Source organism: Streptomyces sp. Ru72, from assembly GCF_002920635.1.
In the GTDB taxonomy this organism is placed as follows: domain Bacteria; phylum Actinomycetota; class Actinomycetes; order Streptomycetales; family Streptomycetaceae; genus Streptomyces.
In genome coordinates this window covers 1-57186 of record NZ_PQSR01000013.1, presented here as the reverse complement: position 1 = coordinate 57186, position 57186 = coordinate 1, and the positions used below count along the sequence as shown (strand labels likewise).

At 71.6% G+C, this 57186-nt stretch carries 50 protein-coding genes (1 of these 50 only partly in view); 20 read left to right on the top strand and 30 right to left on the bottom strand.

The annotated features are described in order from the left end of the window. From C3488_RS09035 to C3488_RS09025, 3 genes are all read left to right on the top strand, one after another. A protein-coding gene (locus tag C3488_RS09035; protein WP_103838810.1) for a copper amine oxidase crosses the window boundary here: on the top strand, positions 1-610 show its final stretch. It extends 722 nt beyond the left edge of the window; the window shows 610 of its 1332 coding nt (coding positions 723-1332); the start codon falls outside the window, past its left edge; it ends in the stop codon at positions 608-610. 115 nt (positions 611-725) lie between these two features. Then, the gene (locus tag C3488_RS09030; protein WP_103838809.1) at positions 726-1964 is read left to right on the top strand and encodes an SAV2148 family HEPN domain-containing protein; all 1239 of its coding nucleotides are present in this window, start codon (positions 726-728) and stop codon (positions 1962-1964) included. A 108-nt stretch (positions 1965-2072) separates the two neighbouring features. Further along, on the top strand, positions 2073-2795 hold the full coding sequence (locus C3488_RS09025; RefSeq protein ID WP_103838808.1) for a 3'-5' exonuclease: 723 nt from the start codon (positions 2073-2075) through the stop codon (positions 2793-2795). 14 nt (positions 2796-2809) lie between these two features. Here the strand turns inward: C3488_RS09025 and C3488_RS09020 are convergent, their stop codons facing one another. Beyond that, on the bottom strand, positions 2810-3787 hold the full coding sequence (locus C3488_RS09020; protein ID WP_103838862.1) for a DMT family transporter: 978 nt from the start codon (positions 3785-3787) through the stop codon (positions 2810-2812). A 94-nt stretch (positions 3788-3881) separates the two neighbouring features. Between C3488_RS09020 and C3488_RS09015 the strand changes: the two genes are divergently transcribed. Continuing rightward, a complete protein-coding gene (locus tag C3488_RS09015) occupies positions 3882-4811 on the top strand; it encodes a LysR family transcriptional regulator (RefSeq protein ID WP_103838807.1) in 930 nt (309 codons plus the stop codon). A gap of 40 nt (positions 4812-4851) precedes the next feature. Here C3488_RS09015 and C3488_RS09010 read toward each other — a convergent pair whose 3' ends face one another. Together C3488_RS09010 and C3488_RS09005 are read right to left on the bottom strand one after the other, a co-directional pair. After that, positions 4852-5715, bottom strand: coding sequence for a phosphotransferase enzyme family protein (locus C3488_RS09010; RefSeq protein ID WP_103838806.1), 864 nt, complete (start codon positions 5713-5715; stop codon positions 4852-4854). Between the two features lie 225 nt (positions 5716-5940). After that, complete coding sequence (locus C3488_RS09005; RefSeq protein ID WP_103838805.1) at positions 5941-8202, bottom strand: MMPL family transporter; 2262 nt, start codon at positions 8200-8202, stop codon at positions 5941-5943. A 243-nt stretch (positions 8203-8445) separates the two neighbouring features. On the opposite strand from C3488_RS09005, the gene C3488_RS09000 reads away from it, so the two are divergent. From C3488_RS09000 to C3488_RS08990, 3 genes are all read left to right on the top strand, one after another. Then, on the top strand, positions 8446-8994 hold the full coding sequence (locus C3488_RS09000; protein WP_103838804.1) for a DUF1697 domain-containing protein: 549 nt from the start codon (positions 8446-8448) through the stop codon (positions 8992-8994). Continuing rightward, entirely contained in the window at positions 8987-9361 is a 375-nt protein-coding gene (locus C3488_RS08995; protein WP_103838803.1) for a DUF4440 domain-containing protein, read from the top strand. Before C3488_RS09000 ends, C3488_RS08995 begins: the two co-directional genes overlap by 8 nt. Positions 9362-9482: 121 nt before the next feature. Beyond that, on the top strand, positions 9483-10502 hold the full coding sequence (locus C3488_RS08990) for a ketopantoate reductase family protein (protein WP_103838802.1): 1020 nt from the start codon (positions 9483-9485) through the stop codon (positions 10500-10502). Positions 10503-10564: 62 nt separating this feature from the next. Here the strand turns inward: C3488_RS08990 and C3488_RS08985 are convergent, their stop codons facing one another. The 4 genes from C3488_RS08985 to C3488_RS08970 are packed head-to-tail and all read right to left on the bottom strand — an operon-like array spanning position 10565 to position 15135. After that, complete coding sequence (locus tag C3488_RS08985) at positions 10565-11923, bottom strand: GH1 family beta-glucosidase (RefSeq protein WP_103838801.1); 1359 nt, start codon at positions 11921-11923, stop codon at positions 10565-10567. Positions 11924-11952: 29 nt separating this feature from the next. Further along, positions 11953-12792 carry a carbohydrate ABC transporter permease gene (locus C3488_RS08980; protein ID WP_103838860.1) on the bottom strand — a complete coding sequence of 280 codons (840 nt, stop codon included), beginning with the start codon at positions 12790-12792 and terminating at the stop codon, positions 11953-11955. 25 nt (positions 12793-12817) lie between these two features. Then, positions 12818-13810, bottom strand: coding sequence for a carbohydrate ABC transporter permease (locus C3488_RS08975; protein WP_103838861.1), 993 nt, complete (start codon positions 13808-13810; stop codon positions 12818-12820). A 5-nt stretch (positions 13811-13815) separates the two neighbouring features. After that, positions 13816-15135, bottom strand: a complete 1320-nt coding sequence (locus tag C3488_RS08970) for a sugar ABC transporter substrate-binding protein (protein ID WP_103838800.1) — start codon at positions 15133-15135, stop codon at positions 13816-13818. 162 nt (positions 15136-15297) lie between these two features. Here C3488_RS08970 and C3488_RS08965 point away from each other — a divergent pair, with 162 nt between their 5' ends. The 3 genes from C3488_RS08965 (at position 15298) to C3488_RS08955 (ending at position 17903) form a co-directional block, all read left to right on the top strand. Beyond that, on the top strand, positions 15298-16557 hold the full coding sequence (locus tag C3488_RS08965) for an ROK family transcriptional regulator (protein ID WP_103838799.1): 1260 nt from the start codon (positions 15298-15300) through the stop codon (positions 16555-16557). A gap of 64 nt (positions 16558-16621) precedes the next feature. After that, a complete protein-coding gene (locus tag C3488_RS08960; RefSeq protein ID WP_103838798.1) occupies positions 16622-17230 on the top strand; it encodes a TIGR03086 family metal-binding protein in 609 nt (202 codons plus the stop codon). A 55-nt stretch (positions 17231-17285) separates the two neighbouring features. Next, complete coding sequence (locus C3488_RS08955) at positions 17286-17903, top strand: DsbA family protein (RefSeq protein WP_181138944.1); 618 nt, start codon at positions 17286-17288, stop codon at positions 17901-17903. 151 nt (positions 17904-18054) lie between these two features. Here C3488_RS08955 and C3488_RS08950 read toward each other — a convergent pair whose 3' ends face one another. The 15 genes from C3488_RS08950 to C3488_RS08880 all read right to left on the bottom strand — a co-directional run bounded on the left by C3488_RS08950 (position 18055) and on the right by C3488_RS08880 (position 32959). Next, positions 18055-18804 carry a sirohydrochlorin chelatase gene (locus C3488_RS08950; protein ID WP_103838796.1) on the bottom strand — a complete coding sequence of 250 codons (750 nt, stop codon included), beginning with the start codon at positions 18802-18804 and terminating at the stop codon, positions 18055-18057. An 8-nt stretch (positions 18805-18812) separates the two neighbouring features. Beyond that, positions 18813-19703 (bottom strand): ABC transporter permease, encoded by an 891-nt coding sequence (locus tag C3488_RS08945; protein WP_103838795.1) that lies wholly within the window; start codon positions 19701-19703, stop codon positions 18813-18815. After that, positions 19690-20493: an ABC transporter ATP-binding protein gene (locus C3488_RS08940; RefSeq protein WP_181138943.1), complete on the bottom strand. Its 804-nt coding sequence runs from the start codon at positions 20491-20493 to the stop codon at positions 19690-19692. The genes C3488_RS08945 and C3488_RS08940 overlap by 14 nt, the downstream gene beginning before the upstream one ends. A gap of 11 nt (positions 20494-20504) precedes the next feature. After that, positions 20505-21617: an aliphatic sulfonate ABC transporter substrate-binding protein gene (locus C3488_RS08935; protein WP_103838793.1), complete on the bottom strand. Its 1113-nt coding sequence runs from the start codon at positions 21615-21617 to the stop codon at positions 20505-20507. 226 nt (positions 21618-21843) lie between these two features. Next, positions 21844-23172 (bottom strand): sulfate adenylyltransferase subunit 1, encoded by a 1329-nt coding sequence (locus tag C3488_RS08925; protein WP_103838791.1) that lies wholly within the window; start codon positions 23170-23172, stop codon positions 21844-21846. A 2-nt stretch (positions 23173-23174) separates the two neighbouring features. Beyond that, positions 23175-24113 carry a sulfate adenylyltransferase subunit CysD gene (cysD, locus tag C3488_RS08920; RefSeq protein WP_103838790.1) on the bottom strand — a complete coding sequence of 313 codons (939 nt, stop codon included), beginning with the start codon at positions 24111-24113 and terminating at the stop codon, positions 23175-23177. Beyond that, the gene (gene cysC, locus C3488_RS08915) at positions 24110-24646 is read right to left on the bottom strand and encodes an adenylyl-sulfate kinase (protein ID WP_258053344.1); all 537 of its coding nucleotides are present in this window, start codon (positions 24644-24646) and stop codon (positions 24110-24112) included. Before cysC ends, cysD begins: the two co-directional genes overlap by 4 nt. 26 nt (positions 24647-24672) lie before the next feature. After that, the gene (locus C3488_RS08910; RefSeq protein ID WP_103838788.1) at positions 24673-25383 is read right to left on the bottom strand and encodes a phosphoadenylyl-sulfate reductase; all 711 of its coding nucleotides are present in this window, start codon (positions 25381-25383) and stop codon (positions 24673-24675) included. Further along, positions 25380-25559: a hypothetical protein gene (locus tag C3488_RS08905; protein WP_103838787.1), complete on the bottom strand. Its 180-nt coding sequence runs from the start codon at positions 25557-25559 to the stop codon at positions 25380-25382. Before C3488_RS08905 ends, C3488_RS08910 begins: the two co-directional genes overlap by 4 nt. Then, positions 25556-27247, bottom strand: a complete 1692-nt coding sequence (locus tag C3488_RS08900) for a nitrite/sulfite reductase (protein WP_103838786.1) — start codon at positions 27245-27247, stop codon at positions 25556-25558. Before C3488_RS08900 ends, C3488_RS08905 begins: the two co-directional genes overlap by 4 nt. Before the next feature lie 126 nt (positions 27248-27373). Further along, positions 27374-27457: a putative leader peptide gene (locus tag C3488_RS42540; RefSeq protein ID WP_309486338.1), complete on the bottom strand. Its 84-nt coding sequence runs from the start codon at positions 27455-27457 to the stop codon at positions 27374-27376. A 127-nt stretch (positions 27458-27584) separates the two neighbouring features. After that, positions 27585-28157: a GNAT family N-acetyltransferase gene (locus C3488_RS08895; protein ID WP_103838785.1), complete on the bottom strand. Its 573-nt coding sequence runs from the start codon at positions 28155-28157 to the stop codon at positions 27585-27587. A 70-nt stretch (positions 28158-28227) separates the two neighbouring features. Continuing rightward, a complete protein-coding gene (locus C3488_RS08890; RefSeq protein ID WP_103838784.1) occupies positions 28228-29604 on the bottom strand; it encodes a hypothetical protein in 1377 nt (458 codons plus the stop codon). A gap of 132 nt (positions 29605-29736) precedes the next feature. Then, the gene (locus tag C3488_RS08885) at positions 29737-31023 is read right to left on the bottom strand and encodes a GAF domain-containing protein (RefSeq protein WP_103838783.1); all 1287 of its coding nucleotides are present in this window, start codon (positions 31021-31023) and stop codon (positions 29737-29739) included. Between the two features lie 301 nt (positions 31024-31324). Continuing rightward, complete coding sequence (locus C3488_RS08880) at positions 31325-32959, bottom strand: acyl-CoA dehydrogenase family protein (protein ID WP_103838782.1); 1635 nt, start codon at positions 32957-32959, stop codon at positions 31325-31327. 120 nt (positions 32960-33079) lie between these two features. Between C3488_RS08880 and C3488_RS08875 the strand changes: the two genes are divergently transcribed. Together C3488_RS08875 and C3488_RS08870 are read left to right on the top strand one after the other, a co-directional pair. Next, on the top strand, positions 33080-34228 hold the full coding sequence (locus tag C3488_RS08875; RefSeq protein ID WP_103838781.1) for a YihY/virulence factor BrkB family protein: 1149 nt from the start codon (positions 33080-33082) through the stop codon (positions 34226-34228). Between the two features lie 22 nt (positions 34229-34250). Then, positions 34251-34964, top strand: a complete 714-nt coding sequence (locus C3488_RS08870; protein WP_103838780.1) for a helix-turn-helix transcriptional regulator — start codon at positions 34251-34253, stop codon at positions 34962-34964. Here C3488_RS08870 and C3488_RS08865 read toward each other — a convergent pair. Then, positions 34947-35348, bottom strand: coding sequence for a VOC family protein (locus C3488_RS08865; protein ID WP_103838779.1), 402 nt, complete (start codon positions 35346-35348; stop codon positions 34947-34949). The genes C3488_RS08870 and C3488_RS08865 overlap by 18 nt on opposite strands. 123 nt (positions 35349-35471) lie before the next feature. On the opposite strand from C3488_RS08865, the gene C3488_RS08860 reads away from it, so the two are divergent. Both C3488_RS08860 and C3488_RS08855 read left to right on the top strand, forming a co-directional pair. Beyond that, positions 35472-36131 carry a ThuA domain-containing protein gene (locus C3488_RS08860; RefSeq protein ID WP_103838778.1) on the top strand — a complete coding sequence of 220 codons (660 nt, stop codon included), beginning with the start codon at positions 35472-35474 and terminating at the stop codon, positions 36129-36131. Between the two features lie 92 nt (positions 36132-36223). Further along, complete coding sequence (locus C3488_RS08855) at positions 36224-36700, top strand: hypothetical protein (protein ID WP_103838777.1); 477 nt, start codon at positions 36224-36226, stop codon at positions 36698-36700. 44 nt (positions 36701-36744) lie between these two features. Here the strand turns inward: C3488_RS08855 and C3488_RS08850 are convergent, their stop codons facing one another. Continuing rightward, positions 36745-37779, bottom strand: coding sequence for a LacI family DNA-binding transcriptional regulator (locus C3488_RS08850; RefSeq protein WP_103838776.1), 1035 nt, complete (start codon positions 37777-37779; stop codon positions 36745-36747). 179 nt (positions 37780-37958) lie between these two features. Here C3488_RS08850 and C3488_RS08845 point away from each other — a divergent pair, with 179 nt between their 5' ends. Then, entirely contained in the window at positions 37959-39560 is a 1602-nt protein-coding gene (locus C3488_RS08845; protein WP_103838775.1) for a carboxylesterase/lipase family protein, read from the top strand. A 105-nt stretch (positions 39561-39665) separates the two neighbouring features. On the opposite strand, the gene mmuM is transcribed toward C3488_RS08845, so the two are convergent. The 3 genes from mmuM to C3488_RS08830 form a co-directional block, all read right to left on the bottom strand. After that, on the bottom strand, positions 39666-40595 hold the full coding sequence (mmuM, locus tag C3488_RS08840) for a homocysteine S-methyltransferase (RefSeq protein ID WP_103838774.1): 930 nt from the start codon (positions 40593-40595) through the stop codon (positions 39666-39668). A gap of 81 nt (positions 40596-40676) precedes the next feature. Then, positions 40677-43100 (bottom strand): SpoIIE family protein phosphatase, encoded by a 2424-nt coding sequence (locus C3488_RS08835; RefSeq protein WP_258053350.1) that lies wholly within the window; start codon positions 43098-43100, stop codon positions 40677-40679. Between the two features lie 284 nt (positions 43101-43384). Then, the gene (locus C3488_RS08830) at positions 43385-47383 is read right to left on the bottom strand and encodes a HAMP domain-containing protein (protein ID WP_103838773.1); all 3999 of its coding nucleotides are present in this window, start codon (positions 47381-47383) and stop codon (positions 43385-43387) included. Positions 47384-47766: 383 nt separating this feature from the next. Between C3488_RS08830 and C3488_RS08825 the strand changes: the two genes are divergently transcribed. After that, positions 47767-49143: an amino acid permease gene (locus tag C3488_RS08825; RefSeq protein ID WP_103838772.1), complete on the top strand. Its 1377-nt coding sequence runs from the start codon at positions 47767-47769 to the stop codon at positions 49141-49143. A 237-nt stretch (positions 49144-49380) separates the two neighbouring features. On the opposite strand, the gene C3488_RS08820 is transcribed toward C3488_RS08825, so the two are convergent. Then, positions 49381-50205, bottom strand: coding sequence for an oxidoreductase (locus C3488_RS08820; RefSeq protein WP_103838771.1), 825 nt, complete (start codon positions 50203-50205; stop codon positions 49381-49383). A gap of 89 nt (positions 50206-50294) precedes the next feature. Here C3488_RS08820 and C3488_RS08815 point away from each other — a divergent pair, with 89 nt between their 5' ends. Then, positions 50295-51236, top strand: coding sequence for a LysR family transcriptional regulator (locus C3488_RS08815; RefSeq protein WP_103838770.1), 942 nt, complete (start codon positions 50295-50297; stop codon positions 51234-51236). A 9-nt stretch (positions 51237-51245) separates the two neighbouring features. After that, positions 51246-52094 carry a helix-turn-helix transcriptional regulator gene (locus C3488_RS08810; protein ID WP_103838769.1) on the top strand — a complete coding sequence of 283 codons (849 nt, stop codon included), beginning with the start codon at positions 51246-51248 and terminating at the stop codon, positions 52092-52094. A 53-nt stretch (positions 52095-52147) separates the two neighbouring features. On the opposite strand, the gene C3488_RS08805 is transcribed toward C3488_RS08810, so the two are convergent. Together C3488_RS08805 and C3488_RS08800 are read right to left on the bottom strand one after the other, a co-directional pair. Continuing rightward, positions 52148-52834: an SDR family oxidoreductase gene (locus C3488_RS08805; RefSeq protein WP_103838768.1), complete on the bottom strand. Its 687-nt coding sequence runs from the start codon at positions 52832-52834 to the stop codon at positions 52148-52150. A gap of 118 nt (positions 52835-52952) precedes the next feature. Further along, positions 52953-55100, bottom strand: coding sequence for an autotransporter (locus C3488_RS08800; protein WP_103838767.1), 2148 nt, complete (start codon positions 55098-55100; stop codon positions 52953-52955). 185 nt (positions 55101-55285) lie between these two features. On the opposite strand from C3488_RS08800, the gene C3488_RS08795 reads away from it, so the two are divergent. Then, positions 55286-56410 carry a family 43 glycosylhydrolase gene (locus C3488_RS08795; protein ID WP_103838766.1) on the top strand — a complete coding sequence of 375 codons (1125 nt, stop codon included), beginning with the start codon at positions 55286-55288 and terminating at the stop codon, positions 56408-56410. 1 nt (position 56411) lies between these two features. Next, positions 56412-57186: family 43 glycosylhydrolase (locus C3488_RS08790; protein ID WP_181138942.1), on the top strand; the 775-nt coding region annotated here is incomplete at its 3' end.

Below are 57186 nucleotides of genomic sequence, written 5' to 3'. Positions count from 1 at the left end.
CCAGGGGGCCCGTTCGTACGCCACCAGCCACAGCCACAACGTCTTCTGGCGGCTCGACTTCGGCCTCGACGGCTCCTCCAGGAACAGGATCGAGCAGTACGACTCCGTGGTCAGCCCGCCCGCCCGGGGCGCCCAGGCGCCCAGCAACAGGACGAGGCGTACCACCGTCACCAAGGAACTCGCGGGAGACGCCGAGAACATGCGCTGGTGGCGGGTCGTCAGCGACGCCGGCAAGAACAAGGACGGCCACCCGCGCTCGTACGAGATCGTCCCCGGGGCGTCCACCAAATACCTCGGCCACGACTTCACCAAGCACGACATCTACTTCACCGAGTACAAGCCGTGCGAGCAGTTCGCCAGTGACAACGTGGGCAACTGCGGTACGGGGGCGGCCAAGACGGTCGACGCATGGGTCAACGGCCAGACTCTCACTCACCCGGTGGTGTGGGTGAACGTCGGCTTCCACCACGTCGCGCGTGACGAGGACCAGCAGCCCATGCCGGTCCACTGGCAGGGCTTCTCCATCGCTCCGCGCGACGTCACGGCTATGAATCCGCTCACTCCGCCCGCCCTCGCCGACCAGAACGGACGTCCGCGAAACGGTAGTTGAGGAATGACCCTGTCCATCCGGCTGCACCGTGCCGCACTCCCGGAGTAGTCTTCCTTGATCGTTGGCCGGGGCCTTGCCCCTGGGGAGGCTCGGGGGAGCGGAAGGCGGTGCGCGGGTGGGCTCGGGAGGGCTGGAGCTGCCCCCTGGTGACGAGGGACACGAGGGGAACTCCGCGGATGTCCCGCCCGGGGCGGTGTCCCTGGCACGGCCGATGGAGATGGGATCCATCGGACCGGAACTGGACTGGGACGCCGACGCCTGGCGCGAGGTGCGGACCCGCGCCCAGCGGGCCGGGCGGGCCTACATCTGGCTGAATCTCGTGGAGCAGCGGCTGCGCGCGGTAGTGGCCGCCGTTCTCCGCCCCGTCTACGAACCGGTCCACGGCGACGACTGGGTGGTCGCCGCCGCCGGACCGGCCGGCCAGGAGTGGGTGCAGCGGGCGGTCGCGGTGCGCGAGGTCAGCCGCCGCAAGGGATATCTGCTCGACCCCGCCGACGACAACGTGCTCAGCTTCCTCACGCTGCCGCAGCTGCGCGAGCTGATGGTGCAGCACTGGCCGTGCTTCGAGCCGTACATAGACGAGCGCCGCGACGTGGAACTCGCGCTGGACGAGCTGGAAGTGACCCGGAACGTGGTCTCCCGCAACCGGGCCCTGTCCGAGGCGGTCCTCGCGCAGGCCGAGCGCGCCTCCGCCAGGCTCCTGGAGATCCTGGGCGCCGGCGGCGACGTGCCCTCCGCCCGCCGGCTGCCCGTCGACGCGGTCGAGGACCTGGTGGGCGACCGGTACGCGGACGTGGTCGCCGTGCACCCGGACCGGGTGCGGCTGCTGCGGCAGTTCCCCGCCGAGGACATCTTCGGCGGTGCCCGGCGCCTGGACGCCATCGGCATCGGCCTCAACCTGCTGGTGCAGAACTTCTCCGGCCGGCGGCTGGTACGACTCGCCGAGTCCGGCTGCCGGGTGCGGCTGCTGTTCCTCAACCCGGCCTCCAGCGCGGTCAAACGGCGCGAGCGGGAGCTCGGCATCAGGAAGGGCGAGCTGAGCCGCGCGGTCGAGATGAACATCCTGCACATGCGCCGGGTGCGCTCGAAGCTGCACGACCCGGGCGCCTTCGAGATCCAGGTCTTCGACGAAACGCCCCGTTTCACCGCGTACCTGGTGAACGGGGACGGCTCCGACGGCATCGCGGTCGTGCAGTCCTACCTGCGGCGCACCCGCGGCATGGAGGCGCCGGTGCTGGTGCTGCGCGGCGGCAGCCGGGTCGTCAGGTCGGACGACGCCGAGGAGAACGGGCTCTTCCCCACCTACCGCGAGGAGTTCGAACTGGCTTGGGCGGATTCGCGTCCGGTGTCCTGAACTGTCCCATGGTGCCGACCGGAAGCGGAATCCGGTCCTCGGATTGTCAGTGGCGCATGCGAGGGTGGAGGCCACTGGGGGAAAGCACCACCACGAAGGGGGGCCGCCATGGCCTGGCACCGGGAGCTGCTGATCGGCTTCGACCTGGAGACGACCGGGACGGATCCGTATGAGGCGCGCATCGTCACGGGGGCGGTGATCGAGGTCAAGGACGGGGAGCCGCTCGGCCGCCGCGACTGGCTGGCGGATCCGGGCGTGGAGATCCCGGCCGACGCGGTCGCGGTGCACGGGATCAGCAACGAGCGGGCGATGGCCGAGGGCCGCCCGGCCGACCGGGTCGCGGACGCGATCGCCGAGGTCCTGGTGGCGTACTGGAGGACGGGAGTCCCGGTCGTCGCCTACAACGCGGCCTTCGACCTGACCCTGCTCTCCGCCGAGCTGCGACGGCACGGACTGCCGTCCCTGCGCGACCGTCTGGGCGGCCTGGCACCGGGCCCGGTCATCGACCCGTACACGATCGACCGCTGGGCCGAGCGCTACCGCCGTGGCAAGCGCAACCTCGAAGCTGTCTGCGCGGAGTACGGGGTGGCGCTGGAGTCCGCGCACAACGCGGGCGCGGACGCGCTGGCCGCGGCCCGGCTGGCCGCGGCGATAGCCGGCCGCCACCCGAAGGTCGCGGCCCTCGGCCCGGCGGAGCTGCACCGCCGCCAGATCGAGTGGTACGCGGACTGGGCGGCCGACTTCCAGGAGTTCCTGCGCGCCAAGGGCGACACGGAGGCGGTGGTGGACGGTACGTGGCCGCTGCGGGAGGCGGTGGACGGGAGGGTCTGAGGCGGGCCGGGTGTTCAGGAGACGGTGGGCGCCGTGGTCCCGCGCGTGGTGTTCTTCTCGGTTCCGGTGTGATGCGCGGGGGCGGGGCGGTGCGCCGGGTCCGGTGCGGCCGAACGGTGGGCGCGCTCGACGGACTGGCCCCAGTAGGTTCCGGCGACCATCAGGGCCGAGCCGAGGCCGGTGAGCGGGGTGAGGTGGTCGCCGCCGAGGACGACGCCCACGGCCACCGCCCACACGGGCTCGGTGCCGAGCAGCAGACCGGCGCGGCTGGCGGAGGTGCGCTGGACGGCCCAGGTCTGCGCGAGGAAGGCGAACACGCTGCAGAACAGGGCCAGATACAGCAGCTGAACCCAGGTCGCGGCGCCGGCGTGCGCGAAGTCGGGCAGGGCGGTGGCGCCGGCGGGGAGGAACAACGCCGTGCCGATGACGGTCTGCAGCGTCGTCAGGTGCAGGGGACGCACCGCGCGGCCCGCGGTGAGCCGGCCGACCAGGGCCACGTGCACGGCCCGCACGACGGCGGCGGCGAGCATCAGCAGGTCGCCGAGTCCGGGCGCGTGGAAGCCGTTGCCGGACATGAGGAGTCCCACGGCCAGGACGCACACACCCGCTGCGGCGTGGAAGGAGGGCGGCAGCCCGCCGGGGTGACCGGAGCGGTCGAGCAGTGGGGTGAGCACGATGGTCAGGCTGATGATCAGCCCCGCGTTGGCGGCGCTGGTGTGGGCGACTCCGTACGTCTCCACGGCCAGCACCGCGGCCTGGGTCAGCCCCAGCGGCACTCCGGCCCGTGCCTCGTCCCGTGTCCACCGGCGCCGTCCACGGCGGGCGGTGCCCTGGACCAGGAGCAGGCAGGCCAGTGCGGAGAGCGCGTACCTGGCGAACAGGACCGCGGGGACGGGCAGCGCGGACACCGCTGTCTGGGCGGAGAGATAGCTGGAACCCCAGACGAGCGCGACGAGGAGGAGTACCGCATCGGTACGGCGGGTGTGGAACACACGCTCACGGTGCACCGGGCAGGACCCTGAAGCCCAGAACCAGTTTCTAAAACGATCGTTTAGTGTGCCTACACACTACCCCTACACTGCGGGAATGGACGAACGTCAGTTGCGGATCCTGCGGGAGCTGGGCGAACTCGGCAGTGTCACCGCGGTGGCCGAGGCGCTGCTGGTGACGCCGTCGGCCATCTCCCAGCAACTGCGGTTGCTGCAGCGTTCGGTCCCGGTGCCGCTGACCGAGCGGCACGGGCGGCGGCTGGTGCTCACCGACGCCGGGCAGGCCCTCGCGGGCGCGGCCGTGGAGGTGGAGACGGCGCTGGCGCGGGCCCGGGGCGCCGTGGAGGAGTTCGTCGGGACAGCGGACGGCGAGGTGTCGCTGGCGGCGTTCCACAGCGCCGGTTCGGCGTTCTTCCCGCCGCTGCTGCGGGCCTGCAGCGGGCCCGGTTCGCCCCGGCTGGCGCTCGCCGACGAGGACGTGCCGCAGGAGGACTTCCCCCGGCTGACGAGGCAGTACGACCTCGTGCTCGCCCACCGCCTCGATCACGCCCCGCCGTGGCCGGGCACGGTGACCGTGACCACCCTGCTGCGCGAACCGCTCGACGTGGCGCTGCCCACAGACCATCCGCTGGCGGGCAAGCGGAGACTCACCCCGCACGACGTGGCCGACGAGCCGTGGATCACCGTGCACGAGGGGTTCCCCGTCATGGCCACCATCGAGGCCATCGCCGCCGCGGCCGGGCGCCGGCTGCGGCTGGTCCACCGGATCAACGAGTTCGCGGTGGTCGCGGAGGCCGTGGCCGCCGGCGGCGGTATCGCGCTGATGCCGCGCTGGACGATGCGCCCGCACCCGGCACTGGTCCTCCGGCCGATCGACGGCGTCCGGGCCAGGCGGCACATCGACGCCCTGTGCCGCCCCGAACGCACGGCGCGCACCGCGGTCCGCACGGTGCTGGCCGAACTGCGCCGCGCCGCAGGGACGATCAAGGACCGGGACGCGGGGGAGCCGGCGCCCGCCACGGCTTGACGGCGGCGCGGAGCGGGCCGCTGAACGAAACCGATGGCTCTCAGAACGGATACCAGCGCACCGTCTCGTCCCCGTCCCGCAACGACGCCACCCGGCGCTCGAACTCGGCGAGGGCCTTGGGGTTGCTGGGCGCGTGCTGGGCGACCCAGGCGCAGCTGGCCGTCTCACGGGCACCGCGCAGCACCGAGCAGCCCTCCCACGCGCGTACGTCCCAGCCGTAGGCGGCGGTGAAGGAGTCGTACGCCTCGGCCGGCAGACCGTAGCGGTCACGGGAGAGCGCCATGACCACCAGGTCGTGCTCGCGCAGATCGGCGGAGAAGGTCTCCAGGTCGACCAGGACCGGGCCGCCTGGGCCGATGTGCACATTGCGCGGCAGCGCGTCGCCGTGGATCGGTCCGGGCGCCAGGTGCGGGGTGAGGGCGGCCGCCGCGGCGGCGAACCCGTCGCGGCGCTCGCGGAGATAGGCCGCGTCCGCCGGGTCGATCGCGTCGCCCGCGAGCCGCAGCCAGCGTTCCACCCCGCCCAGCAGATCGCGGGGCGGCAGGGCGAAGGCGGGGGAGGGGAGGGCGTGCACCATCCGCAGCAGTTCGGCCAGGTCGCGCGGTTCGGAGGGGCGTACGGGATCGGGCAGCCGGTGCCAGACGGTCACGGGATGCCCGTCGACGAGCAGCGGCTCGGGCTCCGCGGCCCGTACCGCCGGAACATCCGCCTCGGCCAGCCAGACCGCGATGTCCAGCTCACGCCGCGCCCGGTCCAGCAGCTCGGCGTCGCGGCCCACCTTGACCACCAGATCCCCGACGGCGAACACCGCGTTCTCACCCAGGGCGAGGAGCCGCGCGTCCCGCGCCGCACCCGGCAGTACGCCCGCCGCGTCCAGCACATCCCGCGCCCGCGTCTCGTCCATCGCCCGCCTCCGTGTCCTCCATCGGTCCCTCGAGGTCTGCCAGTGTCGCATTCACGCAGGTCGGGACGGCCACCGGCCGGGGCCGGACGAACCCGCGGACAAGTGGCCCAGGCTGCACCGGGCGTCGGCGATGTGAGATCCCCGCACAGGGAGGGCCGCCGGCTGCCCACAAGGAGAGGGCCCGCCGGCTCCCCGGTCGCCGACGGGCCCTCGCTCAGGCGGGGTTCACACCCCCAGCGGCTCGCTCTCGTCCCGCACCGCCGGTGCCATCTCCTGCGGCGCCTCGTCGTGCGTGAGGTCCGGCAGCCGGTGCAGCCACTTCGGCAGGTACCAGTTGCGCTCGCCCAGCAGTGCCATCACCGCCGGCAGCAGCACGCCCCGGATGAGGGTCGCGTCGATCAGGACCGCGGCGGCCAGGCCCACGCCCATCTGCTTCATGGACTGCATGGACAGCGTTCCGAAGATCGCGAAGACGGCGACCATGATGACCGCGGCGCTGGTGACGACTCCGGCCGTGGTCACCACACCGTGAGTGATCGCGTCCTTCGTGGTCCGGCCCCGCAGACGGGCCTCGCGGATCCGGGAGACCACGAACACGTGGTAGTCCATCGACAGGCCGAACAGGATCACGAAGAGGAACAGCGGCAGCCAGGTGATGATGGCGCCCACCCCGTGCGCGCCCACCAGCGACGCGCCCCAGCCGTGCTGGAAGACTGCGACCAGGATGCCGTAGGCCGCGCCGACCGAGAGCAGGTTCAGGACGATCGAGGTGATCGCGATCGTCAGGGAGCGGAACGAAAGGAGCATCAGCAGGAAGGCGAAGACCACCACGAACGCGAAGACCGGCACCACCGAGCCGACGAGCTGGTCGTTGAAGTCGTGCGAGCCCGCGACCTGACCGGTGATCGGCGCCTGTACGCCCTCCACCTTGCCGAGCGTGTCGGGCCGGACCCTGTCGCGCAGCAGCTCCAGGCTCTCGCCCGCCTTGTCCAGGTCGGAACCGCCGACGAGCGGGACGGAGATCACGGCCACGTTCTGCGCGTCGTGCAGTTTGACGTCGACCGGGCCGCGGGAGGCGCCCGAAGCGATCGCCTCGGTGCGGAAGCTGGCGATCGCGGCCTTCACCCCGGGAGCGTTGATGTCCTTCGCCTTGACGACGACCTGGGCCGGCTCGGAGCCGCCGGGGAAGGCCTCGTTGACCCGGTTGTAGGTGGCCACGATGGGCAGCTTGTCGCCGAACTCCTGGTCCAGGGTGAGGTTCTGGGTCTTCATGCCGAGCGCGGGCGCGGCGATCGCCAGCAGCGCACCGGCCGCGACCACCAGGGAGACGGCGGGCCTGGCGAGGACCACCTTCAGGACGGCACTCCACAGCCTGCTGCCCTCGTCGGCGCCGCGACCGGCGCGGGCGCGCCGCTTGTCGGGGTGCAGGAACGGGATGCGGCCCTTCTCGACCCGCTTGCCCAGCAGCGACAGCAGCGCGGGCAGCACGGTCACCGAGCCGACCATGGCGACCGCCACCACCATCAGCGAGGCCAGGCCCATCGCCTCGAACGTGGCGAGTCCGGTGAACAGCATGCCCGCCATCGCCACGCACACCGTGACACCGGAGACGATCACGGCCCGTCCGCTGGTCGCTGCGGCGATGCGCAGCGCGGTGCCCGCATCACGCCCGGCCGCGCGCTCCTCCCGCTCGCGGCGCACGTAGAACAGGCAGTAGTCGACGCCGACGGCCATGCCGACCAGCAGCATCACGGAGTTGGCGGTGTCGTTCATCGCCTGCAGATGGCTGACGATGCCCATCAGGCCCATCGTCGCCATGATCGCGGTGATGGCGAGCGCGACCGGCAGGAGCGCCGCGACCAGCGCGCCGAACGCGATCAGCAGGATGCCGAGCGCCACCGGCACCGCGGAGTACTCGGCCTGCTTGAAGTCGTTGCCGAACGCGTCGGAGAACGTCTTCCGCATGCTGGCGGCGCCGATCTCCTCGATCCGCAGCTGCGGGTGGTCCTTCTGGACCCCGGCGACGGCCTCGAGCACCGGCTCGACACGGTCACCGGCGGTGTCCGCCTCGCCGCGCATGTCGAACTGCACCAGGGCGCTGCGGCCGTCCTTGGAGATGGTCTTCGTGTCGTACGGGGATGTCACGTCCGTCACCCGGCCGGTGCCGTCCACGGCCCGCACGACCGCGGTGACGGCGGCGCGGAACCGCGGGTCGGTGGCCGTGGTGGCGCCGTCCTTCGCCTGGATCAGCACGCTCTCGCCGGCCGGCTGCTTGATCCCCGCGTCCTCGATGATCTTCGCTGCGGTGTGCGTCTCGCCCTTGAGCTCGTCGCTGTCCTTGATGTCGACGCGCCCGGCGGCCGAGCCGACGGCCATGGCCAGCACGACGAACAGCACCCAGATGCCGACGGCAGCCCATCGGTGCCGGGCGCTCCAGCCGCCGGCCCGGGCGGCGATGCCCCGCACCCGCGTATCTCCGTTCCCCATGACGGGCTTGCCCCCCTCTGTGCGGGTGACGGCCTCCTGCCGTCACCGTTCGCTTCGAAGGTAGGGGCGGCATAAGCGGGACTCGTCGTGCTGCCCGGTGAACCGCGAGCGCCCCGGCTCATCCCCTCGGACCGGGCGGCCTCACCATCCGGGAGGACAGCGGCCCCTTACACCTTTCCGGGTTGCTCGATGCCCGGATCAGGGTCCGGGCGCCCGCCCGGCGGTCCGCTCTAGGGTGTGGGCATGACGACGACGTACGCGGCGCTGCTGCGGGGGATCAACGTGGGCGGCAACCGGAAGCTGCCGATGGCGCGGTTGCGGGAGCTGCTGACCGGGCTGGGTCACACCGGGGTGGCCACGTATCTGCAGAGCGGCAACGCGGTGTTCACCGCCGACCACGGTGACGAGGAGTCCTTGGCGGCGGAGCTCGAGGAGGCGATCGAGAAGGACTTCGGCTTCCGGGTCGACGTGCTCGTGCGCGACCACGCGTACCTGAAGGCCGTACGCGAGGCCTGCCCGTTCCCGGCCGACGAGCTCGAGGGCAGGCAGTTGCACGTCACGTACTTCTCGGGGCCGGTGGAGGCCGATCGTTTCGCGGAGATCGACCCGGCCCCGTACCTGCCGGAGGAGTTCCGGCTCGGCGACCGCGCGCTCTACCTCTACGCCCCCGACGGCCTCGGCCGGTCCAAGCTCGCCGAACAGCTCTCGAGGCCCCGGCTGAACAAGGGGCTGATCGCCACCACCCGCAACTGGAACACGGTCGTCAAACTGGAGGAGCTGACCCGTGCCTGAGCGGGGCCCGGCCGTCGAGGCGGCGATCGAGCGCGAACTGCGTCTCCTGGACCCGGAGGTCAGGTGCTCACCCGAACTGGTCGGGGCGCTGCTGCACCCCGACTTCCACGAGTTCGGCGTCTCCGGGCGGCACTGGGACCGGGCCTCCGTCATCGAGATGCTGGCCTCGACGGCCGATGCGGGGGCGCGTCCGTCCGTCACCTCGCCCGTCAAGGGCGTCCAGCTGGCCCCGGACCTGGTGCACCTCACCTTCGACACGGAGAACGGCGGCCGGCACGCGCACCGCAGTTCGCTGTGGCGGCTGACCGAGGACGGCTGGCAGCTGTACTTCCACCAGGGGACGCCGTTCGGCCCCGGGACCACGTGACGCGGAGATCCAGGCAGATCCATGGAGGCCATGCCCGGGACGTGATCCACCGTCCCCCAGGGCAAGGGCCGACGAGCCCCCGGGGCAGAGGTCGACGCGCGGGTGTGCGAGGCTCGTCGGCATGCGCTACATCATCATCGGAGCCGGGGCCGTCGGCGGATCGGTCGGGGCGCGGCTCGCCGAGGTCGGCCACGAGGTGGTCCTGGTCGCGCGGGGTGCGCAGTACACGGCGCTGCGCGAGCGCGGACTGCGCTTCCTCGCCCCGGACGGCGAACACACCCACCGGCTGCCGGTTGTCGACGGGCCTTCGGCGCTGGGCGAGTTGCGCACGGACGACGTCCTCGTGCTGGCCGTCAAGACCCAGGACAGCGAGGCCGCGCTGGACACCTGGGGCCCGGCTCAGGTGCGGGGCGGCGGTACGGCCGCCGAGCGGCTCCCGCTGGTGTGTGCGCAGAACGGCGTGGAGAGCCAGCGGCTCGCCCTGCGCCGCTTCCGCCGTGTCTACGGTGTCTGCGTGTGGCTGCCGGCCACCTTCGTCGAACCGGGCGTCGTCTCCGCCGCGGGCACCCCGCTCACCGGCGTCCTGCACCTCGGCCGGTATCCGCACGGCACCGACGACACCGCCCGCCGGATCGCCGCCGACCTGGAGAAGGCCCGGTTCGAGGCCCCGGTCGTGCCGGACGTGACGCGCTGGCAGTACGCCAAGCTGCTGGGCAACCTCGCCAACGCCGTCGAGGCGGTCAGCGGGCCGCTCACCGGACAGGAGGCGGATTCGCTGTACGCGCGGGTGCGGGCCGAGGGCGAGTCGGTGCTCGAGGCGGCCGGCATCCCGTACGCGAGCGGCGCGGAGCAGAAGGAGGCGCGCGGCGACAAGGTGCGCCTGGTGCCGCTCGCGGGGGCGCAGCGCCGTGGCGGTTCCTCCTGGCAGTCCCTCACCCGTGGCACCGGCACCATCGAGGCCGACTACCTCAACGGCGAGATCGTCCTCCTGGGCCGCCTGCACGGTGTGCCGACCCCGCTCAACGAACTGCTGCAACGGCTCGCCACCACCTTCGCGCGGGAGCGCCGGGCGCCCGGGTCGCTGCCGGTGGCGGAGCTGGTGCGACTCGCCGACGGGGCCGTGGCGGGCGCCCCCGGGTAGGCTGCCGCCGGGGCCGTGGCGGGCGCCCCCGGGTAGGCTGCCGCGTTGCCCCCGGTCACCGCTCAAGCTGCGCTGCGGCCTCGTTCCGCATGCGCCCGGATGATGTCCGCGTACCGGTGCCCACTGCCCTTCACCGTGCGCTTCTGTGTCTTGTAGTCGACGTGCACCAGCCCGAAGCGCTTGTCGTAGCCGTACGCCCACTCGAAGTTGTCCAGCAGCGACCACGCGAAGTAACCCGCGAGCGGCGCGCCCTGCCGGGCCGCCGATGTGCAGGCCGCGAGGTGCTGCTCCAGATACTCCGTGCGCTCGGGGTCGTGGATGGTCCCATCGGGGCGTACGACGTCGGGATAGGCGGAGCCGTTCTCCGTGACATACAGCTTGCGGGCGCCGTAGTCGTGCGTCAGGCGGAGCAGGAGGCGCTCCATGCCGGTGGCGTCGACCTCCCAGTCCATGCCGGTGCGGGGCACGCCGGGGCGGGGAACGGTGCGGACATGTGGGGCCGGCCCGGTGGGATCGTTGGCGACAGGGAGCGGCATGTAGTAGTTGAGACCCAGCCAGTCCAGTGGTTGCGCGATGGTCTCCAGGTCGCCTGGGCGTTCCGGAAGTTCGACTCCGTACACCTCTCGCATGTCGGCCGGGAAGCTGCGGCCGTGGACCGGGTCCAGCCACCAGCGGTTGGTGTGACCGTCCATGCGCCGGGCGGCGTCGACGTCTTCCGGCCTGTCGGTGGCGGCGTGGATCGTGGAGAGGTTGTTGACGATGCCGACCTCGGCGCCCGGCGCAGCGGCGCGGATCGCCTGGACGGCCAGGCCGTGACCGAGGAGGAGATGGTAGGAGGCGCGGACGGCGGCCGTGAGGTCGGTCAGGCCGGGGGCCATCTTGCCCTCCAGGTGGCCGATCCAGGCCGAGCAGAGGGGTTCGTTGAGCGTGGTCCAGTGGTGGACGCGGTCGCCGAGGCGTTCGGCGACGACCGCCGCGTACGAGGCGAGGTGGTGTGCCGTGTCGCGGACCGGCCAGCCGCCCCGGTCCTGGAGTACCTGCGGCAGGTCCCAGTGGTACAGGGTGACGGACGGAGTGATGCCCGCCTCCAGCAGGGCGTCGATCAACCCGTCGTAGAAGTCGAGCCCCTTGGCGTTGACCGGGCCGTCGCCTCCCGGAAGCACGCGGGGCCAGGCGATGGAGAGCCGGTAGGCGTTGGTGCCAAGGCGGCGCATCAGCGCGATGTCCTCGCGCCAGCGGTGGTAGTGGTCGCAGGCCGTGTCCCCGTTGTCGCCGCCCGCGATCTTGCCGGGAGTGTGCGAGAACGTGTCCCAGATCGAGGGCGAACGGCCGTCCTCGGTGACGGCTCCCTCGATCTGGTAGGCCGACGTGGCCGTGCCCCACAGGAAGTCCTCGGGGAGTGCGGCGAGGTCGATGGTCACGGAATTTCCTTCGGAGGTAAGAGAGGTGTTCACTTGACGGCTCCTGCGGTGAGCCCGGTGACGAGGTAGCGCTGCAGGAGAAGGAACCCGGCGACCACGGGGACGCTGACGACGAGCGAGGCGGCCATGATCTGGTTCCAGTAGACGTTGTTGAGCGTGGAGTAGCCCTGAAGGCCGACGGCGAGCGTGCGAGTGGTGTCGTTGGTCATCACCGACGCGAAGAGCACCTCGCCCCAGGCGGTCATGAAGGCGTAGACGGCGACGGCGACGATGCCGGGGATCGCGGCCGGTACGACGACCCGGAACAGCGCACCGAGCGGTCCGCAGCCGTCCACCATGGCCGCCTCGTCCAGTTCGCGCGGCACGGAGTCGAAGTAGCCGATCAGCATCCAGATCGAGAACGGCAGGGAGAAGGTGAGGTAGGTGAGGATCAGGCCGCCGCGCGAGCCGAACAGGGCGATGCCGGTGGCGTTGCCGATGTTGACGTAGATGAGGAACAGCGGCAGCAGGAAGAGGATGCCCGGGAACATCTGCGTGGACAACACGGTGACCGTGAACACGCGCTTGCCGCGGAAGTCGTAGCGGCTGACGGCGTAGGCCGCGAACACTGCGATCACCACCGAGCAGACGGTCGCCGCGCCGGCCACGATCAGGGAGTTCATGAAGTACCGCGCGAGCGGGATCGTCGACCAGATGTCGATGTACGGGCGGATCGTCAGGGTGCTCGGCAGCCATCGGAATTCCCCGGAGACGTCGGCCAGGGGCTTCAACGAGCTGGAGATCATCACATAGACCGGCACCAGGACGAACCCGGCGAGCAGGGTGAGGAAGATCCGCTTGGACCAGAAGAAGGGCCGGGGCGGAGCCATCGGCGAACGGGTCACTGGGGAGGTGCTAGACATCGGCCGTCTTCCTTCCTCGGGAGGTCAGCAGGAGGTAGACGCCCGTCACCGCGAGTAGGAAGAGCAGCAGCAGGACGGACATGGCGGAGCCGGTGCCGAAGTTCCAGGTGACGAAGGACGCCTGGTAGATGTGGACCGAGATGAGGTCGGCTGCCTCGGGGGCGGACTTGCCGAACAGGACGTAGGGCGTGTTGAAGTCGTTGAACGTCCACAGGAACAGCACCAGGAGCAGGACCTGGTTGACCGGGCGGAGCGAGGGCAGGGTGATGCGGCGGATCCGCTGCCACATGCCGGCGCCGTCGAGAGAGGCCGCCTCGTACAGCTCGCCCGGGATGTTCTGCAGGCCGGCCATGACGATGAGGAAGGCGAACGGCCAGCCCTTCCACACGGACACGGTCAGCAGCGCCCAGAAGCTGTTGTTGCCGATGAGCCAGAAGGACGGCTTGTCGGTGAGGTGCAGCTGGTCGTGCAGGACGTGGTTCACCAGGCCGTTGTCGTGCTGGAACATGAACGCCCAGGTGATGACGGCCGCGTACACGGGCAGCGCGTACGGGACGAGGAACAGGGCCCGCAGCAGGCCGCGGCCGCGGAAGGTGTCCTGCATGTAGATCGCCGCCGCCGTGCCGACCAGCCAGCACAGGCCGACCGACAGCAGGGTGAAGGCGACGGTGATGAAGAAGGAGTGCAGCAGTGCCGCGCCGACCGGGGCGTCGAAGTCGACCGACACCTTGTAGTTGGACAGGCCCGCCCAGGGCGCGGTGCCCCAGTCGCGGATGTAGAACTGCGTGAGCACCTTGAAGCTCATCATGACGCCCATCACCATCGGCACCAGGTGAACCAGGAGCTCGAAGACCAGGGCGGGCAGGAGCAGCAGATACGGCAGGGCGTTGCGGCGGATCCTTCCGGGGCGGCGGCGGGGCAGGCGTTTCGCCGCCCCGGAAGGGCTCTTGTGCACGGCAGCCTCTGCGGGAGCAGTGGTCATCATCGTGCTCACTTCGCCGGCATCTGCTGCTGTGCCTTCTCCAGTGCCGCCTTCACCGAGTCGGTGGTGACCGGGCGTCCGGCGGCCGCGTCGGCGAGCAGGTCCTTGACGGCGGTACCGACGGCCGTTTCGAACTGGGACTCGTCGGCGACCTGCGGCATCGGGGCGGCGCTCTTGGCGAGGGTGTCCTTCAGGACCTTGTCGGCCGGCGTGTTGAAGGCGGGGTCCGCCTGGGCCGTCTTGACCGGCGGGATGGAGCTGTATGCCTCGTTGAGGATCTTCTGCTCCCCGTCGCTGGTCATGAACTTCACGAACTTCAGGGCGCCGTCGAGGTTGTCGGTGTTCTTGAAGACGGCCAGGTTGATGCCCGCGACCATCGAGTTGGTCTGTGTGCCGGTCCCGGGGGTGCCGGACTGCACGGGTACGGGGGCGACGCCGTAGGTGTCCTCGCTCATGCCCTGGGACTTGAGGTTGGCGGTCGCGGACTGCCACAGCAGCATCGCCGTCTTGCCCGTGGCGAAGTCGCTGACCGACTGGTTCTGGGCGTACTCGGCGTTGCCCGGCGCGGCGATCTTGTCCTTGGCCATCAGGTCGACGAACTGCTTGACACCGGCGACCGCCCCGTCGTTCGTGAAGTCCGGCTTGCCGTCGGCGGTGAAGAAGTCGGTGCCGTGCTGCTTGGCGAAGACGAAGGCGTGGTGGACGTTCTCGGAGGGGTTCGAGCCCTCGATGCCCAAACCCCACTTGCCGTCCTTGGTGAGCTTCTTGCCGTCGGCGATCAGCTCGTCCCAGGTGGCCGGCGGCTTGGAGATGCCCGCGTCGGCGAACATCTTCTTGTTGTAGTAGAGCGCGTACGACATGGAGTACAGCGGTACGGCGGTCGGGTCCTGGCCCTGCGCTCCCGTCGAGCCGAGCGCGGAGTCGACGAAGCGGTCCTTGCCGCCGATCTTGTCGAAGTTCTTCGCGTCCCAGGGCAGCAGCGCGCCGGTGGCCTGCAGGGAGGCGCTCCAGGTGTTGCCGATGTTGAGGACGTCGGGGCCCTGGCCGGAGGTGGTCGCCGTGAGGATCCGGTTCAGCAGGTCCGACCAGGGGATGACCTCCAGGTTCACCTTGATCCCGGTCTGCTTCGCGAACTTGGCGAGTTCGGGCTGGAGGACCTTCTTGTCGACCTCGATGCTGGCGCCCTGGTTCGAGGCCCAGTAGGTCAGGGTCTTCGGTGAGGCGTTGGACCCGCCACCGCCCATCGGCGAGCCGCCGCCACAGGCGGTCAGGGCGGTGAGCAGGGAAACGGTGACCGCACCGGCGGCCGCGGCTCGGGTTGTGCGCATGGCTCTGGTGTCCCTTTCCGGAGGGAGACCCACGAGTGCGTGCAGTCCCGACCGCACTCACGGGCTTAATTTACGGCGTGATTTAAGCTCTTAAAGAAACGCGCCGTCAAGGGATCGCGCAGCGGTATCTTGCGGAGTCGGGCAGAGTCGGGAGGAACCAACATGGCGGCGCGGAACGGGCGGACAGTGCGCGACCTGCGGCGGGGCAATCGCACCGCCGTACTACAACGGTTGTATTTCGACGGGCCGATGAGCCGCTTCGAGCTGGGCCCGGCCACCCAACTGAGTTCCGGCTCCATCAGCAACGTGGTCGCGGAACTGGTCGCCGACGGCCTGGTGGAGGAGGCGGGCACCGTCGAGTCCGACGGCGGCCGCCCCCGCACTCTGCTCCGCGTCACCCCCGCCAGCGGCCACATGATCGGCATCGACGTGGGCGAAACCCGCGTACGCGTCGAGCTCTTCGACCTCACCCTCACCGAGCTCGCGCGCGCCGAACGGCCCCTGGAGCATCACGGCTACGACGTCGAGACCATCGTCGGCCACATCCGCGACGGCATCGCCGAGGTGCTCGCCGAGACGGACATCGCCCCCGAGCAGCTCCTGGGCGTCGGCATCGGCGTCCCCGGCATCGTGGCCGGCACCCATGAACAGGGGGCCGTGGTCCACGGGCAGACGATCGGCTGGGACGCCGTCCCCCTGGAATCCCTGCTGCGCTCGACGTGCGGACTCCCCGACTCCGTCCCGTACTTCATCGACAACGGCGCCCGGACGCTCGGCCAGGCCGAGATGTGGTTCGGCGCCGGCCGGGGCGCCCGCACCGCGGTCGTCGTGCTCTTCGGCTCCGGGGTCGGCGCCTGTCTCGTCACTCAGGAGGTGGAGCAGGGCCGGTCCGTCGAGTGGGGGCATCTGACCGTACGGGTCAGGGGGCGCCGCTGCCGCTGCGGCGCCCTGGGCTGCCTGGACGCGTACGCGGGCGCCGAGGCGCTCATCGACCGCTGGCGGGAGGAGGGCGGACGCCCGCCGGAGGGCACCGACGAGGAGACCGCCCTGACCGCGATGGTCGCCGCGGCCTACCCGCCCGAGGGCACCGGCACGGACCCGGTGGCACTCGCCGTCCTGGAGGAGGCCGCCGAGTACGTGGGCGCCGGCCTGTCCGACCTGATCAACCTCTTCCAGCCCGAGCGCATCCTCATCGGCGGCTGGGCAGGGCTTCAGCTGGGCACCCGCCTCCTGCCGGCCGTACGCCGGTACGCCGCCTCGTACGCCCTGCGCCATCCGGCCGAACGTGTCTCCATCGACCTCGGCAAGCTCGGCCCGGACGCGGTCACGGTGGGCGCCGCCATCCTGCCCCTCGCCGACTTCTTCGCACACGGCGGGCAGCGAGGCGCGCACGGTCGCGGACGTCACGGCGAGCGCGCGTGATCCGGCCGGGGTGCGTGTCGCGTTTGTTCAAGAGGAGCGCGGCTGCTGTTCCTAGCGTGGAGGCATGAGCGATGCCTACCACAACGTGCACCCCTACCTCGTCGAATGCGCCGCCGAGGCCGCCCGCGTCGCCCGGGGCGTCCGGGCGGAGCTGCTGTCCGAGCCGACCCACTGCACCGGCTGGGACGTCCGTGCCCTGGTGAACCACTGGGTCCTGTACACCTCGCACGGACTCGAACACCGCGCCCTGCGCAAGCAGCTGCCCGAGGAACTGACCGCACGCGACTTCACCGCGGACCCCGGCTGGGCGAGCGGCTACGCCGAGCAGCTCGACCGCGCCGTCGCCGCCTGGGACGACCCCGCCGTGTGGGAGGGGGAGATCGACCTCGGCATGGCGAGGATGCCCGCGGAGGAACTGGCGCGGATGCTCGTCAAGGAGCTGGCCGTCCACGGATGGGACGTCGCCACGGCCACCGGCCAGGAGTTCCGGATCTCCGAGGGCGCCGCCCGGCTCGTCCTGGACGTCGTCGAGACCCACGGCGACCTCTACCGCCAGTACGACGGTTTCGCCGACCCCGTGCCCGTCCCCGAGGACGCGCCCGTCTTCGAGCGAGCCCTGGCGGCGAGCGGACGCGATCCGCGGCAGACCCCGGTGGGCGAAGTGGACCACTGACAAGGCCGGTGATTGGACCAGGGGTCTGCACCAATCGGCGACTAGCGTCGGCGGCGTGCCGAACACCTCTCCCGTCCGCGTCGACGCCTACTTCGACCCCGCCTGCCCCTTCGCCTGGATCACCTCGCGCTGGCTGCTGGAGGTCGAGCGCGAACGCCCGCTCGACCTCCGCTTCCACGTGATGAGCCTGTACCTGCACAACGTGGGCAACGAACTGCCCGACTGGTACCGCACGCTGGTCGACAAGTCGATCGGCCCGGTGCGTGTCGCCGTCGCCGCCGCCGAACGGCACGGCGAGAACGTGCTGCGTGACCTTTACACCGCGTTCGGGACCCGTATCCACGAGCGCGAGGCGGAGGACTTCGACGCGGTGATCACCGAGTCCCTCGCCGAGCTCGGACTGCCGGCCGACCTCGCCGCCGCAGCTCACGACCCCGCGTACGACGAGGCCGTACGCCGCAGCCACGAGGCCGGCGCCGATCCCGGCTCGGGCGGCTATGTGGGAACCCCCACCGTCCATGTGGACAAAACGGTATGGTTCGGCCCGGTGCTGCGGGCCATCCCCCGGGGCGCCGCGGCGGCGGAACTCTTCGACAGCTTCCGGGTCCTGGCCACGCACCCTGACTTCTTCGAGCTGAAGAGGACCAGGACGGGGGCACTCCGCTTCGACTGACCGAAAGCTGGTGCCTGCCGCGGTACCAAGCAGGTCGGGCGAAGTCGGCTGTGATTCGGCAGCGCCCTGAACGGGCGCGGGGAACTGCGCGACCAGCCACGATGGTGCCGCGGTGGATCGACGGCCCATCGTGGCACTTCCAGCGGAGCGCTCAGGCCCCGAGCGCCGTCAGTGCCGGAAGCCGGGCCTCGTCGTAGCGGTCGAGTACGACCCGCGCCACCTCCGGCGCGGGTCCCAGCACCTCGGCCAGCACGTCCGCCCCGGCCGCGCCCCGCGCGATGCGGTCCGGCAGGAAGCCGGGCGCCAGGACGTACGGCGCCACGGCCACCCGGGCGCAGCCCAGCGCGCGCAGTTCGCGTACCGCGTCCTCGGTGCGCGAGAACCCTGCGGGAGATGCAGCGGAGGCGAACGCAGGCCGCACGGCGCACCAACCGGTGTGCCGCCACTCCCGCGCGATGTCAGCGATCACTGCGATCGCCTCCGGGTCGGTGGACCCCGCCGAGGCCAGCACGACCCCGGTCGAGGACTTGTCGGCGGGGGCCAGTCCCGCCTCGTGCAAACGGCGTTCGAGGGCCCGCGTCAGCAGTGGTGAGGGGCCCAGCACGTCCGCCTGCCGGATCCGCAGCCGTGGCGGGGCCTTCCGCAGGACCGCGGGGATGTCGGCCTTGGCGTGGAACGCGCGAGTCAGCAGGAGGGGGAGTGCCACCACGTCCCGGACGCCCTCAGCCGCAAGGGACTCGAGCACCCCGTGCACGGACGGGACGTTGAAGTCCAGGAACCCGGTCTCCACCCGCAGCCCCGGCCGCAGCGACCGCACCCGCCGTACGAGGGCGTGCACGGTCCCGGCGTGCCGCGCGTCGCGGCTGCCGTGGGCGATCACCAGGAGGACCGGGTTGTGCATGACGCGGCTCAGCCCTTCACCAGCAGACCGCGGCTGCGCAGTACCCACCGCTCCAGCGGGCTGAAGATCAGCAGGTCGATGGCGATGCCGACGAACAGGATCAGGATGATGGCCTCGAACACCATGGACATCGAGCTCGCGTTGCGGCCGTTCTCCAGCAGCGCGCCCAGGCCGATGCCGAGGTCGGGCGAGGAGGCGATGATCTCCGCCGCCATCAGCGAGCGCCAGGAGAACGCCCAGCCCTGCTTCAGCCCCGCGAGGTAGCCCGGCAGCGCGGCCGGCAGCACGATGTGCCAGGCGCCCCGCAGACCGGTCGCGCCCATCGTGCGCCCCGCACGCAGGAACAGCGGCGGCACCTGGTCGATGCCGGAGACCAGGCCGTTGGCGATGGAGGGGACGGCGCCGAGCAGGATCACCGCGTACATCATCGAGTTGTTCAGGCCCAGCCAGATCACCGCCGGCGGCACCCACGCCACCGACGGCAGCGACTGAAGACCGGACAGGACCGGGCCGATGGCCGCGCGCACGAACTTCACGCGCGCCACCAGCAGACCCAGCGGGGTGCCGATCGCCAGCGCGAACAGGAAGCCCAGCAGACCGCGCGAGACGCTGGTCCAGATGTAGCCGAGCAGCGTGCCCTGCAGCCAGGCGTCCTTGAACTCGCCCGCCACGGCGCCGGGGGAGGGCAGCTTGGTCGGATCGTCGACGACCTTGAACGAGATCAGCGCCTGCCACACCACCAGGACCAGCGCGATTCCCACGAGCGGCGGGAGGATCTTGTTGACGAACGTCTGCCGGAAGGGCGTACGGCCGGTGACCGTGGTCTCCAGCGCGTCGAGACCGGCCTCGACACCGTCCAGTTCGGCGCCCGCCGTGGTCTTCGTCTCAGTGCTGGCCATGACGGCGGATCTCCCCACGCAGTACTTCGGTGATCTCGCGGGACAACTCCGCGACGGGCGCGTCCTCGATGCGGCGAGGCTGCGGAATGTCCACCGTCCACTCGCGGGCGATGCGCCCCGGACGGGATGACAGCAGCACCACGCGCTGCGCGAGCCGCACCGCCTCGCGCACGTTGTGCGTGACGAACAGGACCGAGACTCCCGTCTCCGCCCAGATACGGGTGAGCTCGTCGTGCAACAGGTCCCGGGTGATGGCGTCCAGGGCGGCGAACGGCTCGTCCATCAGGAGCAGCCGGCTGTCCTGCGCCAGCGCGCGGGCCATGGCGACCCGCTGGCGCATACCACCGGACAGCTCGTGCACCCGCTTGCCGTACGACCCCTTCAGGCGTACGAGTTCGAGCAGTTCTTCCGCACGGTCGCGGCGGTCGCGCTTCGCGACGCCCCTGAGTTTCAGGGCGAGTTCGATGTTCTTGCCCGCGGTCAGCCACGGGAACAGGGCGTGCTCCTGGAACATCAGGGCCGGGCGGCCGTCCGTCGTGATGGCGCCGTCGGTCGGCTCGTCCAGGCCCGCCACCAGGTTCAGCAGCGTGGACTTGCCGCAGCCCGAGGCCCCCAGGAGGGTGACGAACTCGCCCGGCGCGACATCGAGGCTGATGTCGTCCAGCACGAGCTGCCGCCCGCCCGGCACCGGGAAGGACTTCGAGACGTGCTCAAGGCGTGCCGCCTGGTCGACGGACTCGGCGGCCTCGGCGAGGGTCGTGGCCATGGTCGTCACCTCCTGAGAACTCATCGGCTGCGGGCTTACTTGACGCCGAGACCGGCGTCGCTGACGGTCGGCTCACCCTCGGCCTTAAGGACCTTGTTCAGGAGGATGAGGTCGTAGATGCCGTCCAGCTGCGGGTCCTTCAGCAGGCCGGCCTTGACCGCGTGCTGCGCCTCGGTGTTCAGCGTGGAGGCCAGCGGGTCGTCGGTGAACTGGATGGACTTCCACGCCGGGTCGAGGACCTTCGCCGGGAGCGCCTTGCCGGAGTCGACCGCCAGCTGCTGGTTGGCCGCCTCCTTCGCCGCGTCCGGGTTGGCCTTGATCCACTTGTTGGTCTCGACGGACGCCTTCAGCACGGCCTCGACGGCCTTCGGGTGCTCCTTGAGGAACTTCTGCGACACGATGATGTTCGTGATCACGAACTTCTTGTCCGGCCACAGCGAGGACTCGTCCAGCAGCACCTTGCCGCCCTCGGCGACCAGCTTGGACGCGGTCGGCTCCGGCACCCAGGCGCCGTCGACGGAGCCGGACTTGAAGGCGTCCGGGGTGACCTTGTTGTCGGTGCGGACCACCGACACATCGCCCTTGCCGCTCTGCGCGTCGACCTTCCAGCCCTGCTCCGCGATCCAGTTGAGGAACGCCACGTCCTGCGTGTTGCCGAGCTGTGGGGTGGCGATCTTCTTGCCCTTGACGTCCGCCAGGGACTTGATCTTCTTCGGGTCGACCACGAGCTTCACGCCGCCGGACGCCGAACCGCCGATGATGCGCAGGCTCTTGCCGTCGGACTTGGTGTAGCCGTTGATCGCCGGGGAGGGGCCGATCCAGCCGATGTCGATGGAACCGGAGTTCAGCGCCTCGATCTCCGAGGGGCCCGCGTTGAAGATCTGGTACTTGGCCTGGGTGGCGCCGAGCGCCTTCTGGAAGAAGCCCTTCTGGACACCCACGAGCGCGGTGCCGTGGGTGAGGTTGCCGAAGTAGCCGATCTTGACGGAGTCGAGGCCGTCGATCTTCTGGGCACCGGCGGCGACCTTCTGGTCCGCCGGGGTGCTGGTCGCCTTGGAGCCGTAACCGCAGGCGGCGAGCGTGAGGAGGGGGAGAGTGGCGGCCACGGCTATGCCGCGGCGGAAGAGTGTCGAGCGGATGGCAGGCACGGGAGGGTTTCCTCTCGTTGGCCCGGCGGTCACGGTCTTTCAGGTCGTGGCCGGGAGGTCGGCAGGTCTTCGTTTACGCAGGCAGTGGGGGGACGGGGCGCGCAGGCAGTGCGCGTACGTCATCGCGCACATCGCGCCACTCCGCCCTGCCCGCTGCCGAGGGCGCCGCTGCCGACACGGCCGCCCTCCTTGGCGAACGTCGAGTAGAAGCAGGTGGTGGTCATGATCAGAAGTCCCACCCGTCGTCGTCGGCCTCGTCCTTGACCGGCTCGGGCGCGGCGAACGACTCGCCGACCATTCCGGCGGTCAGCGTGGTGCCGTCGGACGGGTCGATCAGGATGAACGAACCCGTGCGGCGCGAGTCCGCGTACGAGTCCACCGGCAGCGGCTCGGCGGTACGGATCTTCACCCGGCCGATGTCGTTGGCGACGAGCTGCCCCGGGTGCGGGTGCAGGGACAGGTCGTCGAGCGTGAGCCGGGACGGGATGTCCTTGACGATCGCCTTGACGGTGCGGGTGCCGTGCTTGAGCAGCACGCGGTGACCGACCGTCAGCGGCTGGTCGGCGACGTGGCAGACGGTCGCCTCGATGTCCTGGGTGGTCGGCGGCGCGTCCTTGCTGGGCACGATCAGGTCGCCGCGCGAGATGTCGATGTCGTCCTCGAGGAGCAGCGTCACCGACTGCGGTGTCCAGGCCACGTCGACCGGCTCGCCCAGCAGGTCGATGCCGGAGACCTTCGTCGTACGGCCGGACGGCAGGACGGTGACCTGGTCGCCGACCCGGAAGGAGCCGGCCGCGATCTGACCGGCGTAACCCCGGTAGTCGGGGTGCTCGGTGGTCTGCGGGCGGATCACGTACTGCACGGGCAGCCGGGCGTGGCAGTGCGCCAGGTCGTGGCTGACCGGGACGGTCTCCAGGTGCTCCAGGACGGTCGGGCCGCCGTACCAGTCCATGTGGGCGGACGGCTCCACCACGTTGTCGCCCTCGAGCGCCGAGATCGGGATCGCGGTGACCTCCGGGACGCCCAGCTCGGTCGCGTACGCCGTGAACTCCTCGGCGATCTTCGCGAAGACGGACTCCTGGTAGCCGACCAGGTCCATCTTGTTCACGGCGAGGACCACGTGCGGGACGCGCAGCAGGGCGGCGATCGCCGCGTGGCGGCGGGTCTGCTCGACGACGCCGTTGCGGGCGTCGACCAGGACGACGGTCAGCTCGGCGGTGGAGGCGCCGGTGACCATGTTGCGGGTGTACTGCACATGGCCGGGGGTGTCGGCGAGGATGAACCGGCGTCGGGGCGTGGCGAAGTAGCGGTACGCCACGTCGATGGTGATGCCCTGCTCGCGCTCGGCGCGCAGACCGTCGGTGAGCAGGGCCAGGTCCGGGCCCTCCTGGCCGCGGCTGGCCGACGCCCGCTCCACGGCCTCCAGCTGGTCGGCGAGGACCGACTTGGAGTCGTGCAGCAGCCGCCCGACGAGGGTGGACTTGCCGTCGTCGACCGAACCGGCGGTGGCGAACCGCAGGAGGGTGGTGGCGGAGAGTTCCGTGGTCGTGGTCATGCTTAGAAGTACCCCTCGCGCTTGCGGTCCTCCATGGCGGCCTCCGAGAGCTTGTCGTCGGCCCGGGTCGCGCCCCGCTCGGTCAGCCGGGAGGCGGCGATCTCGGTGATGACCTGCTCCAGGGTCACCGCGTCGGAGTCCACGGCACCGGTGCAGGACATGTCGCCGACGGTGCGGTAGCGCACGAGGCGCTTCTCGACGCTCTCGCCGTCCTTGGGGCCGCCCCACTCACCGGCGGTCAGCCACATGCCGCTCCGCTGGAACACCTCGCGCTCGTGGGCGAAGTAGATCTCGGGCAGCTCGATGCCCTCCCGGGCGATGTACTGCCAGACGTCCAGCTCGGTCCAGTTCGACAGCGGGAACACGCGCACGTGCTCGCCGGGCGCATGCCGCCCGTTGTACAGCTGCCACAGCTCGGGGCGCTGGCGGCGCGGGTCCCACTGCGAGAACTCGTCCCGCAGCGAGAACACCCGCTCCTTGGCGCGCGCCTTCTCCTCGTCACGCCGGCCGCCGCCGAACACGGCGTCGAACCGCTCGGACTGGATCTTCTCCGTCAGCGGCAGCGTCTGCAGCGGGTTGCGGGTGCCGTCCGGGCGCTCCTTGAGCACACCGCGGTCGATGTAGTCCTGCACGGAGGCGACATGCAGCCGCAGGTTGTGCTTCGCCACCGTGCGGTCGCGGTACTCGATGACCTCGGGGAAGTTGTGCCCGGTGTCCACGTGCAGCAGCGCGAACGGCACCGGCGCGGGCGCGAACGCCTTCAGCGCCAGGTGCAGCATGACGATGGAGTCCTTGCCGCCGGAGAAGAGGATCACCGGGTTCTCGAACTCGCCCGCCACCTCGCGGAAGATGTGCACCGCCTCGGACTCGAGGGCGTCCAGGTGGGAGAGGGCGTACGGGCTGCTGTCCGTTCCCTCCTGAATACCGGCCACGGTCGTCATGCCAGTCCCCTTTCGCTGAGCAGCGCGTACACGGACGCCGCGGACTCCTGCACGGTCTGGTGCTGCGACTCGATCCGCAGATCCGGCGACTCGGGCTCCTCGTAGGGGTCGTCGACGCCCGTCAGGCCCTTCAGCTCACCGGCGGCCTGCTTGGCGTACAGACCCTTCACATCGCGCACCGAGCAGACGTCGACCGGGGTGGCCACGTGCACCTCGAGGTACGCCGTCCCGTTCTGCTGGTGGCGCTTGCGCACCGCCTCCCGGCTGTCCGCGTACGGAGCGATGACCGGGACGAGGGTCTTGACCCCGTTGCTGGCCAGCAGTTCGGCGACGAAGCCGATGCGCTGCACGTTGGTGTGCCGGTCCTCCCGGCTGAAGCCGAGGCCCGCGGAGAGGAACTCGCGGATCTCGTCGCCGTCGAGCACCTCGACCCGGTGGCCCTCCTCGCGCAGCCGGCCCGCCAGCTCGTGGGCGATGGTGGTCTTGCCCGCGCTCGGCAGACCCGTGAGCCAGACGGTGGCTCCGCTCGTCACGTGTGTCTCCTGAATCTCTGTCATGGTCAGCCGTGCAGCCCGCACTCGGTCTTGGCGCGGCCCGCCCAGCGGCCGGCGCGTGCGTCCTCGCCCTGAAGGACCCGGCGGGTGCAGGGCGCGCAGCCGACGGAGGCGTAGCCGTCCATCAGCAGGGGGTTGGTCAGCACGCCGTGCTCGGCGACGTAGGCGTCCACGTCGTCCTGCGTCCAGCGGGCGATCGGCGAGATCTTGACCTTCTGCCGCTTCTCGTCCCAGCCGACGACCGGGGTGTTCGCGCGGGTCGGGGACTCGTCCCGGCGTAGGCCGGTCGCCCAGGCGTCGTAGCCCTTGAGGCCCTCCTCGAGCGGCTGGACCTTGCGCAGCTTGCAGCACAGGTCGGGGTCGCGGTCGTGCAGCTTCGGGCCGTACTCGGCGTCCTGCTCGGCGACCGTCTGGCGCGGGGTGAGCGTGATGACGTTGACGTCCATCACAGCCTCGACCGCGTCGCGGGTGCCGATGGTCTCCGGGAAGTGGTAGCCGGTGTCGAGGAACACCACGTCGACGCCGGGCATCGCACGGGAGGCGAGGTGGGCGACCACCGCGTCCTCCATGGACGAGGTCACGCAGAAGCGGTTGCCGAAGGTGTCGGCCGCCCACTGGAGGATCTCCAGCGCGGAGGCGTCCTCCAGGTCGCGGCCGGCCTGCTCGGCGAGCGCCTTCAGCTCCTCGGCCGTCCGTTCGGTCTGAGTCGTGCTCATATCTCGTCCCCTCCGCTGTCGGCTCGCTGAAGCCCCTGGGCGAGCAGCCCGAGGAACTTCAACTGGAAGGCTCGATTGCACGCCGCGCATTCCCACGCGCCGTGGCCCGCTTCGCTCGGACGCAGGTCTTCCTCGCCGCAGTAGGGGCAGTAGAAGGGCGCCGCACGCTCGCTCACGACAACGCCTCCTCGGAAGCCCGGGAAGCCCAGGTCGCGAACCGCTCGCCGTCCTCGCGCTCCGCCTGGAAGCGCTTGAGGACGCGCTCGATGTAGTCCGGCAGCTCCTCCGCGGTGACCTTCAGACCGCGGACCTTGCGGCCGAACCCCGCCTCGAGGCCGAGCGCGCCGCCCAGGTGCACCTGGTAGCCCTCGACCTGCTCGCCCTTGTCGTCGAGGACCAGCTGGCCCTTCAGGCCGATGTCCGCGACCTGGATACGGGCGCAGGCGTTCGGGCAGCCGTTGAGGTTGATGGTGATCGGCTCGTCGAAGTCCGGCAGACGCCGCTCCAGTTCGTCGATGAGCGAGGAACCGCGCTGCTTGGTCTCGACGATGGCGAGCTTGCAGAACTCGATGCCGGTGCAGGCCATGGTGCCGCGCCGGAACGAGGACGGCTTGGCGGTGAGGTCGAGCGCCTCCAGGCCGTCGACCAGGGAGTCGACCTGGCCCTCCTCGACATCAAGGATGATCATCTTCTGCTCGACGGTGGTGCGGACCCGGCCCGAGCCGTGCGCCTCCGCCAGGTCGGCGATCTTCGTGAGCGTGGTGCCGTCGACGCGGCCGACGCGCGGGGCGAAACCGACGTAGTAGCGGCCGTCCTTCTGACGGTGGATGCCGACGTGGTCGCGCCACTGCTGGACGGGCTGCTCGGGAGCGGGACCGTCGACCAGCTTCCGCCCCAGGTACTCGTCCTCGAGCACCTGGCGGAACTTCTCGGCGCCCCAGTCGGCGACCAGGAACTTCAGACGGGCCCGGTTGCGCAGCCGCCGGTAGCCGTAGTCGCGGAAGATCGACAGGACGCCCTCGTAGACGTCCGGGACCTCCTCCAGCGGCACCCACGCGCCCAGCCGCACGCCCAGCTTGGGGTTGGTGGACAGACCGCCGCCGACCCACACGTCGAAGCCCGGCCCGTGCTCGGGGTGCCGGACGCCGACGAACGCCACGTCGTTGATCTCGTGGACCACGTCGAGGAGCGGCGAGCCGGAGATGGCCGTCTTGAACTTCCGGGGGAGGTTCGAATACGCCTTGTTGTTCAGGACGCGGCGCTTCATCTCCTCGAGCGCCGGGGTGGCGTCGATGATCTCGTCCTCGGCGATGCCGGCGACGGGGGAGCCGATCATCACACGGGGGGTGTCGCCGCAGGCGGTGACCGTGGACAGGCCCACCGACTCCAGGCGGTTCCAGATCTCGGGCACGTCCTCCACCCGGATCCAGTGGTACTGGACGTTCTGCCGGTCGGTGATGTCGGCCGTGCCGCGCGCGAACTCCTGCGAGATCTCGCCGATGACGCGCAGCTGCCGGGTGGTGAGCGCTCCACCGTCGATGCGGACCCGCATCATGAAGTACTTGTCGTCCAGCTCCTCCGGCTCCAGGATCGCGGTCTTGCCGCCGTCGATCCCGGGCCTGCGCTGGGTGTACAGGCCCCACCACCGCATCCGGCCCCGAAGGTCGTTGGGGTCGATCGAGTCGAAACCCGCCTTGGAGTAGATCGTCTCAATGCGTGTCCGAACATTGAGACCGTCGTCGTCCTTCTTGAACTGTTCGTTGCCGTTGAGCGGGGTGAAGTGACCTGCGGCCCACTGACCCTCGCCACGGTGACGGCTCACCTTGCGGCGGGGCGTGGCGGGATTCTGCGGGGTGGCGGCCATGGTGAGTACGTCCTTCGGGACAAGCGGGGGAGCGGGGCTCTGACCTGCACATGCGGGCACACGACAAAACGTGCGCGTCCTTGCGCGAGGGTGGGGAAAGGGAAATCCGGTGCTGGCTGGAGGCTGTCAGCTCGCCGGACAGATGGCGCTGGACATGCGGCCGAGATCGACGTGCCGTCGACTCACCAAGGCAATTCCAGTTCCAGACATGACGAAAGCGTGTCATGGCGATCTGGACACAGTCCAGCTTCGTCCATCATGCGGACACCCTTGTCCCGTCATGTGGGACAAGGGTGTTGTCGGTCACATCACCCGGACGCGCTCGCGTCCGCGCAGGTCAGAGGGCGTGCGCCCCTGGCCAGGGGCCCGGGGCGGCAATCTCCGCCTGCTCCTCGACCTTGGTGTCGAACAGCCGGAACCCGCGGCGGAGGTAGTTCTTCATGGCGTGCTCCCCGTCCAGGCTGCACGTATGCAGCCAGACCCGCTTCGTCGGCGTCCGCCGCGGCCAGCGGTCCGCGAGGTCCCAGGCGCGGGCGGTCCCGTACGACAGCAGGTGTCCGCCGATCCGCCGCCCCCGGAAGGCCGGCAGCAACCCGAAGTAGACGATCTCCACGACTCCGTCGTCCTGCGGTTCCAGCTCGACGTATCCCGCGGGCGTGCCCCGGTCGTAGGCGACCCAGGTCTCCACGCCCGGCCGGTCCAGGTGCTCCTGCCAGCGCGCGTACGTCCAGCCGAGCCGGTCGATCCAGCGGATGTCCCCGCCGACCGACGCGTACAGGAACCGGCTGAACTCCGGCGAGGGCACCTCGGCGCGGACGATCCGGACATCGCGGTCGGGGGCCGCGGCGGGGAGCAGATCGCTCGGGGACGTCTGCTCCATGGACCACGTGGTCACGGTCATGCTGCTCATGCGGTCAGGGAATCACGACCTCGAGCGGTACGACAAAGGGCCCCGGCATCCTGCCCGGCCGGTCGGCACGCTACTTCAGGGCGTCGTCCACCGCGTCCAGTGGCACCGCGTACAGCACCCGCCCGTCGGCAGGACCCGATCCGTCGTCGCCCGCCGCGCCCTGAGTGAGCGTCCACAGCTCGCCCGTCTCCCGCCAGTACGACAGGGACGCGGTGTGGCGGCCCCAGCAGGCATGGGTTCCGTCGGCCGCACAGGTGGCCGTCTGCGCGCCGGAGGTGGTCTGCCGCCACAGCGTGCTGTGCCGACCGCCGACCGAGGGGGCGCGGTCGACGTACCAGTCGGTCCGTGCCGCCCCGTCGCTCCGGTGCGCCAGTACGCCCTGCACCCCGGCCGCCGCCGTCTCGTAGGCCTCCGCCGCCCTGACGTCGCCGTGCGCGTCGGTGGCGAGCAGGCCCGCGCGGTCGGGCGCCGTGCTGAACGCGTACCGCCACACCCGGGCGGTGCGCCCATGGCCCCCGGGGCGCAGCGACTCGCTCGCCACCAGGCCGGCCGGGACGGTGGTGCGGTCGAGGGAGAGCGTGGAGAAGCAGGGCACCCCGTGGTCGTCGGCCGCCGAACAGGGGCCGCCGGTCAGCCGGTAGGAGCCGACCGCCGGCAGCACGTACTGGTAGCCGTCCGCCGCGTAGCCGCCGTCGACCCGTCCGATCGCGGCGCTGTCGACGTTGGTTCGCAGGATCCGGTGCAGGTCGAACACCAGCAGGGAGTCGCGTGCGGTGACGAAGAGTTTGTCCCGGTACCAGACCATGCCGGACAGACCGCTGCGGACGGCGGTGAAGTCCTGGCCCCCGGCGCGCGGAGCGACCAGCAGGACCCAGCGGTAGGCGAGGCGGTAGGGGTCGTCGGCGTCGACGAAGGCGACCCGGGCGAGGCCCCGCTCGGCGGCGGGGCCGCCGGGGCGGTCCTGGTGTGTCCAGCCGGACAGGACGACCCGGTCCGGGCCCCACAGGCCGTCGGCCTCGGCGTCCCCCGAGGTGGTCACGGACCGCGGCACCCACTGCGGGGTCGTCGCGTCGCCGTGGTCCCAGCAGTACGCGCGCGTGGCGGCCGGGCGCACGGGCAGCGCGGCGGTCTCGGCGGCGTCGCACCCGGACCGGTCGCGCATGGTGCGGTCGGCGGAGGAGAGGACGCCGTGGACGTCGACGGCGCCGCCCATCGCGCGGGTGAGCGTGTCCAGGGTGCGGTGGTCCGTGAGGTCCTCGTGGAGGCGGAGCTTCGCGGTCTCGGCAGCCGAGGTGACGCGGGTCAGGCCCCCGGGGTTGTCGCCGCCCGCGGCCTGCGAGGTGCTGATCAGCGTGGCGGCGGCGGTCAATGCCAGCGCGGTGCCGGCCAGCGTCGCCCGCAGCGCACGCCCCCGGCGCCTGCGGCGGTGCCTGCCACGGTGCTTCATACAACCTCCCGGCGTAGGCCAACTGCTCCTGGTGGTCCGTAGGTTGACTTCAGGAGCGGGTGGGGTGGCCTGTAAGGAGGGATGCTACGGCAGACGGATGGGGGACCGGCCGAAGACCCGGGAAAAGCAGGGTTATCCCCACGTTCGGGTGCGCCGGGTCCTCACCCCCGGCGCCGTCGAGTGGGGCAGCAGGTCGTTCGGGTCGTCCGGGGTGAGCAGGTCCACCTCCGCCGACTCGCGGAAACGATACGGCCGGTGTTCCAGGAACGCCCCCAGGTACCGCCGTACCCGGGACATCTCGGCGCGGACCGTGACCGTGCGGGCCGGGTCGCCGAACAGGTCGGACGCCAGGGCCGCGGCCGTGCGGCCCTCGCGGTGCAGGGCCAGCAGGTACAGCAGTTCCGCGTGCCTGGGGCTGAGTTCATGGGTCCAGGAGCCCGTGTCGCCGCAGACCGTCACCGACCAGCGGCGCGGATGGGAGACGTCCAGGACGATCCGGGTCACCTGTGCGGGCGCGGGCGCGTCCGCGGCGCGGATCAGCCAGCCGCCGGGCAGCGGCTCCACCGTGCAGGGGCCGAGCGCCGGCAGCAGGCAGCGGCCGGGCCCGAGCGACGCCGGCAGCGCCACCCGGCCGGTGTAGGGCATCCCGGTCACCGCCGCCGTCCAGCCGTCCCTGTCCACGGCCACCGCCCGGCCACCGAGCCGCGCGAGCAGCGGCGCCGCCACCGCGCGCAGCCTCTCCAGCGCGTTCAGATGCGTCTCCCGCAGCCGGGCCTCCGCGAGCCGGGCCACCGACTCCACCCACGCGAGCGTCGCCGGATGCATCGTCTCCAACGGGCCGCTCACGTCCACCACCCCGAGCAGCCGGCCGTCGCGCGGGTCGGTGATCGGAGCGCCGGTGCACGTCCAGGTGGCGTGGGAGCGTACGAAGTGCTCGGAGGCGAACACCTGTACGGGCCGCCGGGTCACCGCCGGGGTGCCCACGCCGTTGGTGCCGACGATCCCCTCGCCCCAGTCGGCGCCCGGCTCGAAGCCCAGCCCGTCCGCCTTGCGCAGCACCGGCGCGCTGCCCTCGCGCCACAGGATCCGCCCGTCCGCGTCCGCGACGACCATGATGTGGTGCGCGACGTCCGCGACCGACAGCAGGCCCTCGCGCAGCACCGGCAGCACCTGCCGCAGCGGGGAGTCCTGGCGGCGGCGCTCGATCTCGTCACGGCCCAGCGGGTCGGCACGGACGTCGTGGTCGGGGTCGACCCCGCGGCGCAGCATCCGCCCCCAGGACGCCTCGATCACCGGACGCGGCGGGACGGGAGCGCGCTGCCCCGCGAGCGTCGCGCTGCGCACCTCGCTGAGCAGGCGCGCCGCCTTCCCGACGTCCAGGGCGGCGAGCCGCGTGACCTCTCTGGCCGAATACGCCACTGGAAACCTCCCCCAAGGCTGTCCGTCCCCGTCGACGGATTCCGGCCGGAGGCGTCCCCCGGCCCGTGTCGACGGTGCTCCTCATACTGCCGTCTACGACCGGCGGAGGGGGGAAGTCCGGCCAGAGCGGGCACGGGTTGCAACCTTTTGCAACCCTGGCGAAGGGCCAAGCCGTGGTTGAAACTTGTGCAACGCCGCTCAGACGGCGTCCGCGCTCCTTGAACGGGGCCGGCAGGCGGGGGTGGTGCCGAGTCGGCGCAGCACCACCCCCGCCGCCATCGATCCCTACGGCCGGAGCACCTCAGGCGACCGGCCGCGCCCGCTGCACCACCGCGGCCAGATCCAGGGTGTGCGGCAGAGTGCCGAACGCCGCGCCCCAGTCGCCGCCCAGGCGCGAGGCGCAGAAGGCGTCCGCCACCTCCGGGGGCGCGTACTGCACAAGGAGCGCCCCCTGGAGCACCAGTGCGATCCGCTCCACCAGGCGGCGCGCCCGGGCCTCGATGCCCTCCAGGTCGGCGAGTTCGGTGAGCAGATTCTTGATCGCGCCGTCCAGACGGTGGTCCGCGCCGCGCGCCCGGCCCACCTCCTGGAGGAAGGCGTCCAGGGCGTGCGGCTCCCGCTGGAGCGCGCGCAGCACGTCGAGCGCCTGCACATTGCCCGCGCCCTCCCAGATGGAGTTCAGCGGCGACTCGCGCAGCAGCCGGGGCATGCCGGACTCCTCGACGTAGCCGTTCCCGCCGAGGCACTCGGCGGCCTCCGTCACCACCGGCGTGCACCGCTTGGTCACCCAGTACTTGGCGGCCGGCACCGCGAGCCTGAGGAACGCCCGCTCCCGCTCGCTCCCGTCGTCGTACGCCGCCGCCAGCCGCAGCCCCAGCGCCGTCGCCGCCTCCGACTCCAGGGCCAGATCCGCGAGCACGTTGCGCATCAGCGGCTTGTCCAGCAGCCGCCCGCCGAACGCCTCCCGGTAGGTGCAGTGGTGGATCGCCTGTACCACCGCCTGTCGCATCAGCGACGCCGAGCCGAGGACGCAGTCGAGCCGGGTCGCCGCCACCATCTCGATGATGGTGCGCACCCCGCGCCCCTCCTCGCCGACCCGGCGCGCCCAGGTGCCGTCGAACTCGACCTCGCTGGAGGCGTTGGAACGGTTGCCGAGCTTGTCCTTCAGCCGCTGGATCATGAACACGTTCCGCGTGCCGTCCTCGAGCACCCGCGGCACCAGGAAGCAGGTCAGCCCCCCCGGGGCCTGCGCCAGCACCAGGAACCCGTCCGACATGGGCGCCGAGCAGAACCACTTGTGGCCCGTCAGCTCGTACGTGCCGTCCTCGGCGAGCGGCCGGGCCGTCGTCGTGTTGGCGCGTACGTCGCTGCCGCCCTGCTTCTCCGTCATGCCCATCCCGAAGATCACGCCGGCCTTCTCGGCGGCCGGGCGCAGTCCCCGGTCGTAGACCAGGGAGGTCAGCCGGGGCTCCCACTCGGCGGCGAGGACGGGATCCGTGCGCAGCGCGGGCACGGCGGCGTGGGTCATCGACAGCGGGCAGCCGTGGCCCGCCTCCACCTGGCTCCAGATCACGAACGACGCCGCCCGGCGCACATGCCCGCCCGGCCGCGACCAGGCCGCGGTCAGCCCCGCGGCGACCCCCTTGCCGAGGAGACGGTGCCAGGACGGGTGGAACTCCACCTCGTCGATGCGGTTGCCGTAGCGGTCGTGCGTGCGCAGCTTGGGTGGGTTCTCGTTGGCCTGCGCCCCCCACTCCTGCACCTGCGCTGAGCCCGCGCTGAGCCCGAGCCCCGATAGCTCGGCGCGCACCTCGTCCAGGAGCGCGGGGTCAAGGTGCCGCTCGACGGCCTCCACGAGGGCACGGTCAGCGGTGAAGACGTCATATCCGACCAGCGGCGGAGCCTGATTGGTCACGGTGTGCGTGCTGGCTGCCATGGGGCGAACCTACCCCTCGGTACGCGATCGGTCACCCGTATCGCCGAGCGGATGCGCCACACCCGGGGGCCGCCCCACTGCGGGGTGAGCAGCGGCCCGGGCGGCGGATACCGTTAAGGCGTGCAGCCAGCAGCAAGTGAAACCTCCGAGCGGCCGCCCGGCCGTCTCCACCGGGCGCGTGCCCTCTACCGGAACGTCTCCAAGCGCAGGACCGCCTGGCTGCTGCTGAAGGACATCGTCGACTCGTGCATGGAGTACCGCGTCCTGGGGCTGGCCGCCGAGGCGGCCTTCTTCACCCTGCTCTCCGTGCCGCCGCTGCTGTTGTGCCTGGTCGGACTGCTCGGCTACGTCGACCACTGGACCGGGACCGACACCATCCAGAGCCTGCAGAACAACATCCTGGACGCGTCCCGCACGGTGCTGTCCGACCGGGGCGTCAAGGAGATCGCCCAGCCGATCCTGCACGACGTGCTCAAGGCCGGCCGGCCCGACGTCGTCTCCATCGGCTTCCTCTTCGCCCTGTGGTCCGGCTCCCGCGCGGTGAACGTCTTCATCGACACGATCACGGTGATGTACGGGCTCGACGGGACCCGGGGCATCGTGAAGACCCGGCTGCTGGCGTTCGTGCTGTTCATCGTGGCGCTGCTGATCGGTTCGGTGGCGCTTCCGCTGATGGTGGCGGGTCCCGACGCGGTGGTGAACGTCGTGCCCTGGTCCACGACCGTGGTGCAGGTCCTGTACTGGCCGGTGGTCATCGTCCTGTCGATCGTGTTCCTGACCACGCTCTACCACGTGTCCGTCCCCGTGCGCTCACCCTGGGTGGAGGACGTGCCGGGAGCCCTGGTCGCCCTCGCGATGTGGGTGCTGGGCAGCTTCCTGCTGCGCATCTACCTGACGCACACGGTCGAGGGCCCCACGATCTACGGTTCGCTGGCCGCCCCCGTGGCCGTCCTGCTGTGGATCGGCGTGTCCGCCTTCGCCGTCCTGGTGGGCGCCGCCGTCAACGCCGCGATCGACCGCGTGTGGCCGGCCGCTGCGACGGCGGCGGCCCGCGAGGCGAACGAGCGGCTGCGCGCGGAGCAGGCCGCCGAGTACGTGGCCCGCGCCGCCTCGGTCCGCGCGACCGACCCCGACGACCCGGACATGCCCTCGGAGTTCCCGGAACGCTGGTCCCGCTTCCTGCCCCCGGAGGACGTCACCTCCCGCCTGCGCACGCAGGTGCGCAGCAGCCAGATCCACCAGCAGAAGAGGGAGGGACCGGCGGACTGAGCGGCGGCATAGCCTGAGAGGCGTGGCTGTCGACCGAGGCTTCGTTCCCGCCGGGTACGCCGAGCGGGCGTCCCTGCTCCCGGGCGCCGTCGTGTGGACCAACCTGCCCTCCGCCGCCGGATGGCCGGTGCTGCCCGACGGCTGCATGGACCTGCTGTGGACCGAGGGCAGGCTCCTGGTCGCCGGCCCCGACACGCGCGCGTACCGCCCCGAGGGCCCGCCCGTCCGCTGGGCCGGCGTCCGTTTCCACCCCGGCACCGCACCCGCCTACCTGGGCGTCCCCGCTCACGAACTGCGCGACCGGCGCGTCGAGCTGGCCGACCTGTGGCCCGCGGCCGAGGTGCGCCGGCTGACCGGCCGCGTGGACGCCGCCGCCGACCCCGCCACGGCGCTGGAGGAGGTCGCCCTGGAGCGCGCCGCCCGCTCCCCGGAACCCGACCCGCTGCTGGGCGCGGTGGTCGCGGCGCTCGGCTCGGGCCGCCCGGTCGCCGTCACCGCCGACGCACTCGGCCTGAGTGCACGCCAGTTGCACCGCCGCTCGCTCGCCGCGTTCGGCTACGGCCCGAAGACGCTGGCCCGCGTGCTGCGACTGCAACGCGCCCTCGCGCTGGCCCGCTCGGGGGTGCCGCTCGCCGGGACCGCGGCCCGCGCGGGCTTCGCCGACCAGGCGCATCTGGCCCGGGACGTGCGGGAGCTGGCGGGGATGCCGCTGACGGACCTACTCGCGCGGCGGTAGGTCCGCGAAGAGGTCCACCCCGTTGCCGTCGGGGTCGTGCACGACCGCGTACCGCATCCCCCACACCGCGTCCCAGGGCTTGAGCTCGCCGTGGTACCCGGCGCCCACCAGGTCCTCGTAGACGCCGTCGACCTCGGCGGGGGAGTCGCACCGGAAGGCGAGCGAGACGCGTCCGCCGCCGACGGGCGGCCGCCACCCGGGGTGGAAGGACCGCACGGTCTCCTCTGGGTCCAGCGCGAACCGCAGCCCCCCGGGCAGTTCCGCCTCGACGTGCGGCAGATCCTCGGCACCCTCGGGAAAGACGAGCCCGAGGCGACGGTAGAAGGCGAGGGAGGCGGCCAGGTCGGAGACCACCAGGCCGATCACATCGAATCGTGGAGTCATGCGGCCACGCTAGGGGTGCGATCGGGGGCGGGTCTTGAAGGAATCGGACAGGTCCCCGGGGCCGAAAGTTTCGGTGCCCGTCCGCTGTTGGGACGGCCCCGCCACACGTCTAGGCTCGGAGCCATGCCGTCCCGCGTCCTCGTGTACTCCCGCACCACCGCCTACCGCCACGACTCCATCCCCGACGCCGTCGCCGCCGTACGCGACCTCGGGGCCGCGCACGGTTTCGAGGTCGACGCCACCGAGGACCCGGGGGCCTTCGAGACCTCCCTCGGGGCGTACGGCGCGGTCGTCTTCCTCTCCACCAGCGGTGAGGTGCTGACCCCGCCGGGGCGGGAACAGCTGACGGGGTATCTGCGCGACGGCGGCGGTTTCGTCGGCGTGCACGCGGCCGCCTGCACCGAGTACGACTGGCCGTACTACGGCGAACTGCTGGGCGCCTGGTTCGACCGGCACCCCGAGTACCAGCCGGGCAAGGCCGCCATCGAGGACCGCGGTCATCCGGCGACGCGGCATCTGCCCGCCGTCTGGGAGTTCACGGACGAGTGGTACGACTTTCGCACCAATCCGCGCGATTCGGTCCGGGTGCTCGTCTCCGCCGACGAGTCGTCGTACGAGGGCGGCGGCATGGGTGCCGACCATCCGCTCGCCTGGTGCCGTGAGCAGGGCGCGGGCCGGGTCTTCTACACGGCCCTCGGGCACGCCTCCGAGGCGTACGAGGACCCCGACTTCCGAGGCCACCTCCTGGGCGGCATCCGCTGGGCGGCCGGGTGGGAGGCGTAGGCCTCCGGGCGTGCGCGGCCTCGCGCCCCAGTGTCAGTGCCCCCCTCTAAGGTGGCGCCGAGTTGAAAGGCCCGACGCCGGGAGGGGCTGCGATGGGCGCGAGTGATTGGGAGTACGTCACTTCCTACGAGGGGACGATCGAGAAGTCGTTGGAGGCCCTGCACGCCCGGGTCTTCCAGCAGACCTACGGCGACGACGACACGTACCGCAGCCTCGAGGAGCTGTGGGACGACGGGGAGTTCATGGGGCAGGAGGGCACCCACTCCATCCTCGACATCGACCGCGTCGTCCACACCACGGCCGCCCCGTCGCCGAGCGACGTACGGGACTACGGGACGCTGCGCCCCCTGGCGCACGACCGCCTCGTCCATCACTTCGGCACCGATCGCCCGACGCCGGGCCGCTTCGAGGAGGTGCTCGCCCGGGCACGTGCGGCCCTGAGGTACGGGCCCGATGCCGGGGAGTCACTGCTCGACGAATGCCGCATGCGCTGGACCGGCGTGTACGTCGTCCTGTACACGGACGACGAGCCGACCCACTTGGGCATATTCGGCTACTCGGGCGACTGACCGGTACCGGCGGAGGAGCGTGGAGGGGGACGTGCCGTCGCCGGTCAGCGGGGCGGTGGCGCCGTGCTGGCCCGTTCCACCAGGCGTGTCGACAGTTCCGTGCGGGTGCCCTCCGGTCGTGCGCCGGCCATCATGCGCACCAGCAGCCGGAGCGCCGTAGCGGCCATCTCCCCGAGCGGCTGCCGAACGGTCGTCAGCGGGGGTGTCGCCCAGCGCGCCTCCGGCAGATCGTCGAAGCCGACGACGCTGACGTCGTCCGGCACCCGCAGCCCCCGCTCCGCCAGCGCCGCGCACACCCCGAGCGCCATCCGGTCCGAGCAGGCGAAGACGGCCGTCGGCGGCTCGGGCAGGTCCAGCAGTTGCAGGGTGCGCCGGTGGGCGGTCGCCTCGTCGAAGTCGCCGTGGCGCACGTACTCGGGCCGGTACGCGACCCCCGCCGCGGACAGTGCCGAGCGGTACCCGGCGACCCGTGCGCCGCCGCACGGCTTGCGCCGGTGGCCGCCGACGACCGCGATCCGCTCGTGGCCGAGGTCCAGCAGGTGCTCGGTGGCGGCCACCCCGCCCTGCCAGTCGGCGGCGCCCACCGACACCACGCCCGGCGGCGGGTCCAGCACCGGGTCGATGAGGACGTACGGAACGCGGTGCTGATCCAGCCAGGCGTACTGGGAAGGGGTCAGCTCGGCCAGGTTGAACAGGACGCCGGCCGAGCCGCGCGCCGAAAGCTTGTCGAGCCAGTCGCGCACCGGGCGCCCGTGCCGGGTGCGGTTCAGGCTCGTGGAGACCACCACCTCCAGGCCCGCGTCCTGCGCGGCCTCCGTCACGCCGTGCAGGATCGCCCCCGACCAGGAGCTCTCCAGCGAGTGCACCACCAGGTCGATGAGGGCGGCCGGCTTGTTGGCCTCGAAGCGGGGTCTTCTGACGTAACCGAGCCGGTCGAGCGCCTCGGTGACGCGGCGGCGGGTCTCGGGTGCCACGTCCTCGCGGCCGTTGACCACCTTGGACGCCGTCGGCACGGAGACACCGGCCTCCCGTGCGACGACCGCGAGGGTCGGTCCGGCCGCGCCTGGGGTACGCACCATGGGCCCACCTCTCCGGCCCCGTCCCGGGGGCCCTGGAACTCCGTTGACGGCAACCACGTGTGGCAAGCGCTTTCTACATTAAGGCCGTTGCGAGTTGCCGTGGAAGACACCGGATGCGCGGTGTCATGAACGGGGGAAGTGATGTGATGTGGGCAGCCCCCGCGGTGAGGAGAGGCCGGATGGACCCTGTGGACGAGGTGACCCTGGACCCGGCGCACCCTTCGGACCCCGTGGTCCGTACCCCCTACGGTGCCGTGCGCGGCCGGTACGAGCACGGGGTCGCCGTCTTCCGCGGCATCCCGTACGCCGCCCCGCCCGTCGGCCCCCACCGCTTCCGCCCGCCGGTGCCGCCCGAGCGGTGGGACGGGGTGCGCGACGCGGGCGCCTTCGGGCCGACGCCGCCGAAACCGCCGTACTCGGAGGCCTTCGCCCGCTATCTGTCCGACCCGGTGGTCGCCGGCGACGACTGCCTGAACCTCAACGTGTGGACGCCGGACCCGTCTGCCGGTGCCCGGCTGCCGGTGATGGTGTGGATCCACGGCGGCGCCCTGACCCGCGGCTCGTCGGCCGTGCCCGTGTACGACGGCAGCGCCTTCGCCCGTGACGGCGTGGTCCTCGTCACCTTCAACTACCGCCTGGGAGTGGAGGGTTACGGCCTCTTCCCGGATGCTCCGCCCAACCCCGGGCTGCGCGACCAGTTCGCGGCGCTGGAGTGGGTGCACGAGGCCGTCGCCGAGTTCGGCGGCGACCCCGGCCGGGTGACCGTCTTCGGCGAGTCGGCGGGCGCGATCAGCATCGGCGCGCTGCTGGCGAGCCCCCGCGCCCGGGGGCTGTTCGGGCGGGCGGTGCTGCAGAGCGGGCCGCTGGAGGCCACGGAACGGGAGAAGGTACGGCGCCTGGTGCGGCGCATGGCGGCGAGGCTGAAGGTGCCGGCGACGGCGGCGGCGTTCGCCGCGGTGGACCGCACGGTGCTGGCCGAGGCGCAGGCGGAGGTGGGCCGCCGGGCGAGCCCGATCCTCGGCGGCCCGGCCTTCGGGATCGTCGTGGACGGCGACCTGGTACCGCGCGACCCGCTGGAGGCGCTGCTGGACGGCGCCGCCCGCGACGTACCCCTGCTGATGGGCTGGACCAGCGAGGAGTACCGCCTCTGGCTGGCCCCCACCGGCCTGACCGAACGCATCGACCGCCTGGGCGCGGTCGCTGTGGCCGGCGCGATGGCCCGCTGCCACTGCGGCCCCGAGGTCCCGCGCGGCTACCGCACCGCCCACCCGGACGCGCCCGTGTCCGACGTGGTGGGCCAGATGGTGACGGACCACCTGCTCCGCCACCCCCTGCACCGCCTGGCCGACGCCCGTGCCGACCACGCGCCGACGTACGTCTACGAGTTCGCCTGGCGCTCCAACATCCCCGGTCTGGGCGCCTGTCACGCCCTCGAGCTGGGCTTCGTCTTCGACAGCGCGGAGGTCCCGGAGGCGGCGAAACTGGCGGGGCCGAACGCACCGCGCCCACTGGCCCGCGAGATGCACGGGGCATGGGTGCGTTTCGCGACGGACGGCGACCCGGGCTGGCCGGCCTGGGACGCCAGGCACCCGGTGCGCATCTTCGGCGGGGACGGGGAGCCGGTCGTGTACGGTCCCCGCGACCCGGAGATGACGCTGTGGGAGGCGGCCCGCACCCGCCCGGAGCCGGCCCCCGCACAGGCAAACGGTGCGGTGCGGGGCGTGGCACCGCTGTCGGTGGTACGGCGACTGCGGCGTCCGGGCGGTGCGGGACGGCAGTGAGGTTCAACCGGGTCGATGGACCGAGGTGTCGCTCACGTCGGTCGACAGGGCCACAGACCGGCGTGTGGTTCGTGCGGGTCTGTCCGCGCGGGTCGGTTCACGGGTTCACGCCCTGGCCCCCAACGCACCCGCGATCCCGCCGATCGCCTCCGGCCCCACCCGGCAGCAGCCCCCGATCAGCCGTGCCCCCGCGTCTCGCCACCCCGCGACCTGCGACGCGGTGAACGTCGAGCGGCCGTCCCAGGCTCGGGCCTCGGCGTCCCAGGACTCGCCGCTGTTGGGGTAGACCACCACCGGCTTGCCGGTGACCCGTGCCGCCGTCGCGATCGCGCCGTCCACGTCCTCGGGCGCGCAGCAGTTCACACCGACCGCGATCACCTCCTCCGCCTCGGCGGCCAGGGCGAACGCCTCCTGAAGGGGCTGGCCCGCGCGCGTGCGGTCGCCGGAGACGGAGTACGACAGCCAGGCGGGGACGCCCAGGCCGCGCACCGCCCGCAGGAGTGCGGTCGCCTCGTCCGTGTCCGGGATCGTCTCCAGTGCCAGGACGTCCGGGCCGGCCGCCGCGAGCACCTCAAGGCGCGGGCGGTGGAAGTCCTCCAGTTCGGCGACGGTGAGGCCGTAGCGGCCCCTGTACTCGGAGCCGTCCGCGAGCATCGCCCCGTACGGGCCCACGGACGCCGCCACCCACAGGGGACGTGTGACGCCCTTCCCGCGTGCCTGTGCTGCCGCCTCGCGGGCCAGTTCGACGCTGAGGGAGAGGAGTGCGGCCGCTCGGTCGCGGTCGATGCCGCGCTTCGCGAAGCCCTCGAACGTCGCCTGGTAGCTCGACGTGATCGCCACGTCCGCGCCCGCCTCGTAGTACGCGAGGTGCGCGTCCGTTATCGCCTGCGGCCGCTCCGCGAGCAGTCGCGCCGACCACAGCTCGTCGCTCAGGTCGTGCCCGGCCGACTCGAGCTGGTTGGACATGCCGCCGTCCAGGACGAGGGTTCCGGCGGCCAGCGCCTCGGCGAGGGTGGGAGTGGTGTTGCTGGTCATGGCAACGACGCTAGTCGAACGGCGGGCGGACGCCCGGCGCCGTCCGGTACGTGGGCGTCCCGGGCGCCCGTCGCGCACCCCTCACGCCACGCGGATGCCCACGATACAGGTGTCGTCGTCTGTGTCCGACTTGCTGTAGGTGAGCAGCCGGTCCAGCTGCTGGTCCAGCGTCGGCGACACCGTGCGCGCGGCCGTCAGCAGCTGCGCCAGCGACTCCTCCACGGAACGGTCGCGGCGTTCGATCAGTCCGTCCGTGTACATCAGCAGGGTGTCGTCGACGGCCAGCTGGACCTCGTGCTCCTCGTACGTCGCCTCGGGCACGGCGCCCAGCAGCAATCCCTTGACCAGGGGCAGCGGCGCGGCCTCGGCGCCCCGCACCAGGACCGGCGGCAGATGGCCCGCCCTGGCCCATCGCAGGGTGTGGCGGGCCGGGTCGTACAGAGCGCAGACAGCCGTGGCGGTGACCGCGCCGGTCAGATGGTGGGCCACCATGTTGAGCCAGGACAGCAACTGGCCGGGGCCGGCGCCCGTCACGGCGAGGCCCCGCAGCGCGTTGCGCAGCACGACCATGCTGGTGGCCGCCTCTATGCCGTGCCCGGCCACGTCGCCCACGCACAGCAGCACCAGCTCGGACGGCAGCACGACCGCGTCGTACCAGTCGCCGCCGACCAGCTGTTCGGTCTCCGCGGGCCGGTAGCGTACGGCCACCTGAAGGCCGGGGGCCTCCAGCGGGGCCTGCGCCGGGGGCATGATCGCGTGCTGCAGCTGGAGAGTGAGCCGGTTGCGTTCGCTCGCCTGCTGCTCGGTGTGGGCGAGCTGGTCACGGGTGGCGGCGAGCGCGACCTCCGTCCAGTGGTGGGCGGAGATGTCCTGGTAGGCGCCGCGGACGACGAACAGCCGGCCGTCGGAGTCGAGCACCGGCTCGGCCACCACGCGGATGTGGCGCGTCACCCCGTCCGGGCGCTGCAGACGGAAGGCCGTGGACGCGGGGCGCCGGTGGTGGAGCAGGGTGCGCAGGAACCTGCCGATGGCGACGGCGTCGTCGGGATGGGCGTGCGCGGGCAGGTCCTCCAGCGACACCGGGGCGCTCGAGGTGGGTCTGCCGTAGAGGCTGTACAGCTGCCCGTTCCAGGTGATCTCGCCGGTGAGCAGGTTCTCCTCGAAGCCGCCGATCCGGCCGAGGCGCTGGGCGTGCTGGAGCAGGCTCGCCAGGCGTGCCGTCTCGTCCTCGACGCGCCAGATCAGCAGCACGTTGCCGGCGTGCCGGGTGATGTTGATGTCGGCGACCGCGGCCAAGGGGACGTCGTCCACCAGGGCGGTGAGCCTCATGCGGTGGGCGCGGAACGGCTCCCCGGTGGCGTAGACGCGCTCGATCCGGTCGAACAGCTCACTCTGGCCGGCGGCCAGCGGGTACGCCTCCAGCAGCAGGGCACCGTTCACGACGCCGCGCGGCCGGCCGGCGGGGTCGAGGAAGCGGCTGTTCACATGCTGGATGCGGAAGTCGACGAGATCCCCGTCGGCGTCCAGGTGCGGCACGAGCACCAGGGCGGGGTCGTGGAGCCCGTCGGCCAGGTCCATCAGCTCGGCGACGTGCGGCAGGACCCCGGGCCTCGGGACACCGTCCGGATACTGGAGGGCGTAGGTCTCCAGGGTGTGGGCGCACAGCTCCGCCAGGGCCTCCACCTGACGGACGATCTGCGGCGGCTGCGGCCCCAGCGGCGCGGGCCAGACGATCTCCAGCACTCCGTGGATCCGCCCGCCGGTACCGGCCGGAACGGCGACCCTGCCGCCATCCGGGTAGAGGTGCTGCCCGATGGAGGGCAGTCCGGTCTCCGACAGGGAGCCGATCCAGTGCCCCGCACGCTCGGCCAGACCACGGCGCGCCACGGTCGCCACCCCCGGGGGCACATACCGCCAGCGTCCCGCCTCCGCCGAGGAGAACCCCGCACTGCCCGCCAGACTGAGGGAACCGTCCGAGCCCACGGCCCAGATGGCCACGGCCACCGCGCCGAGCGGGGTCAGGGCGTGCTCCAGCAGGGAGTCGGCGACGGCCTGGGTGTCGTGGGCGGCCAGCGCACGGCTCTCGGCGGCGCGCAGCCGTACGACGGAGGACCGGTTCGCGGGCGGACCACCCACCTCGTCGGAGTCCGCGGCGTCCGTCGTGATCGCGAGGAAGGCGGTGGCCACCTCGGAGAGCCGGTCGCGCGAGGCCTGGTTGATGACCTCGACGGCGAACTCGAGCGGGGTCAGGCCCGCCTGTCTGGCCAGCTCGGCGAGTTGCCTGGCGGCCTGTGCCGGCCCGCACCCGAGGCGCTCGACCAGGATGCCCTTGGCCAGTTCGACCAGGGCACGCCCGTCCGCCTCGGCCTGTGCCGCGCGCACCTCACGACGCAGCCGGTCCACGGTCGCGGCGAGCCTGCCGACGGGGGACGTCTGCCCGCGCCCGTCCTCGCCGGCGGCCTCCGCCCCGGCCGGGGGGCCGCCGACCGGATCGGGGCCGACCAGGGTCTCGGCCACGGGCCCGGTACCCGCCGCCGTCGGCCCGAGCGGCTCGGCGACACCCGCGTGGCCGAACTGCGGCTCGCCGACGCCCGCGTGGCCGAACTGCGGCTCGGCGGCGGCCGGGCTTCCTCCCGGGGGCTCGGTGGCGGCCTGTTCACCGGCCGGAGCGCGTACGCCCTCCGGCTCGGGCGGTTGCTGGGGATTGCTCACGGTTGGCCTGTTCCTCGGCTGGGACGGCGCCGGTCGGCGCCCGGTCGGCTGGTGCGCACGGCGGGTGCGTCCCTTCCTCAGGCGGGCAGCCAGCGTCGGACGCGGGCGATGAGGTCGTTGGTGTCGACGGGCTTGGTCACGTAGTCGTTCGCGCCGGAGGCGATGCTCTTCTCCTGGTCGCCCGGCATCGCCTTCGCGGTGACGGCGATGATCGGCAGGTCCGCGTACTGCGGCATGGTGCGGATCTCGGCGGTGGCGGCGTACCCGTCCATCTCCGGCATCATCACGTCCATCAGCACCAGCGCGACGTCCGGGTGGGCGAGCAGCATCTCGATGCCCTTGCGGCCGTTGTCCGCGTGCAGGACCTGGAAGCCGTGGAGTTCGAGGATGCCGCTGAGCGCGAAGAGGTTGCGCGCGTCGTCGTCGACCACGAGCACCTTGCGGCCGAGGAAGGTGTCGTCCACGGGCTGCGCGGCCGCGTACTGGGGTTCCTCTGCGCGGACCAGCGACAGTACGTCTCCGGGCTCCTCGGCGGACAGGTGCAGCGTGATGCGTTCGCGCAGTTCGTCCAGGCTGGACAGGAAGTCCAGCGGCCGGCCCCCCGCACGGGACCGCAAGGACTGCTCCTGGGCCAGGTCCACGCGGTGCCCCGTGTGGACGAGTACCGGCACACTGGCCAGTGCGGAGTCGCCCTGCATGGCGTCCAGGAAGCGCGCGCCCTCGTCGTCCGGCATGCCCAGTTCGAGGACGACACAGTGGCAGGGCTCCGCGGCCAGCGCGCTCGCCGCCTCCTGCGCCCCTGCGGCGGTGATGATGTCGATCGCCCCGCGTGGATCGCTGCCGTCCTGCGCGATGTCCGCGACCGCGCTCTCCGCGACGAGGGTGAGCAGACCGCGCGGGCGCTCCTCGACGACCAGCAGGCGGCGTCTGCGCTGCCCGGGCACCTGCTTCGGGCCGGCAGCCGCGAGCGGCGCCGGCACCGCCTCGGAGGCAACGGTCTCCCGCGGCTGCTCCGCCGGCCGGCCGCTGTCGGCCGCCAGTTCCTCGAAGTCGGCGCGTGCGACGGGCAGATAGAGCGTGAACGTGCTGCCCTGGCCGGGCGTGCTGTCGACCGTGACGGAGCCGCCGAGCAGATGGGCGATCTCCCGCGTGATGGACAGGCCGAGGCCGGTGCCGCCGTACTTGCGGCTCGTCGTCCCGTCCGCCTGCTGGAACGCCCCGAAGATGGCCTCCAGTTGCTGCTCGGGAATGCCGATGCCGGTGTCCTTCACCCGGAAGGCGATGACGGGGCCACCGCGGTGGACGCCCGCGGGCACCTCCCGGTCGGCGGCGGGTTCGATGCGCAGCTCGACACTTCCCTGCTCGGTGAACTTGACCGCGTTCGACAGCAGGTTGCGCAGGATCTGACGCAGCCGGGAGTCGTCGGTGAGCAGGTCTGCGGGCGTGCCCGGCGCGGTGGTCACCGTGAAGTCCAGGCTCTTCTGCGTCGTCATCGGCCGGAACGTCGCCTCGACGTACTCCAGCAGCTTCCGCAGCGGTACGCGTTCGGGGGCGACGTCCATCTTGCCGGCCTCGACCTTCGACAGATCGAGGATGTCGTTGATCAGTTGGAGCAGGTCCGAGCCCGCCGAGTGGATGATGCCCGCGTACTCGACCTGCTTGGGCGTGAGGTTGCGCGACGGGTTCTGTGCCAGCAACTGGGCGAGGATCAGCAGGCTGTTCAGCGGAGTGCGCAGCTCGTGGCTCATGTTCGCCAGGAACTCCGACTTGTACTTCGATGCCAGCGCCAGCTCTTGCGCGCGGGTCTCCAGCTCCTGCCGTGCCTGCTCGATCTGGAGGTTCTTGGCCTCGATGTCGCGGTTCTGAGAGGCCAGCAGCGATGCCTTCTCCTCCAGTTCCGCGTTGGAGCGCTGCAGTTCCTCCTGTTGGACCTGCAACTCCTCCGAGCGTGCCTGCAGTTCCGCGGTCAGCCGCTGGGACTCCTCCAGGAGCTCGTCGGTGCGGGCGTTGGCCACGATGGTGTTGAGGTTGACGCCGATGGTCGGCATCAGCTGTGCCAGGAAGTCCTGGTGGATCTGGGTGAACCGGGTGACGGAGGCCAGCTCGATGACGCCGAGGACCTGGTCCTCGACCACGATCGGAAGCACGATCAGGGCACTGGGCACCGTCTGCCCGAGCCCCGAGGAGATGGTCACATAGCCCGGCGGCAGCTCCTCCACGCCGATGGGGCGGCGGCCCCTCGCAGCCTGTCCGACCAGCGAGCGGCCGAAGGGGATGCGGACGGGCCGCTCCTCGTCGTCGGGGTAGCCGTAGGAGCCCACCAGCCGCAGTTCGGGGCCGCGCTCGGTGTCCTCCGCGAGGTAGAAGGCGCCGTACTGGGCCCCCACCAGCGGTGTCAGCTCGTCCATGATCAGCTCGGCGACGACGGGCAGGTCGCGGTGGCCCTGCATCAGGCCGGAGATCCGGGCCAGGTTGGTCTTCAGCCAGTCCTGTTCCTGGTTGGCCCGCGTGGTCTCGCGCAGGGACTCGACCATGGAGTTGATGTTGTCCTTGAGTTCGGCGACCTCGCCCGACGCCTCCACGGTGATGGAGCGGGTCAGGTCGCCCTCGGCGACGGCGCTCGCGACCTCGGCGATCGCGCGGACCTGCCGGGTCAGGTTCCCGGCCAGTTCGTTGACGTTCTCCGTCAGCCGCTTCCAGGTGCCCTCGACGCCCTCCACCTCGGCCTGGCCGCCGAGGCGGCCCTCGCTGCCGACCTCGCGGGCGACACGGGTGACCTCCGCGGCGAACGACGACAGCTGGTCGACCATCGTGTTGATGGTGGTCTTGAGCTCCAGGATCTCGCCGCGGGCGTCGACGTCGATCTTCTTCGACAGGTCGCCGCCCGCCACCGCCGTCGTCACCAGGGCGATGTTGCGCACCTGGCCGGTGAGGTTGTTGGCCATGGAGTTGACGTTGTCCGTGAGGTCCTTCCACGTGCCCGCCACGTTCGGCACGTTCGCCTGACCCCCGAGGCGTCCCTCCGTGCCGACCTCGCGGGCGACGCGGGTGACCTCGTCGGCGAACGCGGACAGCGTGTCGACCATCGTGTTGATGACGTCCGCCAGGGCCGCGACCTCGCCCTTGGCCTCGACCGTGATCTTCTGCGACAGGTCGCCGCGCGCAACGGCCGTGGCGACCTGGGCGATCGAGCGGACCTGGCCGGTCAGGTTGGACGCCATCACGTTGACGTTGTCCGTCAGATCCTTCCAGGTCCCCGAAACACCCCGGACGATGGCCTGGCCGCCCAGATTGCCCTCGGTACCGACCTCGCGGGCGACGCGGGTGACCTCGTCGGCGAAGGCGGAGAGCTGGTCGACCATCGTGTTGATGGTGTTCTTCAGTTCGAGGATCTCGCCGCGTGCGTCGACGGTGATCTTCTGGGAGAGGTCGCCCTGGGCCACCGCGGTCGTCACCTGGGCGACGTTGCGGACCTGCGCGGTGAGGTTGCCCGCCATGAAGTTGACGGAGTCGGTCAGGTCACGCCACACGCCGGCGACGCCGGGAACCTGGGCCTGGCCTCCGAGGCGCCCCTCGCTGCCGACCTCGCGGGCGACGCGGGTGACCTCGTCGGCGAAGGCGGAGAGCTGGTCGACCATCGTGTTGACGGTCTCCTTCAGCTGCAGGATCTCGCCGCGCGCCGGCACGTCGATCTTCTGTGACAGATCGCCCTTGGCCACCGCGGTCGCCACCTGGGCGATGTCACGGACCTGCGTGGTGAGGTTGCCCGCCATGGCGTTGACCGAGTCGGTCAGGTCGGCCCAGGTGCCCGAGACCCCCGGTACCTCCGCCTGACCGCCGAGCGTGCCCTCGGTGCCCACCTCGCGCGCAACGCGCGTCACTTCCGAGGTGAACACGGACAACTGGTCCACCATGCCGTTGAAGACGGTGGCGATGTCGCCGAGCAGCCCCTCCCCGTCGGACGGCAGCCGTGTGCCGAAGTCGCCGTCCCGTACGGCGGTCAGCCCGGCCAGAAGCTGCCGCAGCTCCCGCTCACCCGGGCCCCGATCCACAACCTCGGTCGTCCTGCTGGTCATGCGCACCTCGTTCCGCTCCCCAAGAGTCCTCACGCCGAGGACTCGGAACCGCGCCGGGCCCCACCCATCGCCGCATTTCCGCAGTTCACGAAACTGCCCGATGAGAAAATCCGTCGCAGGTTAACTCAGTTGGCCTGCGGCGAACAAAGCGTCGCGGAAACATCTCGGCCCGCCGGGAAAAGGCCCGCGAGGCAGGCATGTGCAAGCCACTCAGGGGTACTCAGCGAAGTTTTCGCACCGGTGGCGGGCAGGGCGGCCGACGCTCTCGCCCGTCCATCACGTGGACAGATCGCCCACCATGTGGAATGCCGGGCTACGATCCAGCCCTTCCCGCCCCCTCCGTGCACCCGCGCACGGGCCGCCCCCCGTCACCCGAAAGCGTCATGACTGCCACCAGCACCACCGAAGCGACCGAGCCGGAGCGCGCCCCCGTCGCGCCGGGCCGCCGCCGCACGTTCGGACTCGCCGCCGCCACCGCCCTGGTGATGGGCAACATCATCGGTGGGGGCGTCTTCGCCCTGCCGGCCACCGTCGCCCCGTACGGCACCGTCAGCCTGCTCGCCTTCGCCGTGCTGTCCGTCGCCGCGGTGCTCCTCGCGCTCCTCTTCGGCAGGCTCGCCCGGCGCAGCCCCGTGACCGGCGGCCTGTACGTCTACCCGCGGGACGCGTTCGGCGACTTCGCGGGCTTCCTGTCGGCCTGGTCGTACTGGACGATGTGCTGGGTCAGCATCGCCGCGCTCGCCGTCGCGGTCGTCGGCTACGTCGACGTGCTCGTACCGCTGCACGGCAACCACACCCTCGAGGCCGTCGTCGCCCTGGCCGCGCTCTGGCTGCCGGCCGCCGCCAACTTCGCGGGCACCCGCTGGGTCGGCGCGGTGCAGGTGGTCTCCACGGTGCTGAAGTTCGTGCCGCTGCTCGTCGTCGGCACCGTCGGCCTGTTCTTCGTACGCGCCGACAACTTCGGCCCCTTCAACGCCTCCGGGCAGAGTGTGACCGGCGCGGTCGCCGCCTCCGCCGCGCTCCTCCTCTACAGCTTCCTCGGTGTGGAGTCCGCCGCGATGAGCGCCGGCGAGGTCCGCGACCCCGAGCGCACGGTGGGCCGCGCCGGCGTCCTCGGCACCCTCGGCTCCGCCCTCGTCTACCTCCTCGGCACGGTCGCCGTCTTCGGCCTGGTCCCGCACGACAGGCTGACCAAGTCGGGGGCGCCGTTCGCGGACGCCGTCGACGCGATCACCGGCGGCCACTGGGGCGGCACCGCCATCGCGCTGGTCGCCGTCGCCTCGATCACCGGCTGCCTCAACGGCTGGATACTGCTGGCCGCGCAGATGCCGTACGCCGCCGCCCGCGACGGACTCTTCCCGGCGCCGTTCGCCCGCGTCGGCAAGGGCGGGGTGCCCGGATTCGGAGTGTGGGCCTGCGCGGTACTCGGCACGCTGCTGATCGCCCTCAACTACACGGCGGGCCCGGACACCACTTTCCGCGTCCTCGTCCTGATCACCACGTTCACCGGCTGCGTCCCGTATCTGCTGTCGGCGGCGGCCCAGCTGTACTGGCTCGCTCAGGGCACCCGCGACCGGGTCCGCCCGGCAGGTCTGGCCCGCGACCTGATCGTCGCGGCCCTGTCCTTCGCGTTCTCGTTCTGGCTGATGGCGGGCGCGGGCTACGCGGCCGTCTACCAGGGTGTGCTGTTCCTGTTCGCGGGCATCCCGGTGTACGTGTGGCTGCGCGGACGCCGGGAGGCGAGGGAGCAGCACACCTAGGCCTGTTGCGAAACTCCCGTCGTCCGCCCGAAGGGCGGGCCCGGTGGCGTCCGGTGCGTCCGATCGCAAGGCGGGGACAGCCCGCGTACCGGCGGCGTTCGTCGGCATCGCTTGCATCCTGATCTGCTACCCCCGCTGGGACAGGCTCCTTGTTCGGGCGTGCTTCGCGGGCTGGGCCGAGGACCCGGCGGCCGGCGCCGGAACGGGTTCCCGACTGCCCCGTCGGCCCAGGGCGCGTCAGTCGTCGAACGCCGTCGCGCGCGCCACCTTCTCCCAGGCCACGATGTCCGCCCGCACCTGGTCCAGGTGCCCGAGCACCGCGTCCACCCCGTCGTTGCCCAGGGGCAGCCGAAGGGGCGTCTCCTCCGCCTCCAGCGCGGAGAGGATCGCGGCGGCGGCCTTCGCCGGGTCGCCCGGTTGCTCGTCGCCCCCGGCCACCATCGCCCTGGTCGCGCCGACCGTCGCCGCGTAGTCCTCGATCTGCGTGCTGGCCCCGGCGTTGCCCATGAGGTTGGTGCGGAAGGCGCCCGGCTCCAAGATCAGCACCTTGATGCCGAGCGGCCGCACCTCGGGCGCGAGGGCCTCCGAGAGCCCCTCCAGGGCGAACTTCGTGGCGCTGTACGCCGAGAAGCCGGGCGCGGACATCTGGCCGCCCATGCTGCTCATCTGCACGACGGCCCCCGAGCGGCGGGCCCGCATGGACGGCAGCACGGCCCGCACCAGGGCGGCAGGTCCGAAGAAGTGCACGTCGAACAGCGAGCGCAGCTCGGCGTCCGTCGTCTCCTCGACCGCGCCGACATGGGTCCGGCCCGCGTTGTTGACGAGGACGTCGATCCGCCCGTGCCGCTCGACCACGTCCCGTACCACCGTCTGAGCGGCAGCGGTGTCCGTGACGTCGAGTGCCACCGCCTCCACCTGGTCGGGGTGCGCCGCGACCAGGTCCGCCAGCGCCTCCGTGCGGCGGGCGGCGGCGACCACCACGTCCCCGGTGCCGACCGCCGCCTCGGTGATCGCGCGGCCCAGTCCGCTGCTCGCACCGGTCACCAGCCATACCTTGTTCATCGTCAGCTCCTGATGTGGTTTTCCAACTCCTGCCGCTCACAAGGCTGTCGCTGAAACGGATGGCCGTCCAAGACCCGGCGTGATAACCGTTGGGCATGGACGTGCACGGGCGGGACCTGCGGTACTTCGTCGCCGTCGCCGAGGAGCTCCACTTCACGCGCGCCGCCGAGCGGCTGTACGTGTCCCAGCCCGCGTTGAGCAAGCAGATCCGCGCGCTGGAGCGGCGGTTGGGCGCACCGCTGTTCGTGCGGGAACCGCAGGGCGTACGGCTCACCCCGGCGGGCGAGGCGCTGCTGCCGCACGCCCGCCGGGTGCTGGCCGCGTGGGACGAGGCCGCCACTGCGGTGGAGCGCGCCAAGACCGAGCAGGCGGCGACCCTGGTCGTCGGCATGAGCACCAGCCCGGCCCGCGGCGGGCTGCTCCCGGCGATCCGCTCCCGGTTCACGCAGACGCACCCGGCGGCCACGGTCCGGCTGCGGCAGGTCGGCTGGGAGGACCCGACCGCGGGGCTCGCGGACGGCTCGGTCGACGTGGCGTTCGTCTGGCTGCCGGTTCCGGACCAGGACCGGTACGCCCACGTGGTGGTCGCCGAGGAGCCGCGGCTGGTCGCCCTGCCCGAGGCGCACCCGCTGGCCGCCCGGGAGACGGTGCACTTCGCCGAACTGCTCGACGAGCCGTTCCTGGCGCTCCCGCCCGCCGCCGGGGTGCTGCGTGACCACTGGCTCGCCCTGGACGCCCGGGGTGGCCGGCCGCCGCGCATCGGCGCCGAGATCGCCGGGACGGACGAGACGTACGAGGCGTTGGTGGACGGCCGCGGCGTCTGCCTGGTGGCGGCCGGCAACGCGCCCCTGATCAGTCTCGGCGGGGTGGTCACCCGACCCGTCGACGGGGTGTCGCCCAGCCGTCTGGCCCTGGCCCGTCGCACCGACGACCGACGGCCGCTGGTACGGGACTACGTGCGAGCGGCACGCGAAGTCGTCCGGGCGGCAGGCCCACGGGCAGCGCCCGGGCCGGTCGCAGAGGGGGAGTGAGGGAGACAGATGTCCACCGACCGACAGCGGCAGGAACTCGCCCAGTTCATCCGAAGCCGCCGTGAACGGCGCAGACCCGAGGACGTGGGACTGCCGGCCGGCCGCAACCGGCGCACCCCCGGGCTGCGGCGCGAGGAAGTGGCGACGATCGCCGGACTGAGCATCACCTGGTACACCTGGCTCGAGCAGGCGCGGGAGATCCGGGTGTCGCGACAGGTGCTCCGCAGCCTCGCCGAGGCGCTCGGCCTGGACGCCGTGGAGCGCGCCCACCTGTTCCGGCTGGCCGGTGAGGTGCCGCCGCGCGACACCAGGACCCGGAATCCCACCGAACTGCCGCACCAGTACGAGATGGTGCTGAGCCACCTCGACCCCAACCCGGCGTTCATCGTGAACCATCGCTTCGACGTGCTCGCCTGGAACAACGGCTGCGAGCTGCTCTACGGCGACCTGGCCGCCCTTCCGGAGAAGCGGCGGAACGTCCTGTGGCTCACCTTCACGTCGCCCGAGGTGAGGGCGATGTCCGGGAACTGGCAGGAAGAGGCGTCCCAGACCCTCGCGTTGTTCCGCGCCCAGGTCGGCGAGGGCGTTCTCGAGCCGGACGTCGCCGCGCTCATCGGAGAACTGGAGGCGGCCGGCGAGGACTTCAGGCGACTGTGGCGGCGCAAGGAGCTGGCGCCGTTCGTGCCGCAGCAGCGCACCGTGCACCACCCGCAGCTCGGCACCATCGCCCTGGACTACGTCAAGATGCACCTGGCGGGCGACGACAAGACACTCGTGTGCTACATGGCACCCCCGGGTTCCGACCTGGCGGACAGGATGCGGAAGCTCGTCGACGCGGTCGCGCAGCACGACGGCTGATCCGCGCCGACGGACGGCGCCGGTGCGGGGAGACCGGCGCCGAGACGTGCCCGTCAGGCGACCGTGAACCCGCCGTCGACCGACAGGATCGTGCCCGTCACGTACGTCGACTCGATGAGGTAGTGGATTGCGCCCGCCACGTCCTGTGGCGTACCGACCCGCTTCACGGGGAGCCCTTCCGTGACCGCGCCGAACTGGGCCTCCTTCTGGTCCTCCGGGAGGAACGACCACCACGGCGTGTCGATCACGCCCGGCGCGACCGCGTTGACCCGTACCGGCGACAGTTCGGCGGCCAGCGGCGGCACGACCCGTTCGACGGCGCCGTTGACGGCGGCGAGCGCCGCGGTGCCAGGCAGCGCCGCCCGCGCGCTGGCGGCGGACACCATGGTGACGGAGCCCGTGACCTGAGCCTTCTGAACGGCGAGCAGGTATCCGAAAAGCTTGCCGTCGAACGCGGCCCTGATGTCGCCGAGGCTCAGCGAGGCCAGCGGGCCCATCCCGACCGCCCCCGGGCTGAAGGCGAGCACCAGGTGGTCGAGCGGGCCCACGCGCTCGAAGAACTCCGCGACGGCGCCCTCCGAGGCACCGTCGACCTCCTCCGCGCCGGCCACCCGGTCCTTGACCGCGGCCAGCCGCTCGGGGTTCCGCCCGGTGACGATCACCTCGGCGCCGGCGGCCGTCAGTCTCTCCGCCGCCGCCAGGCCGATGCCGGACGTCCCACCCATGATCACAACACGCATCTGTGTCTCCCCATCGCATGGCTGCTTGCCCGACCAGCCTGGTCGCGCGGGTGGGGACGGAACAGATGCGGTTGATACTGGTGGAACGGCCACCGGTATCGAGGGCACCCTCCCACTGTCATCCGGCCGCGTGCCGTCCGCCCTGTCGTCCGCCCTGTCGTCCGCCGCCCTGTCGTGCGCGCCCTCGGGCGCCGCGGCTGCGTTCGCGGAGGATCGCCGGGACCAGCAGCCCGGCCACCATCGCCACCCCCAGCGCGTACCCCGGCCACCACGCCAGCGAGCCGCCGTCCGAGGCGTCCGCGGCCCGCGGGTCGCCCGGTCCGCCGGGCGACGGGGTGGCCGGCGCCCGAGCGGCGCCGACGGCGGTCAGGACGACGTCGTTGCCGTCGCCGCCCTGGTAGCTGATGCGATAGGTGGTGTCGGCGAGCCTCACCTTCGCCCCTTCCGGCAGGTCCGTGAACGTGCCGCCGGTCTTCGCACGGCCCTGGTGGTCCAGGACGGTGATCTGCCGCGCCGAGGCTGACCCGGAGTCCGACAGGTCGAGTCCACCGGCCAGCCGGACCCGGCCCGCCACCTTCAACGGGCCGTTGCGCAGCACCAGTTCGCCACCCGCGTGCTGCGTGTAGTCACCCGTCACCGTGAGCCCGCCCGTCACCGTGCCGTCGTTCGTCACCGACCCGCGTATCGTCCCCCGGCCGGTGAGGGCGGTCGCCACCCGCAGGGCCGCCGGGCCCGTGTCGAGCCGTGCGCCCTGCGCCGTGAGCCGGATCGCCTTGCTGTGGGCGAGCGTCGCGCCGCCGCGCAGGGCCAGGGTGCCCTCGGTGACGGTGGTCGTGCCCGTGTAGGTGACCGCCGCTCCGGTCAGCGTGGTCGTCGCGGGGCCCGACTGCACGAGCGAGCCGCTGCCGCCGATCCGGGACAGCGACACGGGCGTCGAGGTGTTGTGGACGACCAGCGTGCCGTCGACCGCGATCCGCGTCCGCCCGGTGCCGGTCATCAGCGCACCGTCCCCGCCCGGCCGGCCCGAACCCAGCCGGAGCACCGCTCCCTTCTCCACGGTCGTCGACCCGTCGTAGTACTGGCGGGCCGCGAACGTGACGTCGTTGCCGCGCGTCCCGGCGATGACGACGTCCCCGGCCCCGGGTGCGGCCAGCGTGTCGTGGTACCGGCCGCCGCCGATGGGGGCCCCGAGCGTCACCGGGCCGTTGTAGTCGAAGGTGAGCAGGGAGCGCCGGCCGCTCGCCTCGTGCAGGTTGATGTAGACGGTGTCCTTGGTGCCCGGCATGAAGATCCGGTGCGTGGTGCCGTCGCCCCACTGGACGTTCGCGCCCTCGATGTTGGTGCCGCGCTTGTTCACCCGGTGCGGCACGGGCCGCCAGTTGAGGCCGGGGTCGCTCAGCGAGGGGTTCGTGTCGCCGCCCCGGTCGCTGTAGCTGTACTGGCCGGTGAGGACCACCTTGCTGCCGGGCCGGGAGTGGACGTTGACATCGCTGCCGTACTCCCGCTGGTAGAAGTCCTGGCGCAGGGTGATCGTCTGGTTCAGCGGGGTGTCGATGATCCAGGAGCCCTGGTTGAGGATCGCCCGGGCGTTCGGCAGCGCGACGGGGAACTCGGGGCGGCCGGCCGCGGTGCCGGTGCCGTTGTCGATGACGCCGGAGAAGGGGTGCGTTCCGGCCAGGTCGAGGGTGCCCCACATGTTCCGGGGCTGGGTGACCAGGCCCGCGCCGCTGATGGTGCCGAGGTTGAAGGTGCGGGTCAGGGACAGGCGCAGGGTGCCGTCCACCCGGATGTTCAGTTGGTTGAGCCGGTAATCAGGGGTGTTGTAGGGGAAATGGCCGATCAGTCCGCTGCCGCCGCCCGTGCCGTACTGCAGCGTCGCACCGCGCTCGACCGTGACGGCGGGTGGGTCGGGGTTCGTCACCGTGGTGTACGGATGGTTGCCGCCCTGGGTCGTGACGCGCTGCCGCTGCCGGGCGGCGGGCAGGGTGAAGTCGCTGTCCCTGGTGAGGATCAGGGTGCCGCTGCCGCGCACGGTGAGCGTGCCCTCGCCGCGGAACACCCCGCCGTAGGTGGTCGTTCCGGACGGCACGGTCACCACCGTGTCACCGGCGAGCGTCACGTCCCGGCCGGCGAGCACGTCCGCGGTGACGTCGCTCGGCCCGTCCGCGGAGGCGGGGGGAGCGTTCAGTGTGAGAGCGACCGTGACGAGGGCGCCGACGGCCGCTGCGGTTCTTCGGGTATGGCTGTGCACGTAGGGGAGACGCATCGACGGGGCTGCCGATAACAGAAAAACGGCAAGCGGTTTCCGGCTCGTCGCTCCGGACCCGTTGACCTCCCGGTACCACACCTTTACCTTTTTCGGCGTTCGGAATGACAGATGTAGTACGAGATGCCGAACGGCGCCCATCGCACCGCATCCCCGTTCCCCACCCGGAGAGGCAGTCCGTCCGCATGAGCCGCGACCCCCACCTGCCCGAAGCCCCCAGCCGGAGACTGATGTTGAAGGGCGCCCTGGCCGCGGGCGCCTTGACCGCGACCGCCGGCGTGGCCGAGGCCGCGCCGCCCGCCACCGGCCCGAAAACAGCCCCATACGTGAACCCGCTCGTCAAGCAGCGCGCCGATCCCCACATCCACCGCCACACCGACGGCTTCTACTACTTCACGGCCACCGTGCCCGAGTACGACCGGATCATCCTGCGCCGCTCCCGCACGATCAACGGCCTCACCACGGCCGCCGAGTCCGTCATCTGGCGGGCCCACCCCACCGGCGACATGGCCGCGCACATCTGGGCGCCCGAGCTGCACCGCATCGACGGCAAGTGGTACATCTACTTCGCCTCCGCGCCCGCCGAGGACGTGTGGAAGATCCGCATATGGGTGCTGGAGAACAGCAACCCGAACCCGTTCAAGGGCACCTGGGTGGAGAAGGGCCAGATCAAGACGGCCTGGGAGACCTTCTCGCTGGACGCCACCACTTTCATCCTTCCCCAAGCTCTCGGCTCTGCTCGAGCAGGGGAGACCCCAACCGGCACCCGCTACCTGGCCTGGGCGCAGCACGAACCCGGCATGGACAACAACACGGCCGTCTGGCTGTCCGAGATGGCCAACCCCTGGACGCTGACAGGACCTCAGATCCGGCTGACCACCCCCGAGTACGACTGGGAGTGCGTCGGCTTCAAGGTCAACGAAGGCCCCTACGTGCTCCAGCGCAACGGCCGCGTCTTCCTGACCTACTCCGCGAGCGCCACCGACCACCACTACTGCATCGGCCTGCTCACCGCCGACGCCGAGAGCGACCTCATGGACCCGGCGAGCTGGTCCAAGTCCCCGACGCCCGTCTTCACCAGCAACGACACCACCAAGCAGTACGGGCCTGGGCACAACTGCTTCACCGTCGCCGAGGACGGCCGCACCGACGTGCTCGTGTACCACGCCCGCCAGTACAAGGAGATCACCGGCGACCCCCTGAACGACCCCAACCGCCACACCCGGGTCCAGAAGCTCGGCTGGAAACCGGACGGGACCCCGGACTTCGGCGTCCCGGTCGCCGACACCGCGACGACGGGGGGTGCGTGAGATGAGGCGCGCCTACGCCATCCTCCTGGCCTGCTGCCTCCCGCTGGCCGGCGCCCTCGCCACCGCCGGTTCCGCCCAGGCCGCGGCCCAGACCGTCACCAACGGCGTCCAGTTCAAGGACACGTCGGGCAACGCCCTGCACGCCCACGGCGGCGGCGTCGTCAAGGTCGGCGGCTACTACTACTGGTTCGGCGAGGACCGCAACTCCGACAACACCTTCAAGTCCGTGGACGCCTACCGCTCCACCGACCTGAAGAACTGGGAGTTCCGCGGCCATGTGCTGACCCAGTCGAGCGCCGCCGAACTCCAGACGGCGTACATCGAGCGGCCGAAGGTCATGTACAACGCCGCCACCGGCACGTTCGTGATGTGGATGCACAAGGAGAACGGCACCGACTACAGCGAGGCCCGCGCCGCCGTCGCCGTCTCCAGCACCGTCGACGGCAGCTACACCTACCGGGGCAGCTTCCGCCCGCTCGGCCAGTACATGTCCCGTGACCTCACCACGTTCGTCGACACCGACGGCACCGGCTACATGGTCTCGGCGGCCAACGAGAACTACGACCTGCACATCTACAGACTCACCGCCGACTACACCGGCATCGCGAGCCTGCTCGCCAACCCCTGGCCGGGCGGCCACCGCGAGGCCCCCGCGCTGTTCAAGCGGGGCGGCGTCTACTTCATGCTGACCTCCGGCGCCACCGGCTGGAGCCCCAACCAGCAGCAGTACGCCACCGCCACCAGCCTCGCCGGACCCTGGACGGCCATGACCAACG

Excerpts from the sequence above, each read along its gene's own strand:
- C3488_RS08960 (WP_103838798.1), top strand. The coding sequence starts at position 16,622 with ATGAGCGATGCCTACCACAACGTGCACCCCTACCTCGTCGAATGCGCC.
- C3488_RS08860 (WP_103838778.1), top strand. The coding sequence starts at position 35,472 with ATGCCGTCCCGCGTCCTCGTGTACTCCCGCACCACCGCCTACCGCCAC.
- C3488_RS08800 (WP_103838767.1), bottom strand. The coding sequence starts at position 55,100 with ATGCGTCTCCCCTACGTGCACAGCCATACCCGAAGAACCGCAGCGGCC.
- C3488_RS08850 (WP_103838776.1), bottom strand. The coding sequence starts at position 37,779 with ATGGTGCGTACCCCAGGCGCGGCCGGACCGACCCTCGCGGTCGTCGCA.
- C3488_RS08895 (WP_103838785.1), bottom strand. The coding sequence starts at position 28,157 with ATGAGCAGCATGACCGTGACCACGTGGTCCATGGAGCAGACGTCCCCG.
- C3488_RS09000 (WP_103838804.1), top strand. The coding sequence starts at position 8,446 with ATGACGACGACGTACGCGGCGCTGCTGCGGGGGATCAACGTGGGCGGC.
- C3488_RS08830 (WP_103838773.1), bottom strand. The coding sequence starts at position 47,383 with ATGACCAGCAGGACGACCGAGGTTGTGGATCGGGGCCCGGGTGAGCGG.
- C3488_RS08965 (WP_103838799.1), top strand. The coding sequence starts at position 15,298 with ATGGCGGCGCGGAACGGGCGGACAGTGCGCGACCTGCGGCGGGGCAAT.
- C3488_RS09010 (WP_103838806.1), bottom strand. The coding sequence starts at position 5,715 with ATGGACGAGACGCGGGCGCGGGATGTGCTGGACGCGGCGGGCGTACTG.
- C3488_RS08945 (WP_103838795.1), bottom strand. The coding sequence starts at position 19,703 with ATGGCCAGCACTGAGACGAAGACCACGGCGGGCGCCGAACTGGACGGT.
- C3488_RS08900 (WP_103838786.1), bottom strand. The coding sequence starts at position 27,247 with ATGGCCGCCACCCCGCAGAATCCCGCCACGCCCCGCCGCAAGGTGAGC.
- C3488_RS08880 (WP_103838782.1), bottom strand. The coding sequence starts at position 32,959 with ATGGCAGCCAGCACGCACACCGTGACCAATCAGGCTCCGCCGCTGGTC.
- C3488_RS08820 (WP_103838771.1), bottom strand. The coding sequence starts at position 50,205 with ATGAACAAGGTATGGCTGGTGACCGGTGCGAGCAGCGGACTGGGCCGC.
- C3488_RS08865 (WP_103838779.1), bottom strand. The coding sequence starts at position 35,348 with ATGACTCCACGATTCGATGTGATCGGCCTGGTGGTCTCCGACCTGGCC.
- C3488_RS08940 (WP_181138943.1), bottom strand. The coding sequence starts at position 20,493 with ATGAGTTCTCAGGAGGTGACGACCATGGCCACGACCCTCGCCGAGGCC.
- cysD (WP_103838790.1), bottom strand. The coding sequence starts at position 24,113 with ATGACGACCGTGGCCGGTATTCAGGAGGGAACGGACAGCAGCCCGTAC.
- C3488_RS08825 (WP_103838772.1), top strand. The coding sequence starts at position 47,767 with ATGACTGCCACCAGCACCACCGAAGCGACCGAGCCGGAGCGCGCCCCC.
- C3488_RS08950 (WP_103838796.1), bottom strand. The coding sequence starts at position 18,804 with ATGCACAACCCGGTCCTCCTGGTGATCGCCCACGGCAGCCGCGACGCG.
- C3488_RS08990 (WP_103838802.1), top strand. The coding sequence starts at position 9,483 with ATGCGCTACATCATCATCGGAGCCGGGGCCGTCGGCGGATCGGTCGGG.
- C3488_RS08975 (WP_103838861.1), bottom strand. The coding sequence starts at position 13,810 with ATGATGACCACTGCTCCCGCAGAGGCTGCCGTGCACAAGAGCCCTTCC.
- C3488_RS08805 (WP_103838768.1), bottom strand. The coding sequence starts at position 52,834 with ATGCGTGTTGTGATCATGGGTGGGACGTCCGGCATCGGCCTGGCGGCG.
- C3488_RS08810 (WP_103838769.1), top strand. The coding sequence starts at position 51,246 with ATGTCCACCGACCGACAGCGGCAGGAACTCGCCCAGTTCATCCGAAGC.
- C3488_RS08890 (WP_103838784.1), bottom strand. The coding sequence starts at position 29,604 with ATGAAGCACCGTGGCAGGCACCGCCGCAGGCGCCGGGGGCGTGCGCTG.
- C3488_RS08795 (WP_103838766.1), top strand. The coding sequence starts at position 55,286 with ATGAGCCGCGACCCCCACCTGCCCGAAGCCCCCAGCCGGAGACTGATG.
- C3488_RS09025 (WP_103838808.1), top strand. The coding sequence starts at position 2,073 with ATGGCCTGGCACCGGGAGCTGCTGATCGGCTTCGACCTGGAGACGACC.
- C3488_RS09005 (WP_103838805.1), bottom strand. The coding sequence starts at position 8,202 with ATGGGGAACGGAGATACGCGGGTGCGGGGCATCGCCGCCCGGGCCGGC.
- C3488_RS08855 (WP_103838777.1), top strand. The coding sequence starts at position 36,224 with ATGGGCGCGAGTGATTGGGAGTACGTCACTTCCTACGAGGGGACGATC.
- C3488_RS08845 (WP_103838775.1), top strand. The coding sequence starts at position 37,959 with ATGGACCCTGTGGACGAGGTGACCCTGGACCCGGCGCACCCTTCGGAC.
- C3488_RS08980 (WP_103838860.1), bottom strand. The coding sequence starts at position 12,792 with ATGGCTCCGCCCCGGCCCTTCTTCTGGTCCAAGCGGATCTTCCTCACC.
- mmuM (WP_103838774.1), bottom strand. The coding sequence starts at position 40,595 with ATGACCAGCAACACCACTCCCACCCTCGCCGAGGCGCTGGCCGCCGGA.
- C3488_RS08970 (WP_103838800.1), bottom strand. The coding sequence starts at position 15,135 with ATGCGCACAACCCGAGCCGCGGCCGCCGGTGCGGTCACCGTTTCCCTG.
- C3488_RS08910 (WP_103838788.1), bottom strand. The coding sequence starts at position 25,383 with ATGAGCACGACTCAGACCGAACGGACGGCCGAGGAGCTGAAGGCGCTC.
- C3488_RS09015 (WP_103838807.1), top strand. The coding sequence starts at position 3,882 with ATGGACGAACGTCAGTTGCGGATCCTGCGGGAGCTGGGCGAACTCGGC.
- C3488_RS08925 (WP_103838791.1), bottom strand. The coding sequence starts at position 23,172 with ATGACCACGACCACGGAACTCTCCGCCACCACCCTCCTGCGGTTCGCC.
- C3488_RS42540 (WP_309486338.1), bottom strand. The coding sequence starts at position 27,457 with ATGTCTGGAACTGGAATTGCCTTGGTGAGTCGACGGCACGTCGATCTC.